Origin of the sequence: Streptomyces sp. NPDC047117 (genome assembly GCF_040643545.1) — a bacterium.
Classification (GTDB): Bacteria; Actinomycetota; Actinomycetes; order Streptomycetales; family Streptomycetaceae; genus Streptomyces.
This window is the reverse complement of the sequence record NZ_JBEYUN010000010.1, coordinates 1-54,859: the sequence shown is the minus strand read 5'-3', so window position 1 is coordinate 54,859 and position 54,859 is coordinate 1. Positions and strand designations below refer to the sequence as shown.

Genomic DNA, 54,859 nt, shown 5'->3' with positions numbered 1-54,859 from the left:
CAACGCGGGCCCCGAAATGTCCTTCGAGTCGCGAACGGCGAGAGTTTCACCGTTGACCCGGGCGGTCTCGACGCAGTTGTTCATTCCCGTACTGCGCGTGCTGCGCACCCAGCACGCGCCCGTAAGGGCGGTGCTGGCGGGTACGTACCGCGGCGATGCCGTCATGTTGGAGCCTCCTCAACGCGCCCAGACCAGGCCACTCAGCCGTCAGCGATCTGGGCAATCAAAGCCGATGATTCCTCGCATGAGAGGGCGTGCCCCCGCAGCGTGTCGAATGCATCGCTGTACGCCCTGAGGTCCTCTTTGCGTTCGAGGTAGAGGCTACTCGTCAAATGGTCGAGAACCACCACATCCAAGTCAGCAATGAGCGGAAAGGAGAAGATAACGAAAGGGCCGGTGATGCCGATGTGGACACCGGCTGCAAACGGCAGCACCTGCAGCCGCACGTGCGGCAGTTCCATGACCTGAAGCAGATGCCGCAATTGGTCCTTCATCACCTCCGGGCCACCCGCCGGACGGCGTAGGACGGCCTCGTCCAATACGGCTGAAAGGTTCAGTGGAGCGTCCCCGTCCAGCACGTTCTGACGCTCCATGCGGACACCGACCAGCGCATCGATTCTGCTCTGCGGCAGGTCGGCCAGGGCCGCCCGGGTGACCGCCCGTGCGTAATCCGGGGTCTGCAGCAGCCCCGGTACCACCGTCGTCTCCAGCGTCCGCGCGTGCGAGGCGCCGGCCTCCAGGCTGATGAAGTCCCGGTACTGCGGCGGCAGCAGGTCACGGTAGGTGTGCCACCAGCCTCGTCCCGCGTCCCCTCCGCCCCCGCCGCCCGCGTCCTGGCCGCACAGCGCGGCCAGCAGCGCCCGCGACTCCTCGTCGTGCACGTTGTACGCGTCCAGCAGCCGTTCCACGTCGGCCGGACGCACTCCGCTCCGGCCGGTCTCGATCCGGCTCACCTTCGACTGGTGCCAGCCCACAAGGCGGGCGGCCTCGCCGCTGGTGAGCCCGGCCAGATTCCGACGGCGCCTCAACTCCGCACCGAGCTTGCGACGGCGCACTGCGGGACCGTGGTGCATGAACCCTCCTCACGGATAACCGCGACTCGTCATAACTGACACCGATGCGTCAGTGTGCCGCCCAAATACGGTCTCGCGTAGCAGAGTTCACCGCTTCGAGCGACAGATATATGCATATCTTGGTGGATGGCTCACGGCAGGGGCAGCATGAGTGGCAGTCTGGCGCAAAGCAGCGGCACGGGGCCGATTTTCGGACCTGATCATGCCTCTGCGCAGCGGAGAGACGGCCTTGGGCGGGAAAGGGACGGGCGCGGCGATGGCAGACCACCAGGAAGCATCACTGACCCTGCCGAGCGCGCCGGAGTCCGTACCAACGGCGCGCAGATACGTTACTGGAGTCCTCTCGGGGTGGGACGAGGCGGGTGGCGCGGAACGCGCGGACCTCCACGACACCGTGCTGCTCATCGTCTCCGAACTGGCCACCAACGCTGTCGTCCACACCCTCGGCAGATCCCCGGCCTTCACCGTCGTCCTCCACCTCGACCGGGACGAAGTGCTGACCATCGGTGTCACGGACAGTCACCCCCGCATGCCGCGCCGGCTCCCCGCCGCCGTTCAGCAGGACAACGGCCGCGGACTCGTCATCATCCGCACCCTCGTCGCGGAATCCGGCGGAAAGATCACCATCGAACCCACCGACGCCGGCGGCAAGACGGTCTGGGTAGCCCTCCCCTGGCCGACCCCGGCCCCGCGAGCCGCTCCCCGCGGCGCGAAGGCGTGACCGACCACCGTGGCGCGAGCGACCACCGCCAATGCGGCCGAGATCATTCGCCGCACGCAGGCGGGGGGCGGAGGGCCGGTCGGGGGTCCGTATGGTGTGCACGCGGGGCCCGTCCCGACGGAGGCCCGGCCGGTATTCCACGTGCGGCCGGTGTCCATCGTGCGACGGGCATCCGCCGTTCAGCCGGTGGCGTCCGGCCGTCGGTCAGCTCTCCCTCATCGCAAGGAGCGCCTCCGCGCCGACCGGGGTGAACCCGGCCGCGAGCAGGGCCCGTACGCTGGCGGCGTTCGCCGGGGCGACCTGAGCCCATAGGGGCCGGTTCGCCGGTACAAGATGGCGGGCAGCCGTCGCCAGCAGCCGGCCGAGCCCATGCCCGCGCGCGGCCTCGGGCACCTCGAACGCCACCTCCCACCGCCCCGCGACACCACGGCCGAGCACCACGACGCCGTGCCCGCCCCCGTCGGTGGTCCACGCCCGTACGTCGTCGCGATGGCGCAACGCGCGTGCGAGGCGCGGGTGGGCCGGATCGCGGATCTCCCGCAGCGCCAACGGCGGCGGCCCCGGGAGCGGTTCGGCGACCGTGAGCATGTCGACGCCCTCGACCGTACGACCGGTACGGTCCGCCAGCGCGGCCAGGAACCCCGGACTCAGCGGAGCCCCCGGCTCCCCCGGCGCGATCCGCTGCCGCACCCAGTCGGGGGAGACGTCGGCACACACGAACGCGCACCCCGAGAACGAGAGGACACCACTGTCGCGCTCCGACACCGGCGGCAGCACGGTGACGCTCCCGTCAGCAGCCGGAAACGCACCGGCGGCAGCCGCGTCCAGCACCTTTCCCCACATGTGGCCCACGCGGCGCCCCTACGCCGGTTCCGGGAGCGTGTGACGCGTGTTGGTAAGCGTGTTGATCCGTACGTGCTGCAGCGCGGTGTGCCGCCACACGAACACGATCGCGAGAACGGCGGCGGCCGCATCCAGCAGATCGGACAGGAACAGGGTCCGCACCGCCGCCCGCAACTCCCCGAACCCCTCGGCTCCGCGCATCTGAGAACTGCCGACAACGCCAAAAAGGTTCGTCGCGACCCACATCCCCCACCAGGCATTCACCACGACATACGAAACACGGCTACCGGGCGGGCTGCTGGCCTTCCAGATGTCCCCGGCGATCTGCCGCGGAAACCACAGATTGACGATCGGGGTGACCCACGCACCGACCGTCCAGAGCCGCCCCCGCCGGTGACCGTCGGGAGTGAAGACCTCGCCATTGATTCTGGTGCGGAAGAACCAGAAGAGGAACGCCAACGCGACAACGGGCAAGAGCTGAACGGAGAGATTCCCGTAAAACGAATAATCCTCATCAGCCGCAGCGAACTCCGCCCCGGAGGACTCGAATGGCTCGAAGTCCGAGCCACCGAAGTCCCCCTTCTCCGCAGCCAATTCACCCAGCACACGCAAATACCGCCCGCCGGCGGCGAGTATCAGCACGTCCACCGCAAGGAACACGCCCAGCAATACCACCACAACCGCCGCCCACCGAACCGGCGAAACAAGCGCCCCGCGTCTCCCACCACTTGCCGCCACCGTCTTTTCCCCAGGCATGGGTGTCCCCCCAGTAATCGCCGAAGCCCCCCTGGCCCCGCCCCGAACGGCACCCTCACGGCCGCCGGCAGAAGCTACGACAACCAACCCGCCCTGTCCACGCAGATATTCGAATCGTTAGGCGTTGCCCACCGGTAGCGCGCGAACGCCGGAGGGCAGTCGGTGGTGCGGAACCCCGGGGAGGCCGCCGCGGTTCGGCTCCCCGGGGTTCCTGGTGGCCTATCGGCCCTTACGCGCGGCCGTACCAGACGCTGCGGGTCCAGATGCGTTCCTTGCGGACCGAGGCCCCGGGCTTGGGGGCGTGCCAGATGCGGCCCTTTCCGGCGTAGATGCCCACGTGGTACACCGAGCGGCCGGAGTGGAAGAAGACCAGGTCACCCCGCTTTCGTGCGGAGGCGCTGATGTGCCGGACGTGGCGGTACTGGGAATCCGCCGTGCGTGGCAGCCGCTTGCCCACGCGCTTGAACGCGTACTGCGTCAGCCCCGAGCAGTCGAAGCTGTGCGGGCCCGTGGCTCCCCAGCGGTACGGCGAACCCTTCTTCGACGCCGCGACCCGCAGCGCCCGGTGGCCGGACCCCGACGAGGCCGCCGTGACCGCGGACGTCGCGGACACCGTCGTGGACGCCGCGGCGGGTGCCGCCGTCGCGTCCGCCGTGCTGCCGGGGACCAGGCCCCCGCCTCCCACCAGTGCCAGCGTGAGCACCGAAACCGCCGCGGCGCGGGACACCAGGGCGGGCACACCAGAAGCAGGATGATCATCGCGCGCAGACATGCGCACTCCTTCGTCAGCCGCCTGCGAAGGAAGACCTGTCGGGTTCGGGCAGGCGAAGATGCCCGGCCGGATGTACTGCCGCCCGAAGGCGGGCACCGGCTTCACCCCAAGGGACCGCCGGCCGCAAGAGCAGCCGGCCGGTGGCCCCGTCGTGCTCGGGTCCTCCGCTCCTGCCGGTCCACGTGTATCGACCAGACGTCCGGGTACGGCGGCAGGATTCGGCGTCCGCCCGGACCGCCCCGCCGCTGTGGCGGGGGCTTGTCGTCGGAGGGATCGTTGCGCAACGCACCGGTGAAGCCGGAGTGGAACATGCCTGGTGTGAGGGTCGTCACGCTTGATCCATTCGGGTGGACAGGGGCTGTGCGTCGAGCGGACCGAGGGCCGTACGCACCCCCGTACCGGCGCGGTCGTACGGTCCGCAATCCGACACGTCGGCGCGGCGCGCAAGTCGAGCCCCGCATCAGTCGCACCCACAGGCACTCCAACGGGCGGAGACCGATCGGGTGCCGGAGGCCCCAGGGAACGGAATCGTCCCGTCATTCCTCAGCAGGCGGCGGGACGGCGACGAGACCGGCCCGCCGCTCCCCGTCCAGCACCCGCAGCGCGCGGGTGAGGGTGTCGGCGTGCAGCTCCGTCTCGCCGCGCTCGTGCATCAGCGCCAGCGCGTCCCGCAGGTCCGCGGCCCGGCCGACGAGTGCCTGCGCGGCCCGCAGTCCCTGGTACGTGCCGTTGCCGCGGGCCGGATTGATCCGCCCCAGCAGGTCCAGCACCTGGAGGTAGCTGTCGATGAAGGCGCCTTCGGCCCTGGTCAGCGCGGGTAGCGGTGGCAGCTCGGGAGGGAGGGCGGCCATCCCCTCACCTCGCGCCGGGAGCCGTACCGGAGCCCGCACCCGGAGCCCCGCCGGACACGCCCGCCGAGGCCTTGCGGCCGCGGGTGACGTCGTCGATCAGCCCGTAGGCCACGGCCTGCCGCGCGTCGAGGATCTTGTCGCGTTCGATGTCGGCGGCGATCTGCTCGCGCGGCCGGCCGGTGTGCCGGGCGAGCAGCTCCTCCAACAGGTCGCGGGTGCGGAGCAGTTCGCGGGCCTGGAGATCCAGGTCGGTGGCCTGGCCCTCGATCGGTTCGCTGAAGGACGGCTGGTGGATGAGGACCCGGGCGCCGGGGAGAGCGAGGCGGCGGCCGGGGTGGCCGGCGGCGAGCAGGACGGCGGCGGCGGAGGCCGCCTGGCCGAGGCAGACCGTCTCGATGGGGCTGGTGACGAACTGCATCGTGTCGTAGATCGCGGTCATCGCGGTGAACGAGCCGCCGGGGGAGTTGATGTAGAGCGAGATGGCCTGGTCGGGGGCGGCGTGCTCGAGGTGGATCAGCTGTGCCATCACGTCGTTGGCCGCGGTGTCGTCGATCGGCGTGCCGAGAAAGACGATGCGCTCGTCGAAAAGCTTGGAGTACGGATCGAGCGTGCGGGCGCCCTGCGTCGTGCGCTCGGTGAACTCCGGGAGGACATAGCGGGCCGTCGGTTCGAGCATGAGGGCTCCTCCTCTTTTCGTTTGTAAAAAATGTACAGGACGTACATCCCGTTAGAATGGGGAGCATGACCTACGAGATTCCGGTGACGCAAGCCCGGGCGGAGCTCGCGGATTTGATCAACCGCGTGGTGTACGGCTCCGAGCGCGTGGTCGTCACGCGCCACGGCAAGCCGTTGGTCGCGCTGGTGTCCGCCGCTGACCTGCAGAGGCTTGAAGATCTCGACCGTGCGGAAGCGGGCGCCGAGGAGGAGGTCATCAGCACCGTCTCCACGGTCCGGCAGCTGCCGGCGTCCGCTCCGGGCGAACGGCGGCGGTTCGGCATCGCCGCGGAGCACCGCGGCCCGGCCGCCGGGGATCGGCGACCGGGCCACGAGGGGTGAGGCGGGTCAGCTACTGAGCCGGCCCTGCGGGGGAGCGGGCGTCAGGAGCTGAGCTCCCAGACCGCGTGCGCGATGGCGTCGGTGTTGGTGTCCAGTGCCTTCTCGTCGATGTTCTTCGTCGTGTCGCAGGACCGGTGGTAGCAGGCGTCGAAGGGCTCGCCCTCCGTGCCGCCCCAGTTCTTGGCCTGCTCGGCGGTCTTCCGGTAGTCGGCGCCGGAGAAGAGGCCGCCGACGGGGATGCCCGCGTCCTTGAACGCCGCGTGGTCGGAGCGGCCGTCGCCCTCGGTCTCGATCTCGGTGGCGATGTCCTTGCTCGCGTACCAGTCCTTGAAGACCTTCTCCAGCCGGGTGTCGTCGTCGTAGACGAAGTAGCCGGGGTTGGGGGAGCCGATCATGTCGAAGTTCAGGTAGGAGTCGAACTTCGCGCGGTCGCCCTCGGCCAGCCCGTCCACGTAGTGCGAGGAGCCGACCATGCCGAGCTCCTCGGCGCCCCACCAGCCGAACCGCAGGTGCTTGGTGGGCTTGAGGTCCGCCTTGGCGACCGCGAGGGCGACCTCGAGGATGCCGGCCGAGCCGGAGCCGTTGTCGTTGATGCCCGGGCCCGCGTCGACGGAGTCCAGGTGGGCGCCGGCCATCACCGTCTTGCTCTCGTCGCCGCCGGGCCAGTCGGCGATGAGGTTGTAGCCCTTGCTGCCGCCCGAACTGAACTCCTGGACCTGGGTCTTGAATCCCGCCTCGTCCAGCTTGCCCTTGATGTAGTCCACGGACGCCTTGTATCCGGGCTGACCGTGGGCGCGGTTGCCGCCGTTGGCGTCGGCGATGGACTGGAGCTGGTCCAGGTCGCCCTTGACGGCGGAGACCGGGATGTCCGGCGCGGCGAGCGGGGCGGTACCGGCCTGGGCGCCGGCCGCGGTGAAGAGCGTGGCGGCGACGGCGGTGCAGGCGCCCGCCGCGAGGACGGCCCGGCGTATTCGTACGGTACGGGTCACGATGTGGCTCCGATACTGGTGTGGGGGGTGGTGTTGCGGAGCTTGCTGTTGTGTTGAAGCGCGTGCGCGACGCGTGAGGCGTGCGAGTGCGCGGACATGAGCATCGTGACTTGTCGATGGGCAGTCAAGAGCGGATAACGAACGCGCTGTTCCGGGCAGCGGAGCGCCAGTCTGTTTTGTCTCTTTCGAGGGACGTGCCGACCGGGCGGGAAATAGCCGCCGAGGGGCCCGGTCCCCAGATTTAACAAGGGATTCACCGCGGTAACGCGGACGACATCGGGCGGAGCTAGCCTGCGAAGTCCGCGCCGATTCATGGAACTTATCTGGAGATCAGTTTGCCTTTCCTTTGTTGAATGTGTGATACATCTACTTAGCGGGTGTGTCTACCCCGTGACCTGGGCCGATGCGGTCTGGGCGCAAGATTTGTGAGGTGGAATATGCAACTGACCCCGCATGAACAAGAACGACTGATGATTCATGTCGCGGCGGACGTTGCCGAAAAGCGCCGGGCCCGCGGCGTACGGCTCAACCACCCCGAAGCCATTGCCCTGCTGACCGTGCACATCCTGGAAGGCGCGCGCGACGGCCGGACGGTTGCCGAGCTGATGTCCTCCGGGCGCAAGGTCCTCACCCGGGACGACGTCATGGAGGGCATCCCCGAGATGATCCACGACGTCCAGGTCGAGGCGACCTTCCCGGACGGCACCAAGCTCGTCACCGTCCACGACCCCATCAGCTGACCCAGGGAGAGCCGAAGATGATCCCGGGACAGATCATCCACGCGGACGCGCCGGTACGCCTCAACGAAGGCCTTCCCGTCACCCGCATGACCGTCCTCAACATCGCCGACCGCCCCGTCCAGGTCGGCTCCCACTACCACTTCGCCGAGGCCAATCCCGGCCTCGACTTCGACCGTGCGGCCGCGCACGGCAAGCACCTGAACGTCCCCGCCGGCTCGGCCGTGCGCTTCGAGCCCGGTATCCCCACCGAGGTCGAACTCGTGCCCCTCGGGGGCAAGCGGATCGTCGCGGGCCTGCGTGGCGAGACCGGAGGCACCCTCGATGGCTGAACTTTCCCGCGCCGCGTACGCCGACCTCTTCGGCCCGACGGCGGGCGACCTGGTGCGGCTGGCCGACACCGACCTGCTGATCGAGATCAGCGAGGACTGGGCGGGCGGCCCCGGGCGCAGCGGTGACGAGGCCGTCTTCGGCGGCGGCAAGGTCATCCGGGAGTCGATGGGCCAGTCCCGGCTCTCCCGCGCGGACGGCGCGCCGGACACCGTGATCACCGGCGTGATCGTCATCGACCACTGGGGCATCGTCAAGGCGGACGTCGGCATCCGCGACGGCCGGATCGTGGCGCTCGGCAAGGCCGGCAACCCCGACACCATGGACGGCGTCCACCCCGACCTGGTGATCGGCCCGGAGACCGAGATCATCGCCGGGCAGGGCAAGATCCTCACCGCCGGTGCCATCGACACCCACGTCCACTTCATCTGCCCCGAGCAGGCGAACGAGGCGCTGGCCTCCGGCGTCACCACCATGATCGGCGGCGGTACCGGCCCCGCCGAGGGCAGCAAGGCCACCACCATCACCCCCGGCGCCTGGCACGTCGCCCGGCTCTTCGAGGCGATGGACGCCTTCCCCGTCAACGTCGGGCTGCTCGGCAAGGGCAACACCATGTCGGTCGCCTCCATGCGCGACCAGCTGCGGGCCGGCGTGCTCGGCTTCAAGATCCACGAGGACTGGGGCGCCACCCCGGCCGTCCTGGACGCCTGCCTCGGCGTCTGCGAGGAGAGCGGCGCCCAGCTCGCGATCCACACCGACACCCTGAACGAGGCCGGCTTCCTCGGCGACACCATCGGCGCCATCGCCGGACGCTCGATCCACGCCTTCCACGTCGAGGGCGCCGGCGGCGGCCACGCGCCCGACATGATCGCCATGGTGTCGGAGCCGAACGTGCTGCCCGCCTCGACCAACCCGACCCGGCCGCACACCGTCAACACCGTCGAGGAGCACCTCGACATGCTGATGGTCTGCCACCACCTGAACCCCGCGGTCCCCGAGGACCTGGCCTTCGCCGAGTCCCGCATCCGCCCCTCGACCATCGCGGCCGAGGACATCCTGCACGACATGGGCGCCATCTCGATGATGTCCTCCGACGCGCAGGCCATGGGCCGCATCGGCGAGGTCGTCATGCGGACGTGGCAGACCGCGCACGTGATGAAGAAGCGCCGCGGCGCGCTGGCCGGGGACTTCGCGGCGGACAACAACCGGGTACGGCGCTACGTCGCGAAGTACACCATCAACCCGGCGATCGCCCAGGGCGTCGACCACGTCGTCGGCTCCGTCGAGGCCGGCAAGCTCGCCGACCTCGTGCTGTGGGACCCGGCCTTCTTCGGCGTCAAGCCGCGGCTGGTCATCAAGGGCGGCCAGATCGCGTACGCGCAGGTCGGTGACGCCAACGCGTCCATCCCCACCCCGCAGCCCGTCCTGCCGCGCCCGATGTTCGGCGCGATGGGCAAGGCACCCGGCGCGAACTCGCTCAACTTCGTCTCCGAGCAGGCCGTCGAGGACGGGCTGGCCGGCCGGCTGGGCATCGCCAAGGAGCTGACGGCGATCCGCTCCACCCGACAGGTCGGCAAGTCGTCCATGCGCAACAACGACGCGCTGCCGAGGGTGGTGGTCGATCCCGACACCTTCACGGTGACCATCGACGACGAGGTGGTCGAGCCCGCACCCGCCGCCGAACTGCCCATGGCCCAGCGGTACTTCCTGTTCTGATGGCCGACTTGACGATGCGTTATGGGACGGCCGCCGGGCGTACCGGCCGGAAGCGGGCCGCCCGATGAGCCGCGCCGCACTGCTGGTCCTGGCCGACGGGCGGTTCCCGGCCGGCGGGCACGCGCACTCCGGCGGCGCCGAACCGGCCGTCGCCGCCGGCCGCGTCACCGACGCCCGCACCCTCGCGGCGTTCTGCCACGGCCGCCTGCACACCGCCGGGCTGGTGGCCGCCGGACTGGCCGCCGCGGCCGCCGCCGGGTGCGACCCGCTCGCCCTGGACGAAGCGGCGGACGCCCGTACGCCGGTACCGGCCCTGCGGGCCACCGCCCGCAAGCTGGGCCGCCAGATGATGCGGGCGGCCCGCGCGACCTGGCCGTCGCCGGAGCTGGACGCGCTCGCCGCGGCCCGGCCCCGCGGCGCCCACCAGCCCGTCGTCCTCGGCCTGGGCGCGCGCTCGGCGGGCCTGGGACCGGAGGACGCCGCGTACGCCGTCGTCTACGAGACGGTGAGCGGCCCGGCCACGGCCGCCGTACGGCTGCTGAGCCTGGACCCCTTCGACGCGACGGCGGTCCTGGCCCGCCTCGCCCCCGCCATGGACGCGGTCGTGGCCGAGGCGGCCGAGGCCGCCGCACGCGTCCCGCTGGAGGGGACCGCCGTCCTGCCCGCCCGCTCGGCGCCGCTGCTGGACATCACCGCCGAGCAGCACGCCGGCTGGCCGGTACGGCTGTTCGCCTCCTGACGGTGCGGTGACGCACCGTCACCGCACCGCACACCACACCTTCCGCACCAACGGAGTTGCCATGCACCTCGACCACGACCTCGACGAGAAGTTCCCCCACCGGCACACCTACAGCGCCGCCGACCCCAAGCGCCCCGACGGCACCCGCCGCGCCGTGCGCATCGGCCTGGGCGGTCCGGTCGGCTCCGGCAAGACCGCCACCGTGGCGGCGCTCTGCCGCGCCCTGCGCGACACCCTCTCCATCGCCGTCGTCACCAACGACATCTACACCCGAGAGGACGCGGAGTTCCTGCTCCGCGAGGCGGTCCTGCCGCCCGAGCGGATCACCGCCGTGGAGACCGGCGCCTGCCCGCACACCGCCATCCGCGACGACATCTCCGCCAACCTGGAGGCCGTGGAGGACCTGGAGGACGAGATCGGTCCGCTGGACCTGGTCCTGGTGGAGTCCGGCGGCGACAACCTCACCGCCACGTTCTCCAAGGGCCTGGTCGACTTCCAGATCTTCGTCATCGACGTGGCCGGCGGTGACGACATCCCGCGCAAGGGCGGCCCCGGCGTCACCACCGCCGACCTGCTCGTCATCAACAAGACCGACCTCGCCCCGTACGTCGGCTCCGACTTGGAGGGCATGGCGCGGGACGCCAAGGCCCAGCGCGGTGAGCTGCCCGTCGCCTTCACCGCGATCAAGTCCGAGAACGGTGTGGCCCCGGTCGCCGACTGGGTCCGTGAGCGCCTCGCCGAGTGGACCGCGGGCCCGGCATGACCCTCGCGCCGCCCCCGCTCGCCTCCGCCGCGCCCGCGGCCCCCGCCGCCGTACCGCCGGCCGCCCGGCAGCTGTGCGCCACCGCCCGTATCACCGCGGTCGCCGCCCCGTCGGGGGAGTCCCGGCTGCCGGTGCTGGACGGCGAGGGCCCGCTGGCCCTGCGCCGGCTGACCTCGCACGACGGGGCGGCCCGGGTCTGCGTGGTCGGCGCCATGAGCGCCCCGGTGGGCGGCGACCACCTGCGTATCGAGGCGGCCGCCGGCCCCGGCAGCGACCTGCGGGTCACCGCGGCGGCCGCGACCCTCGCGCTGCCCGGCCACCACCCGGGGACGGCCCGCTACGACGTGGCGCTGGACGTCGCCGACGGGGCCCGTCTGGACTGGCTGCCCGAACCGCTGATCACCGCGGCCGGCAGCGACCTGCTCCAGACGACCACCGTCGACCTCGCCGCCACCGCCCGGCTGGTGCTGCGCGAGGAGCAGGTGCTCGGCCGGGCCGGTGAGGACACCGGCCGGCTCGCGGCCCGGCTGACGGTCCGGCGCGCCGGCCGGGTCCTGCTGGACCAGGAGACCGCGTACGGCCCCGGGGTGCCCGGCTGGGACACGGCCGCGGTGCTCGCCGGACACCGCGCCGTCGGCCAGCTGCTCGTCGTCGACCCGGCGTACGAGGAGCAGCCCGTACCGGTACGGATCCTGGGGGCGCCGGACGGTGCGGGCCAGGCCGTGGTCACGCCGCTCGCCGGGCCGGCCGCTCTGGTCACCGCCGTCGCGCCGGACGCACTGGCCGTCCGGCGCCTGCTCGATGCGGCCGCGATTCCTACGGGTTGGTAAAGAATAGGCCGCCCGGTCTTTTCATCGGACGGATGTACGAGACAGGATCCCCCTGCAGCTCTGTGATCATCGCCGCCACAAGTGGCGCACCATGCAGGGGGAACAACCACGTGAGACGTACAGCAGCGCTCGGCGCCGCCGGGAGCCTGGTGGCCGGCGCGCTCATAGCCGGCGCCATCGCCGCCACGCCCGCCAGCGCCGGCGTGAACCACCAGCGCGGCTCCGCCGAGGACCGCGGCGTGAAGCTCGCCGCGGCGCGCGCCGCCGATGCCGGTGTCGACTGGCAGACCTGTCCCAAGGACTGGGGCCTGGATGCCCCGATTCAGTGCGGGTTCGTGACCGTGCCGGTCGACTACGCCAAGCCCGACGGCAAGAAGATCAAGATCGCGGTGGACCGGGCCAAGAGCACCGGCACCAAGGGCGAGCGCCAGGGCTCCCTGGTCTACAACCCCGGCGGTCCCGGCGGCTCCGGCCTCCGCTTCCCGACCCGGGTGACGAACAAGAACCCGATCTACGCCAAGATGGCCAAGGCCTACGACTTCGTCGGCTTCGACCCGCGGGGCGTCGGCCACTCGTCCCCGATCTCCTGCGCGGACCCGCAGGAGTTCGTCAAGGCGCCCAAGGCCGACCCGGTGCCGGACAGCGAGGCCGACAAGCGCGCCCAGCGCAAGCTCGCCGCGGAGTACGCCGAGGGCTGCAAGGAGCGCAGCGGCAGCCTGCTCCGGCACATGACGACGCCCAACACCGTCCGTGACCTGGACGTGGTGCGCGCGGCCCTGGGCGACAAGAAGCTCAACTACCTCGGCGTCTCCTACGGCACGTACCTCGGTGCCGTCTACGCCACGCTCTTCCCCGACCACGTGCGCCGGATGCTCGTCGACTCGGTCGTGAACCCCTCGCGCGAGAAGGTCTGGTACCAGGCCAACCTCGACCAGGACGTGGCCTTCGAGACCCGCTGGGGCGACTGGAAGAAGTGGGTCGCGAAGAACGACGCGACGTACCACATCGGCGACACCCCCGAGAAGGTCCAGGCGCAGTGGGAGAAGCTGCGTGCGGCCGCGAAGAAGTCGCCGCTCGGCGGCAAGGTCGGCCCGGCCGAACTCACCGGCTTCTTCCAGAACGCGCCGTACTACGACTCGATGTGGGCGCCGGTCGCCAAGGCGTGGAGCGCGTACGTCGCCGGTGACGAGAAGCCGATCATCGAGAACGCCGCGCCCGACATGAGCGACAAGGCCGGCAACATCGCGTCGGAGAACGGCAACGCGGTCTACACGGCCGTGGAGTGCAACGACGCCAAGTGGCCCACGAGCTGGCAGCGCTGGGACCGGGACAACACCCGCATCCACGAGAAGGCCCCGTTCATGACGTGGTCCAACGCCTGGATGAACCTGCCCTGTGCCACGTGGCCCGAGAAGCAGCAGACCCCGGTGAACGTCAAGACCGGCAAGGGCCTGCCCAGCGTGCTGATCGTGCAGAGCGAGCGGGACGCCGCGACCCCGTACGAGGGCGCCGTCGAGCTGCACGGCCGCCTGGCGGGTTCGCGCATGATCACCGAGAAGGACGCCGGTTCGCACGGTGTCACCGGCCAGGTCAACCCCTGCATCAACGACCGCGTCGACGCGTACTTCGTGGACGGGAAGACCGATGCCAAGGACGTGACCTGCGCTCCGCACGCCACGCCCAAGCCGTAGCGGTCGCGGACAGCACGGCACAGCGCGGGGCGCCCGAGATTCTCCCGGGCGCCCCGTTCGCTAGTGCTGGTGGCCGGACGCCTGCTGCTGTGCGGCCTTGGCGTCGGGTGCGTACAGGTCGACGTACTCCTGCCCCGACAGCTTCATGATCTCGTACATGATCTCGTCGGTGACGGCCCGCAGCGCCGCGTGCTCGGACGACAGATCCGCGTACCGGGAGAAGTCCATCGGCTCCCCGAAACGGATCGTGACGCGGATGGCGCGCGGCAGCCGCCGCCCGGCCGGCTGGGCCTCGAACGTGCCGATCACCGCGCACGGCACCACCTTCACCCCCGCCTCCAGCGCCATCGCGGCGACGCCGGTACGGCCCTTGTAGAGCCGCCCGTCGTGCGACCGGGTGCCCTCCGGGTAGATCCCCAGCAGCCGCCCCTTGCGCAGCACGTTGACCCCGGACCGGATCGCGGCCCGCGACGCCTTCCCGCCCGACCGGTCCACCGGAATCTGCCCGACGCCCCGGAAGAACGCCGCCGTCAGCCGCCCCTTCAGACCAGGCCCGGTAAAATACTCGGACTTGGCCAGAAACGTGACCCTGCGCGGCACGATCGCGGGCATCACGAAGTGATCGGCGAAGGACAGGTGATTGCCTGCGATGATCGCCGCCCCTTCCTCGGGTATGTGCTCCAGCCCCTCCACCCTGGGCCGGAAGACCACCCGCAACAGCGGGCCCAGGAAGACGTACTTGAGCACCTGGTAGAACACGCCCTTGTCCCTCCCTCTGCCGACCGCGGTGAACGCCAGTGTTTCCGCAGGTCAGCTGTGTTGTGAGGGTCAGAAGTGTAAGCGCGTGCACGGGTAGCTGTAACCACGTACAACCGGACGGATGCCGGATCGGTGCGGTGGGGTCACGCCAGGGCGGCGAGGCTCTTCGCGATGCCGTTGCGCTGGATCTCCGACGTACCCGTCAGTACGCGGAACATCCGCATCTTCCGGAACAGGAACTCGATCTCGTTGCCCTGCGTGAGCCCTTCCTTGCCGTGGATCTGCACGGCACGGTCCAGGACGCGGAAGGCGGACTCGGCGACGAACAGCTTGCACATGAAGGCCTCGGTGCGGACATCGGCGCCGCGGTCCAGCGAGGCGAGGGCGGCGTACGTCATGGCGCGCGCCGCGTAGAACTCGGTCGCCATGTCGGCCAGCTGGTGCTGGATCGCCTGCAAGGAGCCCAGCGGGCGGCCGCCGGCCACGGTGCGGTCGCGGGCACGGTCGAGGGTGAGGCGGAGCGCGCGCCGGGTGGCACCGAGCGCGGTCGGGCAGTGCAGCAGCCGGTTGACCGTCACCCGGCCCAGGGCGATGCGCAGGCCCTCGCCCTCCTTGCCCAGCAGGTTGCCGGCCGGCACCCGGCAGTCGTGGAGGACGATGTCGCTCTCGATGTGCTCGCCGGACATCGGCGTCGCCCCCTCCCGCACCTCGCAGCCGGGACTGTCGAGGTCGACCAGGAAGGCGGAGAAGGCGCCCTCGGTCTCCGCCATGCGGGCCACCACGATGGCGAAGTCGGCGAACGGCCCGGCGGAGCTGAACACCTTGTGGCCGCTCAGCCGGTAGCCGTCGCCGTCGCGTACGGCGGTGGTGCGCATCGCACGCACGTCGGACCCGGCGTCGGTCTCCGTCAGCGAGAAGCAGCAGGCCCGCTCGCCCCGCACCACCGGCAGCAGATGGCTGTCGAGCTGCTCCTCCGTCGCGTGGCGCATGATGTCACCGGCGCGCAGCGGTCCGCCCATGTCGCCCAGGACGGAGTGACCGAGGACGCGTCCGCTCGCCGCCACCTCCTCCTTCAGCGCGGCCAGTTCGGTGTGGGAGAGGCTCTGCCCGCCGTACCGCTCGGGCAGGTGGATGCCGTAGAGACCCAGCTCACGGCTGCGCCGCCAGACGGGTTCGAGGTCGGCGCGGGTGAGCCGGGACTCACGGGTGAGGCCGCGGTCGGCTTCGTACGCGGCGAGTTCGCCGTCGAGGTAGTCGCGGAGCCGGCCGACGAGGGCGGCGAGGCGCGGCTCCTCGTACTCGGGCCGCAGGGAGAAGGACGGTGCGAGGGTCGTGTCGGGGTTCATGGACGGGGTGTCTCCTGGTCTCACGGCGGGCGTCTCTCAGTTCACGCGGCGGGCGGCGCCCGCCCAGTACGGCTCGCGGACGGCCTTGCGGTCGAGCTTGCCGTTGCGGTTGTGGGGCAGTTCGGGCACGAAGGCCACCGAGCGGGGCTTCTTGAACCGGTCCAGGTGCCGGGCGCAGAACTCGGTCAGCTCCGCGGCCGTCACGGTGCGGCCGGCACGGGTGACGACGACGGCGTGCACGGCTTCGCCCCAGCGCTCGTCGGGCACGCCGACCACGCACACCTCCTGCACGGCGGGGTGCTCGTAGAGGGCGGTCTCCACCTCGGTGCAGTAGATGTTGAAGCCGCCGGAGATGATCATGTCCTTCATGCGGTCGACGAGGAAGAGATAGCCGTCCTCCCGCATCCAGGCCAGGTCTCCGGTGTGCACCCACCCGTCGCGGAAGGTCCCGGCGGACAGCTCGGGTGCGCGCCAGTACGCGGAGACGCAGTCCGGGCCGCGCACGATGATCTCGCCGATCTCGCGCGGCGGCAGGTCCCGGCCCGCCTCGTCCACCACCCGTATCTCGGAGTCGTAGGCGGCGCGGCCGCAGGACTGGAGCAGCTCGGGATCCTCCGTGACGGCCCGCGCGAGGTCCGCGCTCGGTATCCCGGCGACGACGCTGGTGGTCTCGCCCAGGCCGTACCCCTGCGCGACCACGGGGCCGAAGAGTTCCACCGCCGCGCGGAGCCGCGCGGGGGAGACCGGGGCGCCGCCGATGCGGACGCTGTCGAGGCTGGAGAGGTCGCGGTCGGCCACGCCCGGGGATGCCAGTACGCCGTTGAGCATGGCCGGTACGAGGAACGTGGCGGTGATGCGCTCCCGCTCCACGGTGTCGAGGAACGCCTCCGGACTCCAGGCCGGCAGCACGTGGGTGGTGGCGCCGCCGAAGACCTGGGCGAGCAGGACCATGCCGGTGGCGTGGGTGATCGGCCCGCAGGCCAGGTAGCGGGAGCCGGGCCGGGGACGGGAGTCGTCGCTCATCAGCTGCTTGCGCATGTTGGCCAGCCGGTTACCGAAGGTCTGCACGGCCGCCTTCAGCGCACCGGTCGATCCGGAGGTGAAGTTGAGGACGCACGGGTCGTCCTCCGCGGTGTCCACGCGGACGGCCTCGCTGCTTCCCTCGGCGAGCAGTTGCTCGTAGGGGAGTACTCCGGCGGCGTCCGGTGCGGCATCTTCCGGTGTGGTGGGGTCCGGTGCGGCGGGATCCGTCGTCGTGGCCGTGGGCGCCTCTCCGATCTCGTCGTCCCGCAGCTCCACGGGCAGACAGCCGGTGCCGGCCGCGGCGAGCGCCGCGAGCGCGTCCTCCCGGTGGGCGGTGTCGAAGACGAGCACCCGGACCGGGGCGTCCCGCAGGATGTGCTCGATCTCCCGGCGGCCGAGGCGGGCGTTGACCGGTACGCGCATCAGCCCGGCCTTGTAGAGGGCGAACTCGATCTCCACCAGCTCGCCCCGGTTCCACGCGAGCGAGGCGACCGCGTCGCCGGGGCGCAGCCCCCGTGCCAGCAGCGCGGAGGCCAGCCGGCCGGTCCGCTCCTCCAGAAGCCGGTACGTCCAGGTGCGGGACCGGCAGACCAGCGCGTCGGCATCGGGCCAGTGACGGGCGCTGCGGGTGAGGTAGACGCCGAGGTTCATCGGGCAACTCCAGGCTTCACGCTGACTGTTTCCAGACAGAGTGTTCAGTAACAAATTCAATGTCAAGGGTCTCTAGACTGGGGACCGCGCTCCGGCACGGCCGTGAGCGCGCCGAAACAGGTGTCGGCACGGTGATGCGGAGAGGCGATGGCCGAGGACAGAAGGGTCAGGAAGACCCGCAAGGCGCTGCGCGACGCCCTGGTGGCACTCGTACTGGAACGCGGCTTCGCCGCACTCAGCGTCGAGGACATCACCCGGCGCGCCGACGTGGCCCGCGCGACCTTCTACAGCCACTGCCGCGACAAGGACGAACTGTTCGCGCGGGTGACGTCCGACCTGCTCGCCGAGCTGGAGGCACGGCTGCGTCCCGCGGTCGCCGAGAGCGCCGTCGGGTTCACGGGAAAGCCGGTGCTCGAAATGCTCCGGCACGCCCGCGACGAGCGGGACCTGTACCGGATCGTGCTGCGCGGCGAGGGGGACGGCAAGCCGCTGCGCATGTTCACGGAGGCCTGCGCGCGCGTCACGGCCGAGGAGTTCCGCACCCGTTCGGAACGCAACGACGTCCAGCCCCGCATCGACCCCGGACTGCTGGCCCGGGCGTGGGTCGGCGAACAGATCGCCGTACTGCAGTGGTGGGTCGAGCACGAGACGGTGCCGATGCCGGCCGAGGAGGTCGTCCGCATGCTGCTCGACCTCGCACTGCGAGGCCGCTACTGGGCCACGGGGTTCGCCCCGCCGGCCTGACGTCGCGCGCCGCCGCCCGGGCCGACGGGGGTGCCGGACGGGCGGGATCGTCAGAGGTGACCGGGGGAGCCGGCCGGGATTCCCAGCCGGGCGGCGTCGCGGTCCGGGCGGATGACTGCGAGGGCGAATGCGCCGCATACGGCCATCGCCGCGGCGGTCAGCAGGAACGCGTGGGTGTAGCCGGCGGCCTCCGAAGCGGCGCCGTCGATGAGACGGCCCGTCAGGTACGGGACGAACAGTCCGGGCAGGGTACCGGTCGCGGCGACGATGCCGAAGGCGGCGCCCCGCTGCCGGGCGGGCACCACCTCGGCGGTGGTGACGTAGTGCAGCGGCAGCGCGACCGCGTGGCAGCCGAAAGCCAGGGCGAGCAGGAGGAGTTGCGCGAGGCCGGGGCCGGCGAAGGGGAAGGCCGCCATGGCGCCGCCCGACACCAGCACGGCCAGCCCCTGCGGGAGACCGCTCGCCACGCGGCTGGAGGCGCCGCGCGTCTTGAGCGCGTCGGTGAACGGCGAGACCGTCAGCAGCAGGACGAAGCTCAGGGTCGAGACGCCGCTGACCATCAGGCCCACCTGCGTCGCCCCCATGCCCGTCTGTGTTCTCAGGTAGGCGGGCAGCCAGGCGCTGGCGAGGGCCAGGGCCCACTGCGCCGCGAACGCGCTGCAGATGCCGCCCAGTACGGTGCCGTTGAGCAGCACCTTCCCGTACGGCAGCGCGGCGCCGTCGGGCCGCGGCGTCCGCCCCGGCGCGGTCTTCGCCGCCGCACGCTTCCCGTCGTCGCCGAACGGCCCCTCACGCCCGGCCCGCAGCCAGACGAGCCCCCACGCGAAGCTGATGACCGCCAGCGCGGCGAACGCCGAACGCCAGCCGAAGTCGCTGATGAGCCAGGTCAGAAAGGGGGCCGCGAGCAGTGTGCCCAGTGCGGCCCCGCTGATGTGCAGGGCGGAGGGCAGCCCCCGCCGGTCGCCCGGGAACCACTTGTACAGGGCGTGCATGGACATCGCGGCCGCCGGCCCCTCGGCGGCGCCCAGCAGCACCCGGCCGGCGATCAGTGCGGGCACCGCCGCCGCGATCAGCGCCGGGAGCTGCGCCACCGCCCACAGCATCGTCAGCGTGAACAGGATCCCGCGCGTGCCGACGCGGGCCGAGAGGAACCCCACCGCCAGTCCGGACACGCTGAACAGCAGGTAGAAGGAGCCGGCGATGAGCCCGTACGTGCTCCTGCCGATGTCCAGCTCGTCCATGAGCGGCACCGCGGCCAGGCCCAGGACGGCCTTGTCCGCGTGGTTGACCACCATGAAGGCGACGATCAGCGCGGTGACGAGCCAGGCCCGGCGGGGGGTGCCGCCGGGCGGCCCGAGCGGATCGGCGGGAACGGCGAGCGAGGGCTCGGAGGGACGGATGACCATGACAGCTCCCGCAACGTTACTGAACTAAGTGTCTACTAACGCTCCTGCTGTCATGAAAGTAGGCCGGAGGCGGTATGCCGGTCAACGGTCCGGAAGCGGGTTCCGTGGCCTCTGCTCCTGTGGCCGCCGCTTCCGTGTCGGCCGCGCGGTGTCGGCCAAGGCGCGGATCTCCGTGGCGACGCTGTCCCACGCGGGCGCCGGAAGTTCATGGCCGACCTCCGGCAGGAGTACCAGCCGCGCGCCGCGGACCCGGGCCGCGATCGCCCTGCCCGCGGCGGGTTTGATCAGCGGGTCGTCCGCGCCGTGCAGGACGAGCGTGGGCCGGTCGAGGGCGCTGATCGGCGGGCCGTGCCACTGCGCGCCGATCTGCCGGCTCTGCGCCTCCGGGTCGTGCACGCCACTGTCGGCGTTGCCCTCGGCCGCCTTCCGGGCGGCCCGCTCGTCGAAGGGGCGGCGCGGCGAGGCGAGCAGCCGGGAGACGGCGACGCCGGCCGCCACGGCGCCCTCCCGTGTGTCGGGAAACCTCAGGCGGGCGAACTTCGCCAGCGTCCCCAGCCGTACGTACCGCAGGGCCCGCAGCCCCGAGACGTCGCCGGGAACGGAGGCCATGGTGGTCAGCGTCCGCACCCGGTCCGGGTGCCGCAGCGCCACGCGCTGTGCGACGGCGCCGCCGAGCGAGACGCCCAGCAGGTGTGCCGACTGCCAGCCCAGGGCGTCCAGGACGGCGACCGCGTCGTCCGCCATGTCCTCGGCGGTGTAGGCCGTTCCGCGCCGGCGGAGCAGTGCCGAGATCGGATTGCGGGTGGCGGTGGGCGGCAGGTGGGTCGACTCCCCGCCGTCGCGCTGGTCGTAACGGGCCACCGCGAAGCCCTGCGCGGCCAGCGTCCGGCACAGTCCGTCCGGCACCCATCGCCGGTTGGCGCCCAGGCCGATGACCAGCAGCAGCGGTTCGCCGTCGGCGCCTTCGGCCAGCCGGTCGTAGGCCAGTCGCACCGTGCCGTTCTCGGCCCGCCGTACCGGGCTCCACAGGTGCGTCGGTGATGAGGACATGAGCCCCTCCCTATAACTGCGAACGGTGTTCTTAGTTTTAGGGTAAGGGATGCACTGAAGAGAGATGAACCGAAAAGGCATGCACCGATGTCCGGGGACGGTCGGGAGAAGGCGGGTGGGCGAGTGTCCGGGGAACCTGTGACGGTCTGGGCGCGGCCCGAGCGCGGCACCCGCGGTCCGGCGGCCGCGCACAGCCGCGCGGAGCTGACCGCGGTCGCCGTCGCGCTGGCCGACCGCGGCGGCCTGACAGCGGTGACGATGCGTCAGGTGGCCAAGGAGCTGGGCGTCGGCCAGGCATCGCTCTACCGCTACCTCTCGGGCCGCGCCGACCTGCTCGACCTCATGGCGGACGCGGCGGCCGGCGAGATCGACCTGGCGGAACCACTCTCCGGCGACCCTGTCGCGGACCTGGTCGCCCTGGCGGTCCGGACCAAGGCCGTCCACCTGCGGCACCCCTGGCTGTCCGACATCCCGCCGGAACCGCTCCGGCTGGGCCCCCGGGGCCTGGACTACCTGGAGTACGCGCTCCGGGCGCTGGCGCCCGTCCGGCTGCCGGGCCGGGCCAAGGTGGAGGCCGTCGCCCTGATGAACGCCCTGACCGCCCAGTTCGCCCGGGCGGAACTCCAGGGCGCCCGCACGGACACCGACCGCCGGACGGCGCAGGCCGCGTACCTGAACGAAGCGGCGGCCCGCGGCGACCACCCGCACCTCGCGGCCGCCCTGGCCGATGGCACCGCGACGGAACCGGCGGGACCGGCAACGGACCCCGCGGCGGACCCGCAGGAGCTGTTCGCGCGCACGATGCACCGCGTACTCACCGGCCTCGTGCAGCCCGCCCCCTGAACCGCCCGGCCGGGGCGGCGGCACTCACGGGCGCACGGACTGCCAGATGCGGTCGGGGAGGATGCGGACGGCCTCGTCCAGGTCGACGTCCCCGACGGAGAGCCAGCGGCGGGCGACCCCGACCACGGGCCCGAGCAGGAGGGACTCCAGCAGCGGGGCGGGCAGCGGGGCGAGTTCGCCGGCGTCGGTACGGCTCTGGATCCAGCCGGCGACCGGCGACAACCGGGCCTCCTGGGCGGCGCGGACCTGCGGGGCGTGCGCCATGCCGTAACGGTCGGCGCTCGCGGAGTGCACGAGCCGCGCCGCGTCCGGATGCTCCCGGAGAAAATCCAGGTAGGCGCGGACGACGGCCCGGATGCCCGAGCGGGCGGTGCGGGTCCGCTCCAGCGCCCCGGACAGCCGGTCGAGCAGCCGCCCCAGCCAGCGCAGCGTGAGCGCCGTGACCAGGCCGTCGATGCTCCCGAAGTGGTGGTAAAGGCTGCCCGGGCTGACCCCGCTGGCTCTGGTGACCGCGCTGACGGTGAGGCCCGGTTCGCCCGAGGCCGCGTACACCCCGAGAGCGGCGTCCAGGACCTGCTCGACGGTGGCCTCGCCACGCTGCTGCTTGGGGCTCATCGGGCGACCGTCCTCGGTGTCGTACGGGGCGGTGTCCTCATGGTCCCGCTGCGGGCAGCATAGGACACCGGGTTTTCTGGAATTGTTTTCTAGAAACCACTTCCACATCCCCCGCCAGGTCCCGCAGACTGGGCCCGTGCCGGACCAGGTCCGTCCGCTCGGGGGAGGCGGGCGGCCCCGGTCCCGGCCTTGCCGGAGGGTGATTCCTCCGAGCGCGCGGCATGGGGCAGTGCCCCGCCGTGACCGATAGCGCCGTTGCGCCGACCGGGTGCGGGCCAAAATGGTGAACTTCTGCACTGATTCCGTCCGAATGGGTACCCCTGTTCCACCCGAGCCCTACCCATACGGCGCGGACCGAGCGCCTTCGAGTGCTGAAGGAAACCGAGAGCAGTGACAGACGCAGCAAGCCAGGGGCCGGCCCCCGGCGACGACCGCCCCGTGCTGACCAACCGTCAGGGCCACCCGGTCTACGACAACCAGAACCAGCGGACGGTCGGCGCGCGCGGGCCCGCCACTCTGGAGAACTACCAGTTCCTGGAGAAGATCAGCCACTTCGACCGCGAGCGCATCCCGGAGCGCGTCGTGCACGCCCGCGGTGTGACGGCCTACGGCTACTTCGAGAGCTACGGGAAGTGGGGCGAGGAGCCGATCGGCCGGTACAGCCGGGCCAAGCTGTTCCAGGAGGCCGGCAAGCGCACCGACGTGGCCGTGCGCTTCTCCACCGTCATCGGCGGCCGCGACTCCTCCGAGGCCGCCCGCGACCCGCGCGGTTTCGCGGTGAAGTTCTACACCGAGGACGGCAACTGGGACCTGGTCGGCAACAACCTGGGCGTGTTCTTCATCCGGGACGCCATCAAGTTCCCCGACGTCATCCACGCGCTCAAGCCCGACCCGGTCACGCACGAGCAGAAGCCGGCCCGGATCTTCGACTTCATGTCGCAGACCCCGGAGTCGATGCACATGCTCGTCAACCTCTTCAGCCCCCGCGGCATCCCCGCCGACTACCGCCACCAGCAGGGCTTCGGCGTCAACACCTACAAGTGGGTCAACGGCGAGGGGAAGACGGTCCTGGTCAAGTACCACTGGATGCCCAAGCAGGGCGTACGCAGCATGACCGAGGAGGACGCGGCCAACGTACAGGCCGGGGAGCTCGGTCACGCGACCAAGGACCTGTACGAGGCGATCGGCCGCGGTGACCACCCCGAGTGGGAGCTGCTCGTCCAGATGATGGACGACCACGACCACTCCGAGCTGGACTTCGACCCGCTGGACGACACCAAGACCTGGCCGGAGCAGGACTTCCCGCCGCAGCCCGTCGGCCGGATGGTGCTGAACCGCATGCCGGACAACTACTTCGCCGAGAACGAGCAGATCTCCTTCGGCACCGGCGTCCTCGTCGACGGACTGGACTTCTCCGACGACAAGATGCTCGTCGGACGCACCTTCTCCTACAGCGACACCCAGCGGTACCGCGTCGGCCCGAACTACCTCCAGCTGCCGGTCAACCGCGCCAAGAACGCCACCGTGCACACCAACCAGCGCGACGGCCTCATGGCGTACGAGCAGGACCAGCACGGGGGCAACCCGGAGGTCAACTACGAGCCGTCGATCACCGGCGGGCTGCACGAGGGCCAGTACCCCACCCACGACGAGCAGGGGCCGGAGATCCGGGGCCGGCTCACCCGCAAGCGGATTCCGCGCACCAACGACTACCAGCAGGCCGGGCAGCGATACCTCCTCATGGAGGACTGGGAGCGCGACGAGCTGGTGAACAACTTCATCACGCTGATCTCCCAGGCCGACCGCGCGGTCCAGGAGCGGATGGTGTGGCACTTCCTGCTGGTCGAGAACGACCTGGGCCTGCGGGTCGGCAAGGGCCTCGGCATCGGCCCGCAGGACGTCACCCACCTGAAGCCGCTGGCCGGCCAGGACCTGACGGACGAGGACCGCAAGCGGCTGTCGAACCTCGGCGACAACCCGCCGCGTGACGTCTCCGGCCTCACCATGACGCACTGCGTCCCCGACGAGCGGCATGTCGTCACCCGCTGACGGGCACCCGTGAGCGGACGGACGACGCTTCGGGGTGCGGCCCCGCCCGGGGACAGGCGGGGCCGCACCCCCAGCGGCGGGAGGAGGAGCGGCAGCACATGGCAGCGGCGAAGCGGTACGCGGTGGCGGCATCGGGGCAGTGGACGGATGAGGAGGACGGCCGCCGCCGGCTTCCCGCGGGCGAGGTGCACGCCTGGGAACAGGGCCTGAACCAGACCGTGTGCGGCCTCTCCCTCAACCGCTCGCAGCTGGCACGCTTCCCGCACGTCGGATGGCCCGACATCCTCCCCGAGTCCGGCGGCGCCGCCGACCGCGTCCAGCGGGTCTGCCCCCGCTGCGCGTCCGTGGCCGGCCGCAGCGGCCCCGCCGCCCGCCCCCGCTGGCACCGCACGAACCCACGGCCGTGACCGTCGGGGAGGCGGAACACACCCGTCCCCCGCGGGGCTCCCGTATCGTGAGTGAGGCTCGGCGCAGTGGCCGGGCTGGTCGCCATTCACCTGCCGGTCACGGCCCGGGAGATGCCCATGACGTCCTCGTACCGCCATGACGGATCGGCCGGCCGGCAGCTCTCGCGGCGTCGCTTCGGACAGTGGGCCGCCCTCGGCCTCGCCGCCGGCGCCGGTGTCGGAACGCCTGCCCTCGCCGCGCCGGCCAGGGCCGCGGGGGAGGACGCGCAGGAGCACTACGACCGGGCCCGCAGGCTCGCCGGACGCGACCCGGTCCTGCGTGCCATCGCGTCGGCCCTGACCCCTGGCGTCGAGTTCCCCCGGCCGCCCGCGCCGGCCCCGCTCCGGCTCTTCGACAACCTCGCCTTCCTGAGCGCGGGTTGGGTCTCCGCCATGGCGGTGCTGACCGACGACGGGATCGTACTGATCGACGCGCTCACCTCCCCGGCGGAGGCCGAGAGCATCATCGTCCGCGGGCTCCGCGAGCTGGGCGCCCGCCCTGAGACGATCAAGTACGTCATCGCCACCCACGGACACGGGGACCACATCGGCGGCGCGCAGTACCTGGCCGACCGCTACGGGGTGCGCGTGCTGATGACGCCAGCCGACTGGGACCTCGTCGCCCGCACCCGCCCGGACCACGCCCCCGACCGGGACCTGGAGATCACGGACGGGCAGCGCCTCACGCTCGGCGGCACGACGATCCGGCTGCACCGCACTCCCGGCCACACCCCGGGCACCGTCTCGCTCGTCCTCCCCGTACGGGCCGGCCGCGCGCGGCACACGGCCATGCTGTGGGGCGGCACCAATCCGCCCGGCACGCCCGCGGAGCTCCGCGCCTACCTGGCGTCCCTGCGCGCCTTCCGGCACCGGACGCGCCGGGCGGGCGCCGACGTGGAGCTCTCCAACCACCCCAACGACCACGGCCTCCAGCGCGCCGAGCAGTTCCGGACCGCCCCCGACGGCCCGAACCCGTTCGTCCTCGGCCGCCGGCGGACGGACCGATACCTGGCGGTCATGGAGGCCATGCTCCGCGGCCGGCTCGCCGACGCGTCCTGATGCCGGGAGAGTCCGCTCAAGCAGTGGCGTACTGTGCCTCGCCGTTGCCGAGCGACCAGTCGATCGGTGCGTTCTCGGTGAGCGTGATGAACACGTTGCGCGGCTCGGTCCCGGCGTACTCGTGGGCCAGTTCGGCGATGCGTCGGTAGAGGGCCTTCTTCTGCTCGGAGTGGCGTCCCGCGCGCATGGTGAGGGCGACGTAGACGATGCCGTCGTCGCGGTGGATGCCGAGGTAGTCGTCGTAGCGCAGTGTGCTGTGCGTGCCGTCGTGGCCGGTCAGGATCTGGAAGCGGTCGTCGGGCGGGAAGCCGAGCGTTTCCACGAGGGCGTCGTGCACGGCGCGGCCGAGCGCGTCGAGGCGTTCGCCGGCGGTGCCCATCGCGTCGATACGGACCAGTGGCATGGGGTCTCTCCTCAGGGGATGGGGGACGGGAGCCCGGGTCAGGGTCGTACATACTAGTAGTTACAAAAGGGTGAGAGGGCAGGGGGCAGCGCCTTGGGGGAGGGGCGTTCTGCTTGAGGTGCTGACATCGTGGGCAGGACAGGCCGACAGGTGTCGACGAGCGAGGCGAGGCGGGAACGGTGCAGGAGACGGGGGTGCGCGGCGTGGATTCCGCGCTGGTGACGCGGGCCGCCACGGCCCGGACGGCGGCGGCCGCGGTGCTCGTGCTCCACGGCGGGCGGGAGGAGGGGCTCGACGCGCCCCGGCGGGGGAACCTGGCGGCCGCCCGCATGCGCCCCTTCACCCGGGCGATCGCGCGGGCGACGGCGGAGGACAGTGTGTTCGTGGGGGAGGTGCGGTACCGCCACCGCGGGTGGAACGGTGACCGGGAGGACGCGGCGCGGGACGCCCGGCGTGCGGTGGACGAGCTGGTCGAGCACGCGGGGGAGGTGCCCATCGTGCTGGTCGGGCACTCCATGGGCGGCCGTGCGGCGCTGCGGGCCGCCGGGCATCCGCTCGTACGGTCCGTCGTGGCCCTCGCCCCGTGGTGCCCCGCCGGTGAACCGGTGGCGCAGCTGGACGGCCGCCGCCTGGTCCTCGTGCACGGCGACCGGGACCGGACGACCGATCCGCGCGACTCCTGGCGCTTCGCCGTCCGGGCCGCCGAGGCGGGCGCTCACCCGTGCACCGTGACGATGCGGGGCGGCGACCACCCCATGCTGCGCAGAGCCGGCGACTGGCACCGGCTCACCGTCTCCCTCGTCACGGGCCTTCTGGGGTCCACGCCACTGCCGCCCGCGGTGGCCGAGCGGCTGTCCGGTGAGGGTGGGGCGGCGGCGCTGAGCCCGCTGGAGTGGTGACATGCCGAACGCGCTGCCGCGTACGACTGTTGAAGACAGTGGTACGCGGCAGCGCGTCGCTGCCACCTGTCACCGGCGGTGTGGACTCCCGTTTCCGTACGCCGCCGGTGACCGCTCTCTCACGTCACCAGTGACCACTTCTGGTTCGCGGCGCCCGTGCACGTCCAGATCTGGGTCGGCGTGCCGTCCGCCGGGTTGTTGCCGACGACGTCCAGGCACTTGTTCGCGGGGAGGTTGACCAGGTCGTTGGTGGACGCGTTGTACGACCACCGCTGTGCGCCCGTGCCGTTGCAGTCCCACAGCTGTACGCGGGTGCCGTCCGCCGTACCGGCGCTCGCGGCGTCGAGGCACTTGCCGAGCGCCCGTACGGTGCTGTCGGAGCCCGTCGTCCAGCGCTGCGCGGTGTTGCCGTTGCAGTTGGCGAGCTGCACGGTCGTGCCGTTGGCGGTGTTGGCGCCGGCCACGTCCAGGCACTTGCCGGACAGCCCCCGGAACGTGCCGGTGGTGCCGGCGCTGTCGGAGGTGGTGACCTTGACGTGGTCGACGACGAGCTGCTGGGGGAAGGAGGTCGACCCGTCGGGGTCGCCCGGCCAGTAGCCGCCGACGGCGAGGTTGAGGATGAGGAAGAACGGCTTGTTGAACGCCCACTGCTTGCCGCCGAGGTCGGCGGGGGTGCGGCGCTGGTAGACGTTGCCGTCCACGGACCAGGTGAGGGAGTCAGGCGCCCAGTCGATGGCGAAGGTGTGGAAGGCGTCGGCGAAGGCCTGCCCGTTCGGGAGGCTGTACCCGGCGCCGATGCCGCCGCTGCCGGAGTAGCCGGGGCCGTGGATGGTGCCGTGCACCGTACCGGGCTCGAAGCCGACGTTCTCCATGATGTCGATCTCGCCGCTGTTGGGCCAGCCGACCTGGCCGATGTCGTTGCCGAGCATCCAGAACGCCGGCCACATGCCCTGGCCGCGCGGCACCTTCATCCGCGCCTCGACGTGGCCGTACTGCGCGGTGAACTTCCCGGAGGTGTTGAGCCGGGCCGAGGTGTATTCACAACGGCCGTACCAGCATTGGTAGTTGTTGGGGTTCTCCTTGCGTGCGGTGATGACCAGCTGACCCTGGCCGTTCAGGGCGGCGTTGGAGTTGCCGGCGGTGTAGTACTGGCGCTCGTGGTTGTTGACGTTGTCGCCGGTCTCCAGCTGCCACTTGCCGCCGTCCACGGCCGATCCGGCCGGGCCGTCGAAGTTGTCCTCGAAGGTCACCGCCTGGGTCGACGCGGTGCGTTCGGCGGGCGGGGCCGCCGCGACGGCGGAGCCGGGCGCCCAGCTCAGCGCGGCGGTGAGCGCGGCGGCGGCCAGTGCCGTGCCGCGGAGAAAGCGCCGGTGTCTCGGTATGGGCACGCGTAGGGACATCTGACTCCCTCGGGGTGTGGGGGCGGGGAGGGGGACCGCGCGGCCGGACGAGGGCTCGGCCGTACGAGGGGCGCGAGGGACGCCGACCGGTGCGGGTGGGTGCGGTCCGATTTGGTCCGGACCTGTCGTGTCTTCGGGAAGTGAAGCGCTGTTGGCGCGAGCCTGTCAATAAGTTGGTGAGAGCGCTCTCGAAGAAGTACCCCCGGGCATGGGCCGGTTACCCGGTCGCCGGCCGCGAGTCGACCGTGTCCATGAAGGCGAGCATCCGGGCATTCATCTGCTCCGCGTGATCGATCCACGGCCCGTGGCCGGTGTCCGCGACGATCTCGGCACGGGCGCCCGGCACCAGCCGCGGGACGCGCTCGACCTGCCGCCGCGGATGCACGAGGAGGCTCCGCCTGCCCATCAGGAGGAGCAGCGGGGTGCGGACGGTGCGGAGTTCGTCGTCGGTGAGCGGCAGCGGGGCCGGGCGGCGTATGCGGTGGGCGCGGACGCCGGCCCTGATCATCGCGCGCAGCTCGGGCACGACGAGGACCGGCTGCTCCAGCCGGGCGGCCAGCCGCGGACGGAGCGCCTTGGGCGCGAACGTCGCGAAGAGGCCGGCGAAGATCCAGACGAAGAAGCGCAGACCCACCTTCTCCAGGCCGCCCGGATCGAGCAGGGTGACCGAGGCCAGTCGGCGGGACTCGCGGTGCGCCTGGTTCAGGACGAGCCAGCCGCCGTAGGAGGCGCCGATGAGGTGCACCCGGTCCAGCCCGAGCCCGGCCAGCGTCTCGTCCAGCCACTGCGCGGCCCGCTCCGGCCGGTGCAGTGGCGCGCGCTGCACGCTGCGGCCCGGGTCGCCGGGGGTGTCGATCGCGTAGACGGGCCGATCGGCGCTGAGCGCGGGGGTGTTGGGGTACCACATGGCGGAGCAGCTGCCCGCGCCGTGCACCAGGACGACCGGGGTGCGGGCCTGCGCTGCGGGGTCCTCGGGCTCGTACCGGTACACGTGCGTGGTGCCGAAGGCCGTCTCCACGTCCGTCTCCGCGCACGCCCGCGCCCCCAGCGCGAACACCGCGTCGCAGGCGGCGAAGTAGCGGTCGCGCAGGGCGTCGTTCACGTAGCGGCCGACGTCCTTCCGGCTGCGGGTCGTGGTCTCGGGCATGGTCGGCCACCTCCGGGGAGTGTCCAGTTTTTGTGATACGACCGTACCATGATGGTGGTACGGGCGTATCATCAAAAGGCGGGTCCGCTCCGGCGCGGCCCGCCGCACGACGGCAGGCGGACACATCGGTGAGCGGAGGCGCGGCAATGCCCAAACGCGTGGACCACGACGTACGGCGCGCCGAGATCGCCGAGGCCCTGGTGCGGGTCGCCGGGCGGCGCGGACTGCACGCGGTGGGCATGCGTGACGTGGCCGCGGAGGCGGGGGTGTCGCTGCGGCTGGTGCAGTACTACTTCGAGACCAAGGAGAAGCTGCTGCTCCACGGGCTGCAGCACCTGGTCGAGGGGTTCGGCGCGCGGGTCGCCGCCCGGGTCCGGGCCGCCGGCGCCGATCCCGGGCCGCGCGCGACGGTCGAGGCGCTGCTGAAGGCGGCGCTGCCGACCGACGAGGAGAGCCGCACCTTCCACCTCCTCTACACCTCGTACGCCGTGCTGTCCGTGACCGACGAGGCGCTCGCCGCCCAGCCGTTCCTGAAGAACCCCGAGGCGGCGGAGGACACCCTCACCGGCCTGCTCCAGCAGGCGCGGGACGCCGGGCACACGCCGGCGGACCTGGACGCGCGGAGGGAGGCGGCCGGCCTGCTCGCCCTGTCCGCCGGGCTCGGTACGAGCGTCCTCGTCGGCCACCGCACTCCGCGGTCCGCCACCGCCGTCCTCGACCACCAGCTGGACCGGATCTTCCCGGCCACGCGGACCGGCGACTAGGAACCGGCAGGCACCGCGGCCACGAGGAGGGCCGCGGCCGTGTCGCGGGCGAGGCGGGCGGCCGACGGGTCGCCGTTGATCGCGGCCGTGGTGATGGCACCGTCGATCAGCAGCGCCAACTGCCCGCCCAGTACGTCCGGTTCGGCTGCTCCCAGGGCCGCCGCGAGCCCGGTCGTGTACCCCCGTACGGCGTACTTGTGGTCGTGCGCGGCCCCGGCCACGCCGTCCGAGACCGCGCCCAGTTCGCCGTACGCGTTGACGAAGGCGCAGCCGCGGAAGCCGGGGCCGGCGAACCACTCCGCCAGCCAGTCGAACACCGCCAGCACCCTCTCCGCCGGCGTGGCCCCGTGCGCGGCGACGTACTCGGCCAGGGCGGCGCGCCAGCGCTCGTCGCGGCGCCGCAGATACGCCTCCACCAGCTCGCGCTTGGCGGGAAAGCACTGGTACAGCCGCTTCAGCGACACCCCTGCGGCGGCGCGGAGCTCGTCCATGCCCACGGCCTGGACGCCGCGCTCGTAGAACAGCCGGTCGGCGGCGTCGAGCAGCCGGGTGCGGGCCTCGTCATGATTCACGGCGTCTCCTGTGTCCCCTCCCCGGCCATCGCCCAGCCGCGGAGAACGGGCGTTCTCTAGGATAGTCGAGAGACCTGGAGAACGCTCGTTCTCCATCGGTGTGCACCGGTGCGCGAAAGACGCACGACGACAGGAGACCGCCATGTCAGCAGCTCGGCCCCCCTTCCCGCCCTTCGACGAGCAGACCGCGCGACAGAAGGTCCGGGCCGCTGAGGACGCGTGGAACACCCGCGATCCCGAACGCGTCGCGCTCGCCTACACCGAGGACACCGTCTGGCGGAACCGGGACCGGTACCTCACCGGGCGGGACGAGGTCACGGCGTTCCTGCGGGAGAAGTGGGCCCGGGAGCTGGACTACGTACTGCGCAAGGAACTGTGGGCCTTCGAGGGCGACCGGATCGCGGTCCGCTTCCAGTACGAGTGCCATGACGCGGCCGGGCAGTGGTGGCGCTCCTACGGCAACGAACTGTGGGAGTTCGCCGAGAACGGGCTGATGCGCCGCCGGGAGGCGAGCATCAACGATGTCCGCATCGGCGCGGAGGAGCGGCGGCTGTCCGGCCCGCGCGCGACGGGCGGACAAAATTCGCTACCTGTCTGGTGAGCCGGCTGCTTGCATGAGTGCCATGGTGTCCACCGACCGGTTACTTGCCTTCGCGCTCATGTCCTTGCTGCTGATCGTGGTGCCCGGCCCCAGCGTGCTGTTCGTGATCGGGCGGGCACTGGCGCAGGGGCGCCGTGCCGCGCTGACCACGGTCGTGGGGAACACGCTCGGTGCGTACGTCCTCGTCGTGGCCGTGGCCTTCGGGATCGGGGCGATCGTGGAGCGCTCGCTTCTCGTCTTCACCGCCCTGAAGCTCGTGGGCGCCGCGTACCTGGTGTACCTCGGTGTGAAGGCGGTGCGGCAACGGCGGTCCCTGACGGCCGCGTTCGCCGGTGACGGGCCCGCGCACGGCAGCCTGCGCACGCTGGGCGAGGGGTTCGCGGTCGGGGTGGCCAACCCCAAGACGATCGTGTTCTTCGCCGCCGTGCTGCCGCAGTTCGTGGACCGCGGGCAGGGGCACGTCGTGGCGCAGATGCTGCTGCTCGGGCTGGTCTTCAACGCCATCGCGGTGGCCTCCGACAGTGTGTGGGGGCTGGGTGCCGCCGCGGCGCGGAGCTGGTTCGCCCGCTCGCCGCGGCGGCTCGCGGCGGTCGGCGGCGTGGGCGGGCTCGCCATGATCGGGCTGGGCGTCACCGTCGCCGCCACCGGCCGCACGGACTGAACCCGCACGCTGCGTCCGCCGTACTCCGGTACCGGCGCGATACCGGGGCCGTCGGCTTCCGCCGGCCGGCCCCGCCGTCGTACCGGATCAGCAGGTGCGGCCGACGTAGTGCGCGCCGTCGATCTTCCCGGAGGAGCCCAGCCACGTCACGCCGGGGCCCACGCAGCGCTCGTAGTTGGGACCCCAGACCTCCACCTCGATGACCACGTGCGAGCCGTCGTTCGTGCAGTGGTTGTAGTACGCGTCGCTGCCGGTCTCGTAGAAGCCGCAGGGATCGGCGGCCGCGCCGGGGGCGGCCGCGACGGACATGCCGAGGACGAGGGCCGCTGCGCCGATGGCACCGGTCAGGAAACGGCGAACGCTCATGGCGGAACTCCTTGTTGAGAGAATCCAGGGCCGAGCAGTGGGTGACTCGGTCGTGCGATGAGCGTTGCGCCATTCGTGTGGGGGTGTCAGTCGATCTCGCCCGGACGAGTGAGGCGAACCATCAGATCGTGCACAGCTATTCGTCATATCCCCGGCCAGGAGCGTCGGGCAGCGCGGCGTACTTCGGCCGTACGCGCGCCCGCGCCCGCCGGTCCAGGGCGAACACGCCGTCCGGCGCCTCCCGCCACGCAGGAGCACGGCCGGGAGGCACGCCGTGCGTACCGGCCCGCACCGCGGCGGGCCCCGGGGGCCGGGCGGCGGAGCGGACGGGAAACGCTCCGGTAACGGTGCGGGGGCGCGACAGCTTCTACGCTCGTACGCGGACCCTGCCGGCCTGTCCGGAAAGGTGGTGCCCGTGCCCATCGGACCGCGTCCGCCCCGCGCGGGGCGGCTGCACGCCGCCGTGCCCGACGACGTGGAGCTGCGCTACCACGTGGTGCACGGCTACCGCCGCGCCTACCGCTGCGCGGGCCGCGGCCCCGCCGTCGTCCTCGTCCACGGCATCGGCGACTCCTCGGCGACCTGGGCCGGCATCATCCCGGCGCTCGCCCGGAACCACACGGTCATCGCCCCCGACCTGCTCGGCCACGGCGCCTCTGACAAGCCCCGCGCCGACTACTCCGTGGCCGCCTACGCCAACGGCATCCGCGACCTGCTCGGCGTCCTCGGCATCGACCGGGTGAGCCTCATCGGGCACTCGCTCGGGGGCGGGGTGGCGATGCAGTTCGCGTACCAGTTCCCGGAGCGCACCGAGCGTCTGGTGCTGGTCAGCGCCGGGGGAGTGGGGCGGGAGGTCACCCCCGTCCTGCGGGTCGTGTCGATGCCGGTGGCGGCCGCGCTGCTCTCGGTGCTGGGCCTGCCGGGCATGCGCTGCCAGACCCGGCTGGCCCTCGGGCTGCTCAGGGCCCTCGGCACCGACCTCGGCCAGGACGCGGCGGTCCTGATGCGGCTGGTCGACGCGCTGCCGGACGCGGCGTCCCGCAGCGCCTTCGTGCACACCCTGCGGGCGGTGGTCGACTGGCGGGGCCAGGTCGTCACCATGCTGGACCGCTGCTACCTGGCCGAGGGCATGCCGACGCTGCTCCTGTGGGGCGCCCGGGACGGCGTGATCCCCGTACGGCACGCCCACCGCGCGCACGCCGCGATGCCCGGCAGCCGGCTGGAGGTCTTCGACGGCGCCGGGCACTTCCCCTTCACCGCCGATCCGGCACGCTTCCTGGCCACGGTGGAGCACTTCCTCGCCACGACCCGGCCGGCCGACTGGAGCCCCGAACGGTGGCGCGAGCTGCTCAGGGCGGGCCGCCCCGGCAGCGCCGCCGGGCGGCCGGACGACGCCCGCAACCGCGCCGTCGCACGCGAACTCCACAGCGAGAGCGAGCGCAGCGCCACCTGACCCCTTCCGCCCGTCCGCCACGCCGAATCGCCCGCTCACCGTCCGTGAAACGCCGTGGTCGTCCCGAGATGTGAGCGATTCGTCGTGGGCAATTTCCCCGCGGATTTTCTTTGACCGGCCTTTGGCCGTCACAATCACTCAGCGACCCTTCCCCGTTCTCAGCGGACTCGGTCCTGCCCGCGTGCGGCGACGACTTGCCCTCGCACGCGGATCCCGGGAGCCGCCGGTACAGGGTGGGCGCCTTCGTACGCACAGGAGGAGCGATCTCCTTTAGAGGAGGCACGTAATTGGAAGGAAGGCTGGCCATGACTGCGGATGCGCGTGGCGAGGTCGAGGAGTTCATACTGGGGGAGCGGTTCGCCTGCCTGGCAGGCCGTTCGGCCTGGCGGCGGGGCGGTATCACCCACCGGCACTACGACCGGATGGGAACCGAGGAAGCCGCCCGCCTGATGGCGTACGACCTCTCTGAATTCGTCGACGGCGCGGACTGGAGCGCCCGGACGTTCACCAGCTTCATCGCGACCTTCGAGGAACCTCGCGGAGTCGATGAGCTGCGGTTCGAGGAACTGCTCTGGCAGCAGCTGCAACTGCTCCACGAACAGGACGCCGAAAGCCATCGCTGGGCCGAGGGCTATTCGTCCGATCCGCAGTCCGGCGAGTTCGGGTTCTCCGTGGCCGGCCATCCCTTCTTCGTGATCGGCCTGCACGAGACGCACGTCCGCTGGGGCCGCCGGCCGCCCTTCCCGATGCTGGCCTTCAATTCCCACGAGCAGTTCGCCGCCATCAAGGGCGCCGGGATGTGGGACCGCCTCGCGGACAAGATTCGCAAGCAGGACATCAAGCTGCAAGGCGATATCAATCCGAACCTGTACGAGTACGAGCAGCTTTCCGAAGCCCGCCGTTACTCCGGCCGCCCCAAGCCCGCCGATTGGCAGTGCCCCTTCGCCGCCCGGCAGCGCGAGGAGGAGCGCGAGCTGACGACGGTCTCGGCGCTGTAAGCAGCAAGCAGCCGAAGGCACCGGCCGCCGAGCGGCCGGTGCCTCATCAGTGATCGCCGACGGGGCGGGTCAGCGGTCGCCGACCAGGCGGGGCAGCTCCGCCAGGGTGTCGGCCAGCCGCTCGGCGGGCACGCCGCCGCCCTGCGCCAGTTCGCCGAAGCCCCCGCCCCGGCCGCCCAGAAGCTGCTTGACCAGCGCGGACGCGTCCAGGCCCACTTCCCGCGCGGCCTTGTTCAGCGCGATGACGACCACCCCGGAAGCCGTACCGACACCGGCCACGCCCGGCACCGCGGCCGACAGCCGGTCGCGTACGGCCGTGGCCAGGGACCGGGCCTCGTCCGTGCCGCCCTCGGCGGTCGCGGTCACGACCCGCACCCCGCCCGCGTCCACCGCACCGGCCGACAGCTCGCCGGCCCGCTGCGCGACGGCCTGCTGCTTGAGCCGGGCGTTCTCCCGGTCGGCGGCCTTGAGCCGGTCCAGCAGGCCGGCGATCCGGTCGGGAAGCTCGGCGCGCGGCGCCCCGAGCTGTTCGGCGATCCCCGTGACCAGGTCCCGCTCGCGGGCGAGGTACGCGAAGCCCTCGATGCCGACCGCCGCCTCCAGCCGACGCATCCCGGCGCCGACCGACCCCTCGGAGGTCAGCGCGATGGTGCCGATCTGGGAGGCGTGCGCGACGTGGGTGCCGCCGCACAGCTCCCGCGACCAGGCCCCGCCGATCTCCACGACGCGGACGCTGTCCCCGTACGTCTCGTCGAACAGGGCGAGCGCCCCCAGCTCCCTGGCCTCGGGAAGCGGCATCCACTTCACCTCGACGGGCAGGTCCCGGCGGAGGGCCCGGTTGGCGACCTCCTCCACCTCGCTGCGCACGGCGGGGGTGAGGGCGCCGCGTCGGGGGAAGTCCAAGCGCAGGTAGCCGGGCCGGTTGTACGAGCCGGACTGGAGGGCCGTGGGGCCCAGGACCTCGCGCAGGGCGGCGTGCAGGACGTGGGTGCCGGAGTGCGCCTGCCGGGCGCCGAGCCGCCACTCGGCGTCGACGGCGGCGTGCACCGTGTCCCCGGCGGCGAGCTCGCCCGCGGTGACCCGCACCTGATGCGCGACCAGCCCCGGCAGCGGACGCTGGACGTCGAGCACCTCGGCCTCCACCGACGTCCCCGACAGCGTGCCCGCGTCGCTCTCCTGGCCGCCGGACTCCGCGTAGAAGGGCGAGCGGTCCAGGACGACGGTCGCGATCTCACCGGTCCGCGCCACGGGCACCGGGCCCTCGGCCCCGAGGACGGCCAGTACGCGGGATTCGGTGGCCAGGGTCTCCCAGGCCCGCCAGTCGGTCGGGCCGTGCGCGTCCAGCACGCCGCGCAGCGCCGAGGTGTCGGCGGTGGCACCGGCCTTGCGGGCACGGGCGTCGGCGCGGGCCCGCTCGCGCTGCTCGGTCATCAGCGCCGTGAAGCCCTCGCGGTCCACCTCCACACCTTGTTCGGCGGCCATTTCCAGGGTGAGGTCGATGGGGAAGCCGTACGTGTCGTGCAGCAGGAACGCCCGGTCGCCGGGCAGCGCCCGCCGGCCCTGCCGCTTCACCTCGGAGATCGCGGTGTCCAGGACGGTGGTGCCCTGCTTGAGGGTGGCGCGGAAGGCGTCCTCCTCGCCGTACGCCTGGTCGGCGATCCGGGCGAACGACTCGGCGACGTCCGGATAGCCGGGAGCCATGCAGTCCCGGGCCATCGGCAGCAGCTCGGGCAGCGCCGGGTCGTGGTGGCCGAGCCGGCGCATGGACCGGACGGCGCGGCGCAGGATCCGGCGGAGCACGTACCCGCGGCCCTCGTTGCCCGGCGTGGTGCCGTCGGCCAGCAGCATCAGCGCGGTGCGTACGTGGTCGGCGACCACCCGCAGCCGGACGTCGGCGCCCTCCTCGGCGCCGTACCGCACCCCCGCCAGCTCCGCTGCCCGGTCCAGCACGGGCCGGGTCTCGTCGATCTCGTAGAGGTTGTCCTTGTCCTGGAGCAGGGTGGCCATGCGCTCCAGGCCCATGCCGGTGTCGATGTTGCGGCGGGGCAGCTCACCGAGGATCGGGTAGCCGGACTTGCCGCTGCCCTCGCCGCGCTCGTACTGCATGAAGACGAGGTTCCAGAACTCCATGAAGCGGTCCTCGTCGACGGCCGGGCCGCCCTCGGGACCGAACGCCGGGCCGCGGTCGTAGTACAGCTCGGAGCACGGCCCGCAGGGCCCCGGTACGCCCATCGACCAGAAGTTGTCCTCGTCGCCGCGCGCCACGATCCGCTCGTCGGGCAGCTCGGCGATCCGCCGCCACAGGATGCGCGCCTCGTCGTCGGAGTGGTGGACGGTGACCCAGATGCGGTCCGGGTCCAGGCCGAAGCCGCCGTCGGCCGGTGCGGCCGTGGACAGCTCCCAGGCGTACCCGATGGCCTCCTCCTTGAAGTAGTCGCCGAAGGAGAAGTTGCCGTTCATCTGGAAGAACGAGCCGTGCCGGGTGGTCCTGCCGACCTCCTCGATGTCGAGCGTGCGGACGCACTTCTGCACGCTGGTGGCCCGTGGCCACGGGGGAGCGGTCACGCCCGTCAGGTACGGCTTGAAGGGCACCATGCCGGCGTTGACGAAGAGCAGCGTCGGGTCCGGGGTGGGCAGGGGCGCGCTGGGGACGACCGTGTGGCCGCGCGCGGCGAAGTAGTCGAGGAAGCGGCTGCGGATGTCGGCGGTACGCAAGGTTCGGTGCTCCGGTGGGTGGGTCCGACGGACGGGAGGGCGGCGGCGGTGGTCATGCCGCTCGTGCGGGCGTGCGCGCGACCGGGTGCAGGGCCGCGTGCACGAGCGGCGCCGAGGGGTCGATGGAGACGTCCAGCGGGGCGGGCGCGGCGCCTGCCCGCACCAGCAGGTCACCGACGGCGGCGATCATCGCGCCGTTGTCGGTGCACAGCCGTGGCGGCGGCACCCGCAGGGCGATGCCGGCGGCCCGGCAGCGCTCCTCGGCCAGCGCCCGCACCCGGGAGTTGGCGGCCACGCCGCCCACCACGACCAGCGTGGCGATGTCGTACTCGCGGCAGGCGGCCACCGCCTTGCGGGTCAGTACGTCGGCGACGGCCTCCTGGAGCGCGGCGGCGCCGTCGGCGACCGGTACGTCGGCGCCCCGCGCGCGGTGCCGCTCGGCCCAGCGCGCTGCGGCGGTCTTCAGCCCGGAGAAGGAGAAGTCGTGGCGGGAGTCGCGCACCCCGGTCAGCGGGCGCGGGAACGCCACCGCCTGCGGATCGCCGTCCCGTGCTGCGCGGTCGATGGCGGGGCCGCCGGGGTAGGGCAGCCCGAGGACGCGCGCCGCCTTGTCGAAGCACTCGCCCGCCGCGTCGTCGACGGTGTCGCCGAGGTGCACGATCGGGTCGCGGGCCAGGTCGCGGACGAGCAGCAGGGAGGTGTGCCCGCCGGAGACGATCAGCACCATGCACGGATCGGGCAGCGGCCCGTGCTCCAGGGTGTCGGCCGCGACATGCCCGGCCAGGTGGTGCACCCCGTACAGCGGCACGCCGAGGGAGTACGCCAGCGTCTTCGCGCCGGCCAGGCCCACGTGGAGGGCGCCCGACAGCCCCGGCCCGGTGGTGACCGCGACGGCGCCGATGTCCGTCATGCGCAGCCCGGCCCGGTCCAGGGCCTCGTGGACGACCGGCGTGAAGGAGTGCACGTGCGCCCGTGCGGCGATCTCCGGCACCACCCCGCCGAACCGGGCGTGTTCGGCCATGCTCGACGCCACGGCGTGGCCCAGCAGCCGTCCCTCCCGGACCAGCCCCGCGCCGGTCTCATCGCACGACGACTCGATCCCGAGCACCACCGGAGAGCCCACGACAGCCTCTTTCACCTAGATCCTGCAATTGCAACCCGTATGCAATAAGGTACCCGCGCGTCCCGCTCCGGTGCGAAAGCGCGTACCGAGGCGCCCGCGTGGAACCCATGATCAACGGGGCAAACCCTGCGATACTCTCCGCAAGCACATCGGACCGGCCCCCCACCCCTCCGTGCCTCCTCGTGTTCCGGGAGCCCTCATGCCCGTGTCCACCGTCCCCCTCAGGCCCGTCCCCGGACCGCGCGGCGTGCCCCTGCTCGGCAACCTCCCCGCCTTCGGACGGGACCCCCTCGGCTTCCTCGTCCGGCTGCGCGACGACTTCGGGGACGCCGTCACCTGGTCCCTCGGCCCCAAGCGCAGCCTGTTCCTCTTCCACCCCGAACACATCGCGGAATTCCTGGCCGCCCGGGAACGCACCTTCGAGCTGCTGGAGATCGGCTGGGCCTTCAAACAGCTCATCGGCGACAGCCTCATCCTCAGCAAGGGCAGCGACTGGCGCCGCAAACGGTCCCTGGTCCAGCCCACCGTCCGCCCCCGCCAGGTACGCGCCTACGCCTCGGCCATGGTCGAATGCGCGCGGACCGCGGCCGACGACTGGCACGACGGCGACCGCATCGACGTACGGCAGCAGATGACGCTGATCACCCAGCGGATCGTGCTGCGCACCCTCTTCGGCAACGACCTGGGGGACCGCACCCGGGCGCTCGGCGAGGCGATGGCCGAGGCCGAGCACGGCATCGGCGCCGAACTGCGGAACATGAGCCTCTTCCTCCCCGGCTGGGTCCGCACCCCCGGCCGGCGCCGCTTCCTCCGCGCCGTCGCCACCATCGACGCCGAAATCCACCGCCTCATCCGCGCCCGGCAGCGGTCCGGCGACACCGCCGACCGCGACGACCTGCTCAGCAGGCTCCTCGCCGCCCGCGACGAAGAGGGCCGCCCGCTCACCGCCAAAGAGGTCCGCGACGAGGCCGCCACCCTCTGGGCCGCCGGACACGAGACCACCTCGACCGCCCTGACCTGGACCTGGTACCTGCTCTCCCGCGCACCCGAGGCCCGCGAACGGCTGACCGCCGAACTCGCCCAGGTCCTCGCCGGCCGCCCGCCCACCATCGACGACTACGACCGCCTGCGGTGGACCCGCCAGATCATCAAAGAAGCGCTCCGGCTCTACCCGCCCGCCTGGCTCATCCCCGCCGTCGCCCGCGACGGCGCCGCAGTCGCGGGCACCCGCATCCCCGCCGGCACCGTCGTCTGGTGCAGCCAGTGGACCACCCACCGCGACCCGCGATGGTTCCCCGAGCCCACGAGCTTCCGCCCCGAACGCTGGGACCCGGACGCCCCCGACCCCGTACCGGACCACGCCTGGTACCCCTTCGGCGGCGGCCAGCGCACGTGCCTCGGCGCCCGCTTCGCCCAGGTCGAGGCCGCACTCCTGCTCGCCACCCTCGCCCAGCGGTGCCACCTCGACGTCGCACCCGCCGACCCGAACCCGAGCGTCGGCCTGCTCCTCCAGCCGGCCGCACCCCTGCACGCCACCGTCCGCTGTCGCTGACCCCCGCCGCCCGCCGGGCCGGCCGGACACGGGCTCACCAGCGCTTGCCGGTCACCACCCCGACCGTCACCAGGGCCAGCACCACCCACGCGAACCACAGCCAGCCACTGCTGCCCAACGCCACCGTGTAGGCCGTGGCCAGAATCAGCCCGCCCACCGTGCAACCCGCCATTGCCTTGGTCGATCCGGGCATCCTGGACCTCCTCACGGCAGCCCGGACACGGATATGCCACGGGCCGCGGCCTTGGGAACATGTTCCCCGGCCGCGGCCCGTACCGCCAGCTTTCGCCGGATTCCGCCGCGCTCGCCCGGCCCCTCGGCCGGGCCGCCCTCAGCCCTGGCTGCCCTGGCTGCGCGCGTTCAGCGACGCCAGATACGCGTTGTACGCCGCCAGCTCCTTGTCACCGTCCCGGTCCGCCGCCCGGTCCTTCCGCACCGACTGCCGCTTCTCCGTCGTGTACCACTGGAAGACCAGCGCGATCAGCACCAGCACCGACGGAATCTCACTGAACGCCCAGGCGATACCGCCCGCCGCCTGCTGGTCCGACAGCGCATTGATCCCCAGCGACGCCGGCGGGTTCCGGAACGTCTTGACCATCGTCTCCGACGCCATCATCAGCGCGATGCCGAAGAACGCGTGGAACGGCATGCCCGCGAACAGCTCCAGCATCCGCATCACGTAACCGGGCCGGTGCGGCCCCGGGTCCACGCCCATGATCGGCCAGAAGAACACCAGGCCCACGGCGAGGAAGTGCACCATCATCGCGATGTGCCCGGCCCGCGACTCCATCAGGAAGTCGAAGAGTGGCGTGAAGTACAGCGCGTACAGGCTCGCGATGAACAGCGGAATCGTGAACGCCGGATGCGTGATGATCCGCATGTACCGGCTGTGCAGCAGCGCCACCAGCAGCTCACGCGGCCCCTTGCGGCCGCGCCCCGCCGTCGGCAGCGCCCGCAGCGTCAGCGTCACCGGCGCGCCGAGCAGCAGCAGGATCGGCGACAGCATGCTGATCACCATGTGCTGCACCATATGAACGCTGAACATGGCCATGCCGTAGTCGTTCAGCTTCGTGCACATCACCAGCGCGACGCTCAGCACACCCACGACCCAGGCCACGATCCGGCCCACCGGCCAGTTGTCGCCGCGCCGCCGCAGCCGCAGCACGGCCCAGCCGTACAGCGCCAGCCCCAGCAGGCAGCCGACGAGGAAGAAGGCGTCGCCGCCGAACTCCAGCCCGCGCCCCAGCGTGAACGGCGGCAGATCCATCATCATGCCGTGCCCGCTGTGATCCATCCGCTCGCTCCTGATTCGCACCAATGCTCCGCGACCAGCCTAGAGCCGCCCCCGGCGCGAACGGTGACCGGGGGCGGCTCGTACGTGGCGCAACTACCCGGAGCGATCCCCGCCGCTCAGAGCACCCACTCGGCCTCCGCGTACCGGTCGCCCGGCACGGTCTTCAGCGTCTCGACGGCCTCGGCCAGCGGCACCAGCGTGATGTCCGTACCGCGCAGCGCGGTCATCATCCCGAAGTCGCCGCGGTGCGCCGCCTCCACCGCGTGCCAGCCGAAGCGGGTCGCGAGCACACGGTCGTACGCGGTCGGAGTACCGCCGCGCTGCACGTGCCCCAGGATCACCGCACGGGCCTCCTTGCCGAGCCGCTGCTCCAGCTCGACGGCCAGCTGCCGGGCGACGCCCGCGAAGCGCTCGTGGCCGTACACGTCCTTGCCGCCGACCTCGAAGTCCATCGAGCCCGGCCGCGGCTTCGCGCCCTCCGCCACGACGACGATCGCGAACTTCTTGCCGGCGTCGAACCGGGCCGCGACCCGCTCCGACAGCTCCTCGATGTCGAAGGGCCGCTCGGGCACCACGACGGCGTGCGCGCCGGCCGCCATGCCGGAGTGCAGCGCGATCCACCCGGTGTGCCGGCCCATGACCTCGACGATCAGCACTCGCTGGTGCGACTCGGCGGTGGTCTTGAGGCGGTCCAGCGCCTCGGTCGCGACGCCGACCGCCGTGTCGAACCCGAAGGTCAGATCGGTCGACGCGATGTCGTTGTCGATGGTCTTCGGTACGCCGACGATCGGCAGCCCGGCGTCCGACAGCAGCCGTGCCGCCTTGAGCGTGCCCTCGCCGCCGATCGGGATGATCGCGTCCAGGCCGAGGTCGGCGACGTGGCCGCGGGCGCGCTCGACGCCGTCCCGCAGATGCGCGGGCTGTACGCGGGAGGACCCGAGGATGGTGCCGCCACGGGCCAGGATGCCGCCCACCGCGTCGAGGTCGAGCTTGCGGTAGTCGCACTCCAGGAGGCCGCGCCAGCCGTCCTGGAAGCCGATGACGTCGTCACCGTGGTCGGCGACGGCGCGGTGGACGACGGAGCGGATGACGGCGTTCAGACCGGGGCAGTCGCCTCCGGAGGTGAGTACACCAATACGCATTGCTCGTAGAAACCCTCTGCGATTCAACCGGATGCCCGGACCCCGTCGTCCGGTTGGATGCCGTCACCCTACAAGCGCCGGGCCCCCCGCAGTGCCGTTGCCCGCACTACGGACCAGGACGTCCGAAACCCCGCCCCACCCCACCGCGACCCGGAATTCCCACCGGAGACCCCACCACCCATCGAGAGCCCCGGAACCCCACGAGACCCCCCCACTCGCCGAGACCCACCCACCTGTCGAGAATCACCGACCCGCCCCGGCCACCCGAACCCGGGCACACGAAACCCCCCTCACCCGTTGAAAGGCAAGGGGGGCCGCGCGCCGAAACGTTGCCCCGCAGCCGCTCCCGGCCGCCGGACAGTGACCTAGGCCGGCTGCGTCGCCGCCGCGATCCGCTCCTGGCGCAGCGCCTCGTACCAGTGGTCGTTCACCGGCGGCAGCGCGTTCACGTCGAGCGCCAGCTTGATCAGCAGGTCGGCGATGTGCGGGTTACGGGCCATCACGGGACCGTGCATGTAGGTACCGAAGACCGTGTCGTTCCACGCGCCCTCGAAGCCGTCGCCCACGCCGTTGCCCTTGCCGAACCGGACCTTCGCGAACGGCCGGGCGGTCTGGCCGAGGTGCGTGACGCCCTGGTGGTTCTCGAAGCCGGTCAGCGGCGGGAGGTTGAGCTGCGGGTCGATGTCGGCCAGTACGTCGCCGACGCACCGCTCGCCCTCGCCGCGGGTGCTCACCACGTCCAGCAGCCCGAGGCCCTGCTCGCGCTCGCCCAGGTCGTTGATGAACTCGTGGCCCAGGATCTGGTACCCGGCGCAGACCGAGAAGACGATCGCGCCGTTGGAGACGGCCCGGTTCAGGCCGCCGTCCCGGCGCAGCCGCTCGGCCGCCAGGCGCTGCGGCCGGTCCTCGCCGCCGCCGATCAGGTAGATGTCGCCCGAGGTGGGGATCTGCTGGTCGGAGCGGACGTCCAGGCGCTGGACGTCCAGCCGGCGCTGGCGCGCGCGGCGCTCCACCACCAGTGCGTTGCCCTGGTCCCCGTACGTGCTCAGCAGGTCCGGGTAGATCCACACCAGACGCAGGCTGTTCTCACTCATGCTTGCTCGTCCTTGTCCGTTGCGGAGCCGGTCAGTTGCCCACGCGGCGGCGCAGGTCCTGGAAGGCGGTGTAGTTCGCGATGACCTCGATGCGGCCGGGCGGCGCCTGCCGTACGGCCTCGTCGACGTCCTCGCACACCTGGAAGTCCAGGCCCGCGACCTCCAGCCGGACGGCCAGGTCCAGCTTGCGGTCGCCGATCACGAAGATCGGGTGACCGGCGAGCCGGGTGTAGTCGACGTCCCAGAGCCAGGAGGTGTCCGTGCCGTCGGCGCCGCGGGCGTTGACGGAGAGGATCACCGGGGTCGGCGGCGGGTCGATCAGCGAGAACGTCTCCAGCCAGCCGGCCGGGTTCTTCGCGAGCAGCAGCCGCAGCTCGCGCTGCATGAAGGAGACCACGTCGTACCGGCCGGCGACCGCCTGGACCCCGTACATCCGCTCCAGGGCGATCTGCGGGGGCACGCCGAACGCGGCGGCGACCGCGGCCGAGGTGGTGGCGTTGGCCTTGTTGGCGCGGCCGGGCAGCTGGAGCTTGATGGGCCAGGCCGAGCCGTGCGGGTCCAGTACGTGGTCGCCGGAGAGCGCCCAGCTCGGCGTCGGGCGGCGGAAGCCGCACTCGCCGCAGAACCAGTCGTCGCCGGGGCGCTGCATCACGCCGCCGCAGGACGGGCAGGACCAGGCGTCGTCCTTCCACTCCTGGCCGGCCGCGACCCAGACGACGTTGGCGGACGAGGAGGCCGCCCAGACGATCAGCGGGTCGTCGGCGTTGGCGACGACGAGCGCCTTGGAGCCGGCCAGCCCCTCGCGCCACTTCTCCGCGAGCATGCGGGTCTCGGCGGCGCGGTCGAGCTGGTCACGCGAAAGGTTGAGCAGCGCGATGGCCTTGGGGGTGACGTCCCGGGCGACGCCCGCGAGGTACTTCTCGTCGACCTCGATGACGCCGTACTTCGCGTCCGAACCTCCGGCCAGCGCCGAGGTGATGCCGGCCGGCATGTTCGCGCCGAGTGCGTTGGAGACGACCGGGCCGCTGGCCCGCAGTGCCTCCGCGATCAGCCGCGTGGTGGTCGTCTTGCCGTTGGTCGCGGACACCAGGACCACGTCCAGGTGGGTTGCGAGCCGGGCCAGCAGGTCGGGGTCGAGCCGGAGTGCGACCTTGCCACCGATCACCGAGCCGCTGCCGCGGCCTACCGCGCGCGACGCCGCCGCCGCGGCCCTGCCCGCCGTCACGGCCAGCTTGGCCCGCGGCGACAGCGGGTCCGTGTTGCCTGCCATCGTCCTAGATCCTCCTTGCATCCGGCGCCCTCCTGCCCCCTGGGGCCGCCGGTGGAACGCCCCTCCGTACCGGCCCGGCCGGCCGGGAGGCTGTGGTTGGGGATCAGCCTATCGATTTCCGCGCCGGAGCCCGAACCAGACCACCCGTGAGGAAGTGTGAAGGTTACCGTTCGGACCATCTTCGACGCGGTCCGGCGGGGCGGCCGGCCGGGACCGGAACGTCGCTGGTCGTCGGCCGGAACGTACCCTTTCCGTCATGCGAAACCGCTCCCTCCCCGGCACTTCCGGCCGTGTCCGCCCGATGCGGCTGCTCGGCGACCCGACCCTGCACGCGCCGTGCGAGGAGGTCACCGACTTCGGGCCGGCGCTGGCCCGGCTGGTGGAGGACATGTTCGCGACGATGTACGCCGCCCGGGGGGTCGGCCTCGCCGCGAACCAGATCGGCGTGGACCGGCGGGTGTTCGTCTACGACTGTCCGGACGACGAGGACGTACGGCACCTCGGGCACGTGGTCAACCCGCGGCTGGTGGCGGTGGACGGCGATCTCGTACGCGGTCCCGAAGGGTGCCTGTCGCTGCCGGGCATCGAGGCGGGTACGCCGCGCCACGACGAGGCGGTGGTCGAGGGCGTCACGCTGGACGGGGAGCCCGTCCGGATCTCCGGCACCGGCTTCTTCGCCCGGTGCCTGCAGCACGAGTGCGACCACCTGGACGGCGGCCTGTACGTCGACCACCTCACGGGCCTGCGCCGCCGCCGCGCGCTGCGGGCAGCGGCGAAGGCGCCGTGGGCGGCGGGGCGCGCGTAGTTCCTAGAAGCCGGGGCCGCCGGGGCGGTCGCCCGCCGCGGCGAGGCGTCCCCAGAGCAGGTCCGCGAGGTGCTGTACCAATTGCGCTCGCGAACACGGCTGCTCCCGCAGCCACCAGTCGCCGGCCGCGTGCATCATGCCGACTATGCCGTGGCCCCACACCCGCGCCAGCTCGCCGCCGGCCGGTCCCAGGTCCACCCGCTCGGCGATCACCTGCGCCAGCTCCTCCCCGAGGCGGCGCAGCAGGGGAGCGGAGTGCCGGCCGACGTCGAAGCCGCTGTCGGGCGTCTGTCCCTCGTCGGACGGATGCATCAGGAAGCGGTACACCTGGGGCCGGGCCTCGATCGCCGAGAGGTAGGTGTCGAGGGTGGCCTCGACCCGGTCCCTCCGCGGTACGGGGGAGTCCAGCGCGGCGCGCAGTCCGGCGAGGAGGGCGTCGGTGTGGCGTACGGCGAGGGCGCGGTAGAGGCCGCCCTTGTCGCCGAAGTGGCGGTAGAGGATCGGCTTGGTGATCCCGGCCTCGGCCGCGATGGCGTTCATCGACGCCTCGGGCCCGTCGCGGAGGACCACGCGGTCGGCGGCCTCCAGCAGCTCGCGTCGTCGGCGCTCGCTGGCCGTACGGCGGCTCTCCTGTGTCATTTCCATCGTCCGGCTCCCCGCCCTGGTGAATTCGTGCTGTTCGCGCAACGTAACACCCTGCCATCGGAGGGGAGATATCGGTCGCTGAGGTTGACAGTCCTTACTCGCGAGTAACAGACTGCCGTTACCGCAAGTAACGCACTGCTGGAGGGGTCATGGCCGAGTTCATCATGGAACTCAACGACGAGCAGAAGGAAGTCCGGGACTGGATCCACGGGTTCGCCGCGGACGTCATGCGCCCCGCCGCCTCCGAGTGGGACGAGCGGGAGGAGACGCCCTGGCCGGTGATCCAGGAAGCGGCCAAGATCGGAATCTACTCCCTCGACTTCTACGCCCAGCAGTACTTCGACCCCACCGGCCTCGGCATCCCCATGGCCATGGAGGAGCTGTTCTGGGGCGACGCGGGCATCGCCCTGTCGATCGTCGGTACCGGCCTCGCCGCCGTCGGCGTCCTCGCCAACGGCACCGAGGAGCAGATCGGTACCTGGATACCGCAGATGTACGGCGACGTACAGGACGTGAAGGTCGCCGCCTTCTGCTCCTCCGAGCCCGACGCCGGTTCCGACGTCGCCTCGATGCGCACGCGTGCGGTCTACGACGAGGCCAAGGACGAGTGGGTGCTGAACGGCACCAAGACCTGGGCGACCAACGGCGGCATCGCCAACGTCCACGTCGTCGTCGCGGTCGTCGACCCCGAGCTGGGCTCCAAGGGCCACGCCTCCTTCATCATCCCGCCGAACACCCCGGGCCTGTCACAGGGCCAGAAGTTCCAGAAGCACGGCATCCGCGCCTCGCACACCGCCGAGGTCGTCCTGGAGGACGTACGCGTCCCCGGCAGCTGCCTGCTCGGCGGCAAGGACAAGCTGGACGAGCGGCTGGCCCGCTCCCGCGAGCGCGCCAAGAAGGGCGGCGAGCGGGTGAAGAACGCGGCGATGGCCACCTTCGAGGCCTCCCGCCCGGCCGTCGGCGCCATGGCCGTGGGCACCGCCCGCGCGGCGTACGAGGAGGCTCTGGAGTACGCGAAGACCCGCGAGCAGTTCGGCCGCCCGATCATCGACAACCAGGGCGTCGCCTTCCAGCTCGCCGACATGCGCACCTCGATCGACGCGGCCCGGCTGCTGGTCTGGCGCGCCTCCTGGATGGCGGTCAACGGCAAGCCCTTCACCGCGGCGGAGGGCTCCCAGTCCAAGCTCTTCGCGAGTGAGACGGCGAAGAAGGTCACCGGCCAGGCCATCCAGATCCTCGGCGGCAACGGCTTCACCCGCGAGTACCCGGTGGAGCGCATGCACCGCGACGCCGCGATCTACACGATCTTCGAGGGCACGAGCGAGATCCAGCGCCTGGTGATCGCCCGCACGCTGGCGGGCATGCCGATCCGCTGACCCGCGCCGCGGACGCCCCCGAGGCGCCGCGCCACGACGACATGAAGGGCCTCGCTCCGCAGGGAGCGGGGCCCTTCGTCGTCGTTCGGATGTCCAGATGCGCCCGGATGCGTTCAGGCGCGGTGCGTTGTCCGGAGGGTTCAGACGCGGTGCGTCGTCTGGAGGAGAGGGGCGCCCGCGGGGAGGAGGTACTTGGCGGTGAGGAGGGGGTGGGGGCCGGAGAGGACGGTCTGGGTCACCAGGACGGCGGGGGTCTCGGCCGGGCGGGACATGGCCTCGCCGCGCACCTTGCCCAGCGTCGTGGCGCCGGTGGAGCTGCGGGCGGTGAGGGGATGGTCGTCGGCGAGGGCGGCGAGGAGCCGGGCCAGCATGGTGGTCGTCGGCTCGCCCTCGGCGGGGGGCGCCGCGAGGGCGGCGGGGAGAGCGGGGGTCAGGGCCGCGAGGGTGGTGTCCTCCGCGGCCCATTCATGGGCGAAGCAGGCCGGTACGCCGTCGATCTCGATGAGCGTTTCCCAGAACCAGGCGCGGCTGGAGGGCGGCAGGCGCAGGTGGTAGCCGGAGAAGTCGGTGGGCTCGTCCTTCTCCGCGACGCGTCGGCGGCACGCGATCCGGCCCTGGCCGAGCAGTGACTCGATGGGGGCCAGGCGCTCGAAGCCACGGGCGGGCGGCGGCTGGTTGACCCGGCTGCCGACGCCGTGCCGGCGGGTGATCACCCCGTCCTCCTGGAGCAGGATCAGCACCTCGCGCAGGGCCGGGCGGCTGACTCCCATGAGGCTCGCGAGCTCGGGCTCCGAAGGGAGGTTCGAGCCGGGCGGGAAGGTGCCGTCCTGGATGGCCGCGACGATGCGTTCGTACAGCTCGACGCGGGGCTGGCGCCGACGCGTCACCGGGGGAGTCATGGGGTTGTCTTACCTCTTTGTGAGTGCCTGAAAAGTAAGAGTGTCGTGCCTTGCGGTGCTGGTCAAGGCCGTGGAGGGGTCCATCTCGTTGATCGTCGACTCTTGTCAGGGTTCCGGCGTGGGGCTAGCCTCCTCGCGCCGACGCCGAGATGTCAGACAACAATGCGTCGTGCTGGATCGAAAGGCCCCCTTATGACCTCCGGTATCTCCCACCGCCCCCTGCTCATGGACTGCGACACCGGCGTCGACGACGCCCTCGCCCTGCTCTACCTCGCCTTCACTCCCGGCGTCGACCTGCGCGCGGTGACGACCGTCGCGGGCAACACCGACGCCGTCAGCGCCGCCCGCAACACCCTCCAGGTGCTGGAGCTGGCCGGCCGTACGGACATCCCGGTGGCGGCCGGCGCCGACACGACGTACCGCGGCGAAGCCCCGCACTACGCCACCCATGTGCACGGCGACAACGGTCTCGGCGGCGTGGAACTGCCCGCGCCGTCGGCCCGGCCGGTCGCCATGGACGCCGCCGACCTCATCATCGAGACCGCCCGGGCGGCCGGCGGCGAGCTGGCGATCCTCGCCACGGCGCCGCTCACCAACCTCGCCGTCGCCCTCCGCCGCGAGCCCGAGCTGCCGAAGCTCGTCAGCCGGCTCACCGTGATGGGCGGCGCCGTCCACCACCCCGGCAACATCTCCCCGCTGGCCGAGGCCAACACAGGCAACGACCCCGAGGCCGCCGACCTGGTGTTCTCCGCCGGCTGGCGGGACCTCATCATCGTCCCGCTGGACGTCACCATGCGGGAGAACCTCACCGAGGAGCTGCGGCAGCGGCTGCTCGCGCACGGTTCCCCGGCCGGCCGGTTCGCGGGCGAGATCCTTGCCCAGTACTACGCGTTCTACGAGGCGGGCACGTTCCCCTTCCGCGGCGCGGCCTGCCACGATCCGCTCGCCGCCGCCATCGCCGTGGACGAGGTCGAACCGGTACTGGCGCCGCGCGTCCATGTCGCCGTCGACACGGGGGACTCGGTGGGGCGCGGTGCGCTGGTCGCCGACACGCGCGGCTGCTACCTCGGCTACCCGGAGCGCGCGGAGGCCAACGCGCGGGTGGTGCTGGAGACCGCGGGGACCTTCCCGGAGCTGTTGGTGGACCGCATCCGCGCGGGCGCCGAACGGCTCGCCCTCGGGGACAGGAGTGCGCCGGACAGCGGGCTGGCACAGGCGGCCGGCGCATGAGCCTCCTCCGCGGCACCGCCCCGGAGGCCGTACGGCAGGGCCCCGGGCCCGGCCGGCTCCTCCCCGCCCTGCTCCTCGGCGTCATCGCGTTCCAGCTCAACGCCTCGATGGTGACGCCCGCGCTGCCGCACATCGCCGGCTCGCTCGCCGCGCCGCTCTCGCAGATCGCGCTCTCCCAGACGCTGTTCTTCCTGATCGGCGGCGTCGCGGGCGTGGTGCTCTCCCGGCTGGGCGACCATCTCGGGCGGCGCCGGGTGCTGCTCGGTTCGCTGGCCGTGATGTGTGTGGGCACCGTACTGGCCGTGTGCGCGCCCAACGCCGCGGTGCTGATCGCCGGACGGATCCTGCAAGGCGCGTCCGGTGCCACGTTCCAGCTGACGTACCTGGTGCTGCGCGACACGCTGAGCCCGCAGCGGTTCGGTACGGCCATGGGGCTCACCACCGCGATCAACGGCGGCGTCGGGGGAGTGGACGGCTTCCTCGGCGGGCTGCTCGCCGACCGCCTGGGCTTCCGCTGGATCTTCGCGGTGATCCTGGTCGTCGGGCTGGCCGCGATCGCCCTGCTGCACCGGGTCCTGCCGGCGGACGCACCCGAAGCGGCGGACGCGGACGGGGATGAGGCCGGGCGGCCGGGGCGGATGGACTGGTGGGGCGCGAGTGCCCTCTCCGGCGCGCTGATCTGCGTCAACCTCGGTATCGGGGAGGGTTCTTCCGGCGGCTGGGGGAGCGGCCGGACGGCGGCGCTGCTGGGCGCCGGCGTGCTGCTCCTGGCCGTGTTCTGGCAGGTCGAGAAGGGGCGGTTCCGGCGGTCCGGGCGTCCTGCGGCCGAACCGCTCATCGCCGTGGCGCACTTGAAGTCCCGTCAGGTGTGGCCGCTGGTGGCGACCACCCTGCTGACGCTCACCGGTGTCTTCGCCGCGATGAACTTCACGGTCGTCCTGCTCAGCCAGGACACCGGCGTCGGATACGGGATGACGGCGACCCTCTCCTCGCTACTGCTCCTCACGCCGGCCGCCGCGATCGGCCTGGGCGCCGCGCCGTTGGCCGGCTGGCTCGCGCCGCGCCGCGGCTGGCTGCCCGTCCTGCGTACGGGACTGCTGTGCTGTGCGCTGGCCCTCGCGGTGGCAGCCGTTCTGCCGGGGGAGCGGTGGGTGGTGATCGGGGCGTTCTGCGCGCTGGGCATCTTCTACAACGGGCTGACGATGACCACGCTGAACGGGCTGGGCGTCGTGCTCTCGCCCAAGGAGAGTCCCGGGGCGCTGCCGGGGCTCAACGGTGCCTGCTTCGGCATCGGTGCCTCGGTCGGCATCGCCGTCGTCGGGCCGCTGGCCGGCGCCGGGACGCTCGGCGGTTACCGGGCGGCGCTGTGGGTCGCGGTGGGCATCGCGCTGCTGGCGCTGCTCACCTCGCTGCTGATCGCCGCCCCGGAGCGGGAGGCGACGCCCTGACGGCGAGGCCGCCGTCCCGTTGCCGGAGCTGTTGTCAGACCTCTTTCGCCGCGCCCTCCCCTCGTCATGGGGGAGGGCGCAGCTGTCTTTGGTGCCGGTCGCTCCGAGTCCGGTCTTGACGCCTGCCGTGACGCGCTCTACTTTCTACTTCCATAAAGCAAAACAATATTTCCGCTATACGGAAGTAGCGAGTTCCGGGCCTCATGGCCGGAGCGCGCCTGACAGGCCGATGACGACGCAGGAGTACTCGATGCCTCGTATGACCGCCGCGCGTGCGGCTGTGGAGATCCTCAAGCGCGAGGGTGTGACGAACGCCTTCGGCGTGCCGGGTGCGGCGATCAACCCCTTCTACGCGGCCCTGAAGGCCGGCGGCGGAATCGACCACACCCTCGCCCGCCACGTGGAGGGCGCGTCCCACATGGCCGAGGGGTACACCCGTACGCACCCCGGCAACATCGGTGTCTGCATCGGTACCTCGGGCCCCGCCGGCACCGACATGATCACTGGCCTGTACTCCGCGATCGGTGACTCGATCCCGATCCTGTGCATCACCGGGCAGGCGCCCACCTCGGTGATCCACAAGGAGGACTTCCAGGCCGTCGACATCGCCTCGATCGCCAAGCCGGTCACCAAGGCGGCGACCACCGTCCTGGAGGCCGCGCAGGTCCCCGGCGTCTTCCAGCAGGCCTTCCACCTGATGCGCTCCGGGCGTCCGGGCCCGGTCCTGATCGACCTGCCGATCGACGTCCAGCAGACCGAGATCGAGTTCGACCCCGAGACGTACCAGCCGCTGCCGGTCTACAAGCCGGTCGCCAGCCGGGCTCAGATCGAGAAGGCCATCTCGATGCTGAACGAGGCCGAGCGGCCCGTGCTGATCGCCGGTGGCGGTGTCATCAACGCCGACGCCTCCGACCTCTTCGTGGAGTTCGCCGAGCTGACCGGCACCCCGGTCATCCCGACGCTGATGGGCTGGGGCGTCCTCGCCGACGACCACGAGCTCAACGCCGGCATGGTGGGTCTGCAGACCGCGCACCGCTACGGCAACGAGAACTTCCTGGCGTCCGACTTCGTCCTCGGCATCGGCAACCGCTGGGCCAACCGTCACACCGGTTACAAGCTCGACGTCTACCGCCAGGGCCGCAAGTTCGTCCACGTCGACGTCGAGCCCACCCAGATCGGCAAGATCTTCGCCCCGGACTACGGCATCGCCTCCGACGCCAAGGCCGCGTTGGAGCTCTTCGTCGAGGTGGCGAAGGAGATGAAGGCCGCGGGCAAGCTGCCCGACCGTGCCGAGTGGGCCGCCTCCACCCAGGAGCGCAAGGCCACCCTCCAGCGCCGTACGCACTTCGACAACATCCCGATGAAGCCGCAGCGCGTCTACGAGGAGATGAACAAGGCGTTCGGGCCGGAGACCCGGTACGTCTCCACCATCGGCCTCTCGCAGATCGCCGGCGCGCAGATGCTGCACGTCTACAAGCCGCGCCACTGGATCAACTGCGGCCAGGCGGGCCCGCTGGGCTGGACCATCCCGGCTGCGCTGGGTGTCGCCACCGCCGACCCCGACGCGCAGGTCGTCGCGCTCTCCGGTGACTACGACTTCCAGTTCATGATCGAGGAGCTGGCGGTCGGTGCCCAGCACCGCATCCCCTACGTCCACGTCCTCGTCAACAACTCCTACCTGGGCCTGATCCGCCAGGCGCAGATCGGCCTGGACATCAACTTCCAGGTCAACCTGGAGTTCGAGAACATCAACTCGCCGGAGCTGGGCGTCTACGGCGTGGACCACGTCAAGGTCGCCGAGGGCCTGGGCTGCAAGGCGATCCGCGTCACCGACCCGAGCGAGCTGGGCGCCGCCTTCGAGCAGGCCAAGAAGCTCGCCGCCGAGCACCGGGTGCCGGTCGTCGTCGAGGCGATCCTGGAGCGCATCACCAACATCGCGATGAGCAAGACCGCGGACATCAGCGATGTCACGGAGTTCGAGGAGATCGCCACGGAGCCGTGGCACGCGCCGAGCGCGATCGTGCCGCTCAAGAGCTGACCGCGACGGGCCGCCCGCCCGCACCCCGCGGGCGGGCGGCCCGTACCCGTACGCCGGAGGCCGGTACCCGTACGCCTCCGGACCGACTGCACCGGAAGGAACCCACCCCTCATGGGCTTCACCGACAACCGTTTCGACGTCAATCTGTCGATCCTCTTCACCGAGCTGCCGCTGCTGGAGCGGCCCGCCGCGGCGGCTGCCGCCGGGTTCACGGCGGTCGAGCTGTGGTGGCCGTGGGTCGACGCGCCGGTGCCCGCGCAGTCCGAGCTGGACGCGCTGCGGGACGCGCTCAACGACGCCGGCACCCAGCTGGTCGGGCTGAACTTCTACGCCGGACAGCTGCCCGGCCCGGACCGCGGCGCGCTCTCCGTCCCCGGCGAGGAGTCGGACAAGTTCCGCGCCAACATCGATGTCGCCGCCGAGTTCGCCCGCACGATGGGCTGCACGGCGCTCAACGCGCTCTACGGCAACCGGGTCGAAGGCGTGGACCCGCAGGTCCAGGACACCCTGGCGCTGGAGAACCTGGTACTTGCTGCGCGTGCCGCCGACCGTATCGGTGCGACGCTGCTGATCGAGGCGCTGAACCAGCCCGAGTCGCCGCTCTGCCCGATCGTCTCGGCGCCCAAGGCGATCGAGATCGTCGACAAGGTCAACGCGGCGACGGGCCTGGGCAACGCCAAGTTCCTGATGGACCTGTACCACCTGGCGATGAACGGCGAGGACCTCAACGAGGTCATCGACACGTACACGGACAAGACCGGGCACGTGCAGATCGCCGACAACCCGGGCCGTGGCGCCCCGGGCACCGGTGAGCTGGACTTCGCCGACCTGCTCGGCCGTCTGAAGAAGGCCGGTTACGACGGCTGGATCGGCCTGGAGTACAAGCCCGGCGACCGCCCGAGCCACGAGTCCTTCGGCTGGCTCCGCGGCGCCTGAGCCTGCCTTTCTCCCCCTCTCAACATCCCGTTACGGAAAGGATTTCTTACCTCAATGAGTGCTCTTCCCAAGGTTGCGTGGGTCGGTCTGGGCATCATGGGCTCCCCGATGGCGGAGAACCTGATCAAGGCCGGCTACTCCGTCACCGGCTACACCCTGGAGCAGGACAA

Annotated in this window: 56 protein-coding genes and 1 riboswitch (1 of these 57 cut by a window edge); of the genes, 28 read left to right on the top strand and 28 right to left on the bottom strand. The window is 71.7% G+C overall.

Features of this window, described 5'->3' with window-relative positions:
- Both ABZ840_RS20585 and ABZ840_RS20580 read right to left on the bottom strand, forming a co-directional pair.
- Positions 1–165, bottom strand: partial view of a DUF397 domain-containing protein gene (locus ABZ840_RS20585; RefSeq protein WP_361561497.1) — the 5' portion only. The gene continues 72 nt to the left of window position 1, outside the view; the window shows 165 of its 237 coding nt (coding positions 1–165); it begins with the start codon at positions 163–165; its stop codon lies off the left edge, out of view.
- A 35-nt stretch (positions 166–200) separates the two neighbouring features.
- A complete protein-coding gene (locus ABZ840_RS20580; RefSeq protein WP_361561496.1) occupies positions 201–1,073 on the bottom strand; it encodes a helix-turn-helix transcriptional regulator in 873 nt (290 codons plus the stop codon).
- A 256-nt stretch (positions 1,074–1,329) separates the two neighbouring features.
- On the opposite strand from ABZ840_RS20580, the gene ABZ840_RS20575 reads away from it, so the two are divergent.
- A complete protein-coding gene (locus ABZ840_RS20575; RefSeq protein ID WP_361561495.1) occupies positions 1,330–1,794 on the top strand; it encodes an ATP-binding protein in 465 nt (154 codons plus the stop codon).
- Between the two features lie 204 nt (positions 1,795–1,998).
- Here the strand turns inward: ABZ840_RS20575 and ABZ840_RS20570 are convergent, their stop codons facing one another.
- From ABZ840_RS20570 to ABZ840_RS20550, 5 genes are all read right to left on the bottom strand, one after another.
- Positions 1,999–2,637: a GNAT family N-acetyltransferase gene (locus ABZ840_RS20570; protein WP_361561719.1), complete on the bottom strand. Its 639-nt coding sequence runs from the start codon at positions 2,635–2,637 to the stop codon at positions 1,999–2,001.
- 18 nt (positions 2,638–2,655) lie between these two features.
- Entirely contained in the window at positions 2,656–3,315 is a 660-nt protein-coding gene (locus ABZ840_RS20565; protein ID WP_361561494.1) for a DUF4328 domain-containing protein, read from the bottom strand.
- A 307-nt stretch (positions 3,316–3,622) separates the two neighbouring features.
- A complete protein-coding gene (locus tag ABZ840_RS20560) occupies positions 3,623–4,165 on the bottom strand; it encodes a C40 family peptidase (protein WP_361561493.1) in 543 nt (180 codons plus the stop codon).
- Positions 4,166–4,168: 3 nt separating this feature from the next.
- Positions 4,169–4,399, bottom strand: a riboswitch (cyclic di-AMP (ydaO/yuaA leader).
- A 302-nt stretch (positions 4,400–4,701) separates the two neighbouring features.
- Positions 4,702–5,016 carry a hypothetical protein gene (locus ABZ840_RS20555; protein ID WP_361561492.1) on the bottom strand — a complete coding sequence of 105 codons (315 nt, stop codon included), beginning with the start codon at positions 5,014–5,016 and terminating at the stop codon, positions 4,702–4,704.
- 4 nt (positions 5,017–5,020) lie between these two features.
- Positions 5,021–5,692 (bottom strand): ATP-dependent Clp protease proteolytic subunit, encoded by a 672-nt coding sequence (locus ABZ840_RS20550; protein WP_361561491.1) that lies wholly within the window; start codon positions 5,690–5,692, stop codon positions 5,021–5,023.
- Positions 5,693–5,757: 65 nt separating this feature from the next.
- On the opposite strand from ABZ840_RS20550, the gene ABZ840_RS20545 reads away from it, so the two are divergent.
- Positions 5,758–6,072 (top strand): type II toxin-antitoxin system Phd/YefM family antitoxin, encoded by a 315-nt coding sequence (locus ABZ840_RS20545; RefSeq protein WP_361561490.1) that lies wholly within the window; start codon positions 5,758–5,760, stop codon positions 6,070–6,072.
- A 41-nt stretch (positions 6,073–6,113) separates the two neighbouring features.
- On the opposite strand, the gene ABZ840_RS20540 is transcribed toward ABZ840_RS20545, so the two are convergent.
- Entirely contained in the window at positions 6,114–7,061 is a 948-nt protein-coding gene (locus ABZ840_RS20540; protein WP_361561489.1) for a M28 family metallopeptidase, read from the bottom strand.
- Between the two features lie 437 nt (positions 7,062–7,498).
- Between ABZ840_RS20540 and ABZ840_RS20535 the strand changes: the two genes are divergently transcribed.
- The 7 genes from ABZ840_RS20535 to ABZ840_RS20505 all read left to right on the top strand — a co-directional run bounded on the left by ABZ840_RS20535 (position 7,499) and on the right by ABZ840_RS20505 (position 13,867).
- On the top strand, positions 7,499–7,801 hold the full coding sequence (locus tag ABZ840_RS20535) for an urease subunit gamma (protein WP_030257914.1): 303 nt from the start codon (positions 7,499–7,501) through the stop codon (positions 7,799–7,801).
- A gap of 17 nt (positions 7,802–7,818) precedes the next feature.
- Positions 7,819–8,130: an urease subunit beta gene (locus tag ABZ840_RS20530; RefSeq protein ID WP_361561488.1), complete on the top strand. Its 312-nt coding sequence runs from the start codon at positions 7,819–7,821 to the stop codon at positions 8,128–8,130.
- Positions 8,123–9,844 carry an urease subunit alpha gene (locus ABZ840_RS20525; protein WP_361561487.1) on the top strand — a complete coding sequence of 574 codons (1,722 nt, stop codon included), beginning with the start codon at positions 8,123–8,125 and terminating at the stop codon, positions 9,842–9,844. The genes ABZ840_RS20530 and ABZ840_RS20525 overlap by 8 nt, the downstream gene beginning before the upstream one ends.
- A gap of 64 nt (positions 9,845–9,908) precedes the next feature.
- Positions 9,909–10,583, top strand: a complete 675-nt coding sequence (locus ABZ840_RS20520) for an urease accessory UreF family protein (protein ID WP_361561486.1) — start codon at positions 9,909–9,911, stop codon at positions 10,581–10,583.
- A 61-nt stretch (positions 10,584–10,644) separates the two neighbouring features.
- Positions 10,645–11,346, top strand: coding sequence for an urease accessory protein UreG (ureG, locus tag ABZ840_RS20515; protein WP_361561718.1), 702 nt, complete (start codon positions 10,645–10,647; stop codon positions 11,344–11,346).
- The gene (locus ABZ840_RS20510; RefSeq protein WP_361561485.1) at positions 11,343–12,176 is read left to right on the top strand and encodes an urease accessory protein UreD; all 834 of its coding nucleotides are present in this window, start codon (positions 11,343–11,345) and stop codon (positions 12,174–12,176) included. The genes ureG and ABZ840_RS20510 overlap by 4 nt, the downstream gene beginning before the upstream one ends.
- A 110-nt stretch (positions 12,177–12,286) precedes the next feature.
- Positions 12,287–13,867 carry an alpha/beta hydrolase gene (locus ABZ840_RS20505; RefSeq protein ID WP_361561484.1) on the top strand — a complete coding sequence of 527 codons (1,581 nt, stop codon included), beginning with the start codon at positions 12,287–12,289 and terminating at the stop codon, positions 13,865–13,867.
- Positions 13,868–13,927: 60 nt separating this feature from the next.
- Here ABZ840_RS20505 and ABZ840_RS20500 read toward each other — a convergent pair whose 3' ends face one another.
- From ABZ840_RS20500 to ABZ840_RS20490, 3 genes are all read right to left on the bottom strand, one after another.
- The gene (locus ABZ840_RS20500; RefSeq protein ID WP_361561483.1) at positions 13,928–14,626 is read right to left on the bottom strand and encodes a lysophospholipid acyltransferase family protein; all 699 of its coding nucleotides are present in this window, start codon (positions 14,624–14,626) and stop codon (positions 13,928–13,930) included.
- A 143-nt stretch (positions 14,627–14,769) separates the two neighbouring features.
- Entirely contained in the window at positions 14,770–15,972 is a 1,203-nt protein-coding gene (locus ABZ840_RS20495) for an acyl-CoA dehydrogenase family protein (RefSeq protein WP_361561482.1), read from the bottom strand.
- Between the two features lie 36 nt (positions 15,973–16,008).
- Positions 16,009–17,646 (bottom strand): AMP-binding protein, encoded by a 1,638-nt coding sequence (locus ABZ840_RS20490; RefSeq protein WP_361561481.1) that lies wholly within the window; start codon positions 17,644–17,646, stop codon positions 16,009–16,011.
- A 147-nt stretch (positions 17,647–17,793) separates the two neighbouring features.
- On the opposite strand from ABZ840_RS20490, the gene ABZ840_RS20485 reads away from it, so the two are divergent.
- The gene (locus ABZ840_RS20485) at positions 17,794–18,390 is read left to right on the top strand and encodes a TetR/AcrR family transcriptional regulator (protein WP_361561480.1); all 597 of its coding nucleotides are present in this window, start codon (positions 17,794–17,796) and stop codon (positions 18,388–18,390) included.
- A gap of 50 nt (positions 18,391–18,440) precedes the next feature.
- On the opposite strand, the gene ABZ840_RS20480 is transcribed toward ABZ840_RS20485, so the two are convergent.
- Positions 18,441–19,796, bottom strand: coding sequence for an MFS transporter (locus tag ABZ840_RS20480; protein ID WP_361561479.1), 1,356 nt, complete (start codon positions 19,794–19,796; stop codon positions 18,441–18,443).
- Between the two features lie 81 nt (positions 19,797–19,877).
- Positions 19,878–20,846: an alpha/beta hydrolase gene (locus ABZ840_RS20475; protein ID WP_361561478.1), complete on the bottom strand. Its 969-nt coding sequence runs from the start codon at positions 20,844–20,846 to the stop codon at positions 19,878–19,880.
- A gap of 123 nt (positions 20,847–20,969) precedes the next feature.
- Here ABZ840_RS20475 and ABZ840_RS20470 point away from each other — a divergent pair, with 123 nt between their 5' ends.
- On the top strand, positions 20,970–21,689 hold the full coding sequence (locus tag ABZ840_RS20470; RefSeq protein WP_361561477.1) for a TetR/AcrR family transcriptional regulator: 720 nt from the start codon (positions 20,970–20,972) through the stop codon (positions 21,687–21,689).
- Between the two features lie 24 nt (positions 21,690–21,713).
- Here ABZ840_RS20470 and ABZ840_RS20465 read toward each other — a convergent pair whose 3' ends face one another.
- Entirely contained in the window at positions 21,714–22,304 is a 591-nt protein-coding gene (locus tag ABZ840_RS20465) for a TetR/AcrR family transcriptional regulator (RefSeq protein ID WP_361561476.1), read from the bottom strand.
- Between the two features lie 390 nt (positions 22,305–22,694).
- Here ABZ840_RS20465 and ABZ840_RS20460 point away from each other — a divergent pair, with 390 nt between their 5' ends.
- The 3 genes from ABZ840_RS20460 (at position 22,695) to ABZ840_RS20450 (ending at position 25,858) form a co-directional block, all read left to right on the top strand.
- The gene (locus ABZ840_RS20460) at positions 22,695–24,353 is read left to right on the top strand and encodes a catalase (protein ID WP_361561475.1); all 1,659 of its coding nucleotides are present in this window, start codon (positions 22,695–22,697) and stop codon (positions 24,351–24,353) included.
- Between the two features lie 98 nt (positions 24,354–24,451).
- On the top strand, positions 24,452–24,760 hold the full coding sequence (locus tag ABZ840_RS20455) for a hypothetical protein (protein WP_361561474.1): 309 nt from the start codon (positions 24,452–24,454) through the stop codon (positions 24,758–24,760).
- Positions 24,761–24,811: 51 nt separating this feature from the next.
- Positions 24,812–25,858, top strand: coding sequence for an MBL fold metallo-hydrolase (locus ABZ840_RS20450; protein WP_361561473.1), 1,047 nt, complete (start codon positions 24,812–24,814; stop codon positions 25,856–25,858).
- 16 nt (positions 25,859–25,874) lie between these two features.
- Here the strand turns inward: ABZ840_RS20450 and ABZ840_RS20445 are convergent, their stop codons facing one another.
- Positions 25,875–26,261, bottom strand: a complete 387-nt coding sequence (locus tag ABZ840_RS20445; RefSeq protein WP_361561472.1) for a tautomerase family protein — start codon at positions 26,259–26,261, stop codon at positions 25,875–25,877.
- A gap of 203 nt (positions 26,262–26,464) precedes the next feature.
- Here ABZ840_RS20445 and ABZ840_RS20440 point away from each other — a divergent pair, with 203 nt between their 5' ends.
- Positions 26,465–27,160 (top strand): alpha/beta fold hydrolase, encoded by a 696-nt coding sequence (locus tag ABZ840_RS20440; RefSeq protein WP_361561717.1) that lies wholly within the window; start codon positions 26,465–26,467, stop codon positions 27,158–27,160.
- Positions 27,161–27,279: 119 nt separating this feature from the next.
- Here the strand turns inward: ABZ840_RS20440 and ABZ840_RS20435 are convergent, their stop codons facing one another.
- Together ABZ840_RS20435 and ABZ840_RS20430 are read right to left on the bottom strand one after the other, a co-directional pair.
- On the bottom strand, positions 27,280–28,560 hold the full coding sequence (locus ABZ840_RS20435; protein WP_361561471.1) for a family 16 glycosylhydrolase: 1,281 nt from the start codon (positions 28,558–28,560) through the stop codon (positions 27,280–27,282).
- 217 nt (positions 28,561–28,777) lie between these two features.
- Positions 28,778–29,707, bottom strand: a complete 930-nt coding sequence (locus tag ABZ840_RS20430) for an alpha/beta fold hydrolase (RefSeq protein ID WP_361561470.1) — start codon at positions 29,705–29,707, stop codon at positions 28,778–28,780.
- A gap of 146 nt (positions 29,708–29,853) precedes the next feature.
- Between ABZ840_RS20430 and ABZ840_RS20425 the strand changes: the two genes are divergently transcribed.
- Positions 29,854–30,471 (top strand): TetR/AcrR family transcriptional regulator, encoded by a 618-nt coding sequence (locus ABZ840_RS20425; RefSeq protein WP_361561469.1) that lies wholly within the window; start codon positions 29,854–29,856, stop codon positions 30,469–30,471.
- On the opposite strand, the gene ABZ840_RS20420 is transcribed toward ABZ840_RS20425, so the two are convergent.
- Positions 30,468–31,043: a TetR/AcrR family transcriptional regulator gene (locus ABZ840_RS20420; protein ID WP_361561468.1), complete on the bottom strand. Its 576-nt coding sequence runs from the start codon at positions 31,041–31,043 to the stop codon at positions 30,468–30,470. The genes ABZ840_RS20425 and ABZ840_RS20420 overlap by 4 nt on opposite strands.
- A gap of 142 nt (positions 31,044–31,185) precedes the next feature.
- Between ABZ840_RS20420 and ABZ840_RS20415 the strand changes: the two genes are divergently transcribed.
- On the top strand, positions 31,186–31,644 hold the full coding sequence (locus ABZ840_RS20415; protein WP_361561467.1) for a nuclear transport factor 2 family protein: 459 nt from the start codon (positions 31,186–31,188) through the stop codon (positions 31,642–31,644).
- A 22-nt stretch (positions 31,645–31,666) separates the two neighbouring features.
- Positions 31,667–32,305, top strand: coding sequence for a LysE family translocator (locus ABZ840_RS20410; RefSeq protein WP_361561716.1), 639 nt, complete (start codon positions 31,667–31,669; stop codon positions 32,303–32,305).
- A gap of 87 nt (positions 32,306–32,392) precedes the next feature.
- On the opposite strand, the gene ABZ840_RS20405 is transcribed toward ABZ840_RS20410, so the two are convergent.
- Complete coding sequence (locus ABZ840_RS20405) at positions 32,393–32,671, bottom strand: DUF6355 family natural product biosynthesis protein (RefSeq protein ID WP_361561466.1); 279 nt, start codon at positions 32,669–32,671, stop codon at positions 32,393–32,395.
- Positions 32,672–33,086: 415 nt separating this feature from the next.
- On the opposite strand from ABZ840_RS20405, the gene ABZ840_RS20400 reads away from it, so the two are divergent.
- Together ABZ840_RS20400 and gntA are read left to right on the top strand one after the other, a co-directional pair.
- Entirely contained in the window at positions 33,087–34,124 is a 1,038-nt protein-coding gene (locus ABZ840_RS20400) for an alpha/beta fold hydrolase (RefSeq protein WP_361561465.1), read from the top strand.
- Positions 34,125–34,411: 287 nt separating this feature from the next.
- Positions 34,412–35,122, top strand: a complete 711-nt coding sequence (gene gntA, locus ABZ840_RS20395) for a guanitoxin biosynthesis heme-dependent pre-guanitoxin N-hydroxylase GntA (protein ID WP_361561464.1) — start codon at positions 34,412–34,414, stop codon at positions 35,120–35,122.
- Between the two features lie 69 nt (positions 35,123–35,191).
- On the opposite strand, the gene alaS is transcribed toward gntA, so the two are convergent.
- Both alaS and tsaD read right to left on the bottom strand, forming a co-directional pair.
- Complete coding sequence (alaS, locus tag ABZ840_RS20390; RefSeq protein WP_361561463.1) at positions 35,192–37,837, bottom strand: alanine--tRNA ligase; 2,646 nt, start codon at positions 37,835–37,837, stop codon at positions 35,192–35,194.
- 52 nt (positions 37,838–37,889) lie between these two features.
- Positions 37,890–38,960: a tRNA (adenosine(37)-N6)-threonylcarbamoyltransferase complex transferase subunit TsaD gene (tsaD, locus tag ABZ840_RS20385; RefSeq protein ID WP_361561462.1), complete on the bottom strand. Its 1,071-nt coding sequence runs from the start codon at positions 38,958–38,960 to the stop codon at positions 37,890–37,892.
- 199 nt (positions 38,961–39,159) lie between these two features.
- On the opposite strand from tsaD, the gene ABZ840_RS20380 reads away from it, so the two are divergent.
- A complete protein-coding gene (locus tag ABZ840_RS20380; RefSeq protein ID WP_361561461.1) occupies positions 39,160–40,512 on the top strand; it encodes a cytochrome P450 in 1,353 nt (450 codons plus the stop codon).
- Positions 40,513–40,546: 34 nt separating this feature from the next.
- On the opposite strand, the gene ABZ840_RS20375 is transcribed toward ABZ840_RS20380, so the two are convergent.
- From ABZ840_RS20375 to ABZ840_RS20355, 5 genes are all read right to left on the bottom strand, one after another.
- Positions 40,547–40,705, bottom strand: coding sequence for a hypothetical protein (locus ABZ840_RS20375; protein WP_361561460.1), 159 nt, complete (start codon positions 40,703–40,705; stop codon positions 40,547–40,549).
- A gap of 138 nt (positions 40,706–40,843) precedes the next feature.
- Positions 40,844–41,806: a cytochrome c oxidase assembly protein gene (locus ABZ840_RS20370; RefSeq protein WP_361561459.1), complete on the bottom strand. Its 963-nt coding sequence runs from the start codon at positions 41,804–41,806 to the stop codon at positions 40,844–40,846.
- Between the two features lie 116 nt (positions 41,807–41,922).
- Positions 41,923–42,948 carry a 6-phosphofructokinase gene (locus ABZ840_RS20365; RefSeq protein ID WP_361561458.1) on the bottom strand — a complete coding sequence of 342 codons (1,026 nt, stop codon included), beginning with the start codon at positions 42,946–42,948 and terminating at the stop codon, positions 41,923–41,925.
- Positions 42,949–43,313: 365 nt separating this feature from the next.
- Entirely contained in the window at positions 43,314–44,042 is a 729-nt protein-coding gene (locus ABZ840_RS20360; RefSeq protein ID WP_361561457.1) for a glutamine amidotransferase, read from the bottom strand.
- Between the two features lie 31 nt (positions 44,043–44,073).
- Positions 44,074–45,312 carry a MurT ligase domain-containing protein gene (locus ABZ840_RS20355; protein ID WP_361561456.1) on the bottom strand — a complete coding sequence of 413 codons (1,239 nt, stop codon included), beginning with the start codon at positions 45,310–45,312 and terminating at the stop codon, positions 44,074–44,076.
- Between the two features lie 256 nt (positions 45,313–45,568).
- Between ABZ840_RS20355 and def the strand changes: the two genes are divergently transcribed.
- Positions 45,569–46,117 (top strand): peptide deformylase, encoded by a 549-nt coding sequence (gene def / locus ABZ840_RS20350; protein WP_361561455.1) that lies wholly within the window; start codon positions 45,569–45,571, stop codon positions 46,115–46,117.
- A 3-nt stretch (positions 46,118–46,120) separates the two neighbouring features.
- Here the strand turns inward: def and ABZ840_RS20345 are convergent, their stop codons facing one another.
- Positions 46,121–46,762 (bottom strand): TetR family transcriptional regulator, encoded by a 642-nt coding sequence (locus tag ABZ840_RS20345; protein ID WP_361561454.1) that lies wholly within the window; start codon positions 46,760–46,762, stop codon positions 46,121–46,123.
- 149 nt (positions 46,763–46,911) lie between these two features.
- Between ABZ840_RS20345 and ABZ840_RS20340 the strand changes: the two genes are divergently transcribed.
- A complete protein-coding gene (locus ABZ840_RS20340; RefSeq protein WP_361561453.1) occupies positions 46,912–48,138 on the top strand; it encodes an acyl-CoA dehydrogenase family protein in 1,227 nt (408 codons plus the stop codon).
- A gap of 140 nt (positions 48,139–48,278) precedes the next feature.
- Here ABZ840_RS20340 and ABZ840_RS20335 read toward each other — a convergent pair whose 3' ends face one another.
- Positions 48,279–49,037: a GntR family transcriptional regulator gene (locus ABZ840_RS20335; RefSeq protein WP_361561452.1), complete on the bottom strand. Its 759-nt coding sequence runs from the start codon at positions 49,035–49,037 to the stop codon at positions 48,279–48,281.
- A gap of 192 nt (positions 49,038–49,229) precedes the next feature.
- Between ABZ840_RS20335 and ABZ840_RS20330 the strand changes: the two genes are divergently transcribed.
- The 5 genes from ABZ840_RS20330 to ABZ840_RS20310 all read left to right on the top strand — a co-directional run.
- On the top strand, positions 49,230–50,267 hold the full coding sequence (locus ABZ840_RS20330) for a nucleoside hydrolase (protein WP_361561451.1): 1,038 nt from the start codon (positions 49,230–49,232) through the stop codon (positions 50,265–50,267).
- Complete coding sequence (locus ABZ840_RS20325) at positions 50,264–51,715, top strand: MFS transporter (RefSeq protein WP_361561450.1); 1,452 nt, start codon at positions 50,264–50,266, stop codon at positions 51,713–51,715. Before ABZ840_RS20330 ends, ABZ840_RS20325 begins: the two co-directional genes overlap by 4 nt.
- Before the next feature lie 250 nt (positions 51,716–51,965).
- Entirely contained in the window at positions 51,966–53,753 is a 1,788-nt protein-coding gene (gene gcl / locus ABZ840_RS20320; protein ID WP_361561449.1) for a glyoxylate carboligase, read from the top strand.
- 111 nt (positions 53,754–53,864) lie between these two features.
- A complete protein-coding gene (locus ABZ840_RS20315; RefSeq protein ID WP_361561448.1) occupies positions 53,865–54,689 on the top strand; it encodes a TIM barrel protein in 825 nt (274 codons plus the stop codon).
- A 54-nt stretch (positions 54,690–54,743) separates the two neighbouring features.
- Positions 54,744–54,859: NAD(P)-binding domain-containing protein (locus tag ABZ840_RS20310; protein ID WP_361561715.1), on the top strand; the 116-nt coding region annotated here is incomplete at its 3' end.

Excerpts from the sequence above, each read along its gene's own strand:
- ABZ840_RS20580 (WP_361561496.1), bottom strand. The coding sequence starts at position 1,073 with ATGCACCACGGTCCCGCAGTGCGCCGTCGCAAGCTCGGTGCGGAGTTG.
- ABZ840_RS20575 (WP_361561495.1), top strand. The coding sequence starts at position 1,330 with ATGGCAGACCACCAGGAAGCATCACTGACCCTGCCGAGCGCGCCGGAG.
- ABZ840_RS20570 (WP_361561719.1), bottom strand. The coding sequence starts at position 2,637 with ATGTGGGGAAAGGTGCTGGACGCGGCTGCCGCCGGTGCGTTTCCGGCT.
- ABZ840_RS20560 (WP_361561493.1), bottom strand. The coding sequence starts at position 4,165 with ATGTCTGCGCGCGATGATCATCCTGCTTCTGGTGTGCCCGCCCTGGTG.
- ABZ840_RS20555 (WP_361561492.1), bottom strand. The coding sequence starts at position 5,016 with ATGGCCGCCCTCCCTCCCGAGCTGCCACCGCTACCCGCGCTGACCAGG.
- ABZ840_RS20550 (WP_361561491.1), bottom strand. The coding sequence starts at position 5,692 with ATGCTCGAACCGACGGCCCGCTATGTCCTCCCGGAGTTCACCGAGCGC.
- ABZ840_RS20545 (WP_361561490.1), top strand. The coding sequence starts at position 5,758 with ATGACCTACGAGATTCCGGTGACGCAAGCCCGGGCGGAGCTCGCGGAT.
- ABZ840_RS20535 (WP_030257914.1), top strand. The coding sequence starts at position 7,499 with ATGCAACTGACCCCGCATGAACAAGAACGACTGATGATTCATGTCGCG.
- ABZ840_RS20530 (WP_361561488.1), top strand. The coding sequence starts at position 7,819 with ATGATCCCGGGACAGATCATCCACGCGGACGCGCCGGTACGCCTCAAC.
- ABZ840_RS20525 (WP_361561487.1), top strand. The coding sequence starts at position 8,123 with ATGGCTGAACTTTCCCGCGCCGCGTACGCCGACCTCTTCGGCCCGACG.
- ABZ840_RS20520 (WP_361561486.1), top strand. The coding sequence starts at position 9,909 with ATGAGCCGCGCCGCACTGCTGGTCCTGGCCGACGGGCGGTTCCCGGCC.
- ureG (WP_361561718.1), top strand. The coding sequence starts at position 10,645 with ATGCACCTCGACCACGACCTCGACGAGAAGTTCCCCCACCGGCACACC.
- ABZ840_RS20510 (WP_361561485.1), top strand. The coding sequence starts at position 11,343 with ATGACCCTCGCGCCGCCCCCGCTCGCCTCCGCCGCGCCCGCGGCCCCC.
- ABZ840_RS20495 (WP_361561482.1), bottom strand. The coding sequence starts at position 15,972 with ATGAACCCCGACACGACCCTCGCACCGTCCTTCTCCCTGCGGCCCGAG.
- ABZ840_RS20490 (WP_361561481.1), bottom strand. The coding sequence starts at position 17,646 with ATGAACCTCGGCGTCTACCTCACCCGCAGCGCCCGTCACTGGCCCGAT.
- ABZ840_RS20485 (WP_361561480.1), top strand. The coding sequence starts at position 17,794 with ATGGCCGAGGACAGAAGGGTCAGGAAGACCCGCAAGGCGCTGCGCGAC.
- ABZ840_RS20480 (WP_361561479.1), bottom strand. The coding sequence starts at position 19,796 with ATGGTCATCCGTCCCTCCGAGCCCTCGCTCGCCGTTCCCGCCGATCCG.
- ABZ840_RS20475 (WP_361561478.1), bottom strand. The coding sequence starts at position 20,846 with ATGTCCTCATCACCGACGCACCTGTGGAGCCCGGTACGGCGGGCCGAG.
- ABZ840_RS20465 (WP_361561476.1), bottom strand. The coding sequence starts at position 22,304 with ATGAGCCCCAAGCAGCAGCGTGGCGAGGCCACCGTCGAGCAGGTCCTG.
- ABZ840_RS20455 (WP_361561474.1), top strand. The coding sequence starts at position 24,452 with ATGGCAGCGGCGAAGCGGTACGCGGTGGCGGCATCGGGGCAGTGGACG.
- ABZ840_RS20445 (WP_361561472.1), bottom strand. The coding sequence starts at position 26,261 with ATGCCACTGGTCCGTATCGACGCGATGGGCACCGCCGGCGAACGCCTC.
- ABZ840_RS20435 (WP_361561471.1), bottom strand. The coding sequence starts at position 28,560 with ATGTCCCTACGCGTGCCCATACCGAGACACCGGCGCTTTCTCCGCGGC.
- ABZ840_RS20430 (WP_361561470.1), bottom strand. The coding sequence starts at position 29,707 with ATGCCCGAGACCACGACCCGCAGCCGGAAGGACGTCGGCCGCTACGTG.
- ABZ840_RS20425 (WP_361561469.1), top strand. The coding sequence starts at position 29,854 with ATGCCCAAACGCGTGGACCACGACGTACGGCGCGCCGAGATCGCCGAG.
- ABZ840_RS20415 (WP_361561467.1), top strand. The coding sequence starts at position 31,186 with ATGTCAGCAGCTCGGCCCCCCTTCCCGCCCTTCGACGAGCAGACCGCG.
- ABZ840_RS20410 (WP_361561716.1), top strand. The coding sequence starts at position 31,667 with ATGGTGTCCACCGACCGGTTACTTGCCTTCGCGCTCATGTCCTTGCTG.
- ABZ840_RS20405 (WP_361561466.1), bottom strand. The coding sequence starts at position 32,671 with ATGAGCGTTCGCCGTTTCCTGACCGGTGCCATCGGCGCAGCGGCCCTC.
- ABZ840_RS20380 (WP_361561461.1), top strand. The coding sequence starts at position 39,160 with ATGCCCGTGTCCACCGTCCCCCTCAGGCCCGTCCCCGGACCGCGCGGC.
- ABZ840_RS20375 (WP_361561460.1), bottom strand. The coding sequence starts at position 40,705 with ATGCCCGGATCGACCAAGGCAATGGCGGGTTGCACGGTGGGCGGGCTG.
- ABZ840_RS20370 (WP_361561459.1), bottom strand. The coding sequence starts at position 41,806 with ATGGATCACAGCGGGCACGGCATGATGATGGATCTGCCGCCGTTCACG.
- ABZ840_RS20365 (WP_361561458.1), bottom strand. The coding sequence starts at position 42,948 with ATGCGTATTGGTGTACTCACCTCCGGAGGCGACTGCCCCGGTCTGAAC.
- ABZ840_RS20360 (WP_361561457.1), bottom strand. The coding sequence starts at position 44,042 with ATGAGTGAGAACAGCCTGCGTCTGGTGTGGATCTACCCGGACCTGCTG.
- ABZ840_RS20355 (WP_361561456.1), bottom strand. The coding sequence starts at position 45,312 with ATGGCAGGCAACACGGACCCGCTGTCGCCGCGGGCCAAGCTGGCCGTG.
- def (WP_361561455.1), top strand. The coding sequence starts at position 45,569 with ATGCGAAACCGCTCCCTCCCCGGCACTTCCGGCCGTGTCCGCCCGATG.
- ABZ840_RS20345 (WP_361561454.1), bottom strand. The coding sequence starts at position 46,762 with ATGGAAATGACACAGGAGAGCCGCCGTACGGCCAGCGAGCGCCGACGA.
- ABZ840_RS20340 (WP_361561453.1), top strand. The coding sequence starts at position 46,912 with ATGGCCGAGTTCATCATGGAACTCAACGACGAGCAGAAGGAAGTCCGG.
- ABZ840_RS20335 (WP_361561452.1), bottom strand. The coding sequence starts at position 49,037 with ATGACTCCCCCGGTGACGCGTCGGCGCCAGCCCCGCGTCGAGCTGTAC.
- ABZ840_RS20330 (WP_361561451.1), top strand. The coding sequence starts at position 49,230 with ATGACCTCCGGTATCTCCCACCGCCCCCTGCTCATGGACTGCGACACC.
- ABZ840_RS20325 (WP_361561450.1), top strand. The coding sequence starts at position 50,264 with ATGAGCCTCCTCCGCGGCACCGCCCCGGAGGCCGTACGGCAGGGCCCC.
- gcl (WP_361561449.1), top strand. The coding sequence starts at position 51,966 with ATGCCTCGTATGACCGCCGCGCGTGCGGCTGTGGAGATCCTCAAGCGC.
- ABZ840_RS20315 (WP_361561448.1), top strand. The coding sequence starts at position 53,865 with ATGGGCTTCACCGACAACCGTTTCGACGTCAATCTGTCGATCCTCTTC.